We start from the raw sequence: 53,507 nt of genomic DNA on the forward strand, positions 1-53,507 counted from the left end.
TGCCCTCTGCCGCAGCCAATATTTCCTCCCAGGTTGCAGCCAGCGACTCACCATCCGATACGGATGGCAAGCGGACGCCTGCATCCTGGATTTGGAAGGGTGCGGTTACCCTCTCAAGTACCACCTGAATCGCCTGCTCCATCGTCAAATGCTCCTCACGCAGCGCCCCTCGCATCACCTTTAAGCACTCTACATCCTCTGGACTGAACATTCTCGATTGGTTGGCGGAACGCGGGAACACATAGCCCTGCTCCTCCAGCGCTGCTGCATATTTACGAAGGGTACTGGCCCCGATTCCCAACTGCTTTGCTGCTTCCGTCGTCGATCTGCTTTCTTCCATTGATCATTACCTCCCTGGATGGTATGGAAAGAAATAAGCTTGTATATGTACAATTCGCGGAATCAAATGGAAACCCTTTGGCAAAAATGTTCTAATATTGCGGACTGCTAGGAACCTTTGTCATACCATCACCACCGCCCACTGATTTCTGGAATTAAGCCTATGATCAAGCAGCATTTAAAATCTGACAAAGTATGTGTTACCTCGCCTATTTCCCATTCAATAGGGTGTCCTTTTTAGAAATGTCACATAAATGTCACACTCCCCATAATCCTATGGCATTATTTCTACCATAAGCGCGGCGCAAAGCACAATCAATGCGAATACCACCTCAAAAAGAAGCTACTCACTCCCTGCAATACATACCTGCAAAAATACTGCGTATTCCACGTATCTTCTATATTACAGCCTATACATGTGCTTCTGGTGATCGTTATTTTTATAATTTTCGGAATGAAGGCAAAACGATGGATATTTCCAAAAGATCAGCAATATGTTATGTTATGTAACGTAAAATGGGTTTCAGACATAATTTGTAGCATATTAACGTTCGCTGGAACGAGGAGGAAACATAAATGAAGGGGAAGGCAAGGAAAGTAGCTATTGTCGGCGCAGGGATGGTCGGTTCGAGCTGTGCCTACTCAATGGTCAATCAGTCCATTTGTGACGAAATTATGATGATTGACCGCACATATGATCGAGCTTTGGCCCATGCGCTGGACCTGTCCCATTGTATGGATTTTACGTCTACACGTACCAAGGTACACGCAGGAACGTATGCAGATTGCACGGATATGGATGTTGTCATTATCACGGCCGGGGCTAACCCCAAACCAGGTCAAGATCGTCTGTCTGTACTGGATGATGCGGTGATCATTACGCGCGAAATTGTAACGGCGATTATGGAGAGCGGCTTCGACGGCATTTTCATCATTGCGGCTAATCCTGTCGACATTGTGACCTATCTCGTACAAAGCATATCCGGTCTACCACGCAACAAGGTAATCGGCACAGGCACCTCCATTGACTCGTCCAGGCTTAAGACGCTGCTTTCCGAGGTATTTTCCGTAGATCCACGTAGCGTACAGGGGTATGCTCTTGGCGAGCACGGCGATTCGCAATTCATCGCATGGTCACACGTGACCATTGGCGGCAAGCCGATCCTGCATATTCTACGTCAGCATAAGGAGCGTTTCAGCCACGTCGATCTGGACGAAGTTGCCCGCAAAACGAAGGATGCAGGCTGGGAGATTTTCGCCCGCAAAGGCGCTACTTATTTCGGCATTGCCAATGCGCTGGCATACATTACCCGTTCCATTTTAAATGATGATGGTAAAATTATAGCGGTTTCCGCCGTATTGGACGGCGAGTACGGGCACACGAATGTCTGCACGGGCGTTCCGGCGATCATCGGCAGCAAAGGAATTCAGGAGGTCATCGAGCTGGAGCTAAGCCCGGAAGAACAAGCCAAGTTCGACGCCTCCTGCCGCTTCATCAGCGATAATATCCGTGCCATGTCGGGCTTAGTTTAAATTGTGTCATACGCCGGATTGAAATGTGACCCGGAAGAATGATAACTTTAAAACAAATGACCCATAAGAGGGTCATTTGTTTTAATAGAGTCCTTGAAAAAACAGATAGAGCTGAATCCTCATATTCCGTCCTATATTTCCTTACGACGGAATACCGTCAGGCCCGCAATCCCAAACACAACAAAGCTACCCAGGACAACCGTAATCAGCGTATCCGCTGGTACGATGAAAGCCCCGAAGCTGTCTCTTCCGGTAGGCATCATCGCCAGCACAGGCTGTACCCACGGATAGTACGGGCCGTAGGTCTGTGAGTTGGCGACCAGAATATTGGGCACTGTGAAAACAAAGTTCAAGGCGAGCGGCGCGGCAAAGCTGGACCACAGGAAAGACACCATTAGCTGTAACGCAGCCAGCGGCAGACAGGCTACCCAGCCTGCGAGCAGACTTTGGGCGATGACTGACCAAGGGATCGGCCCATTCATGTCCCGCACAGCTCCAACACCCAGCAGCGCTCCCCCGAACAATAGTTGAGTCAGCCCCACCAAAGCCATAATCATCGTCAGCTTGGCCGCGTAGAGACTGGTGCGGGATAATGGCAACGACAGCAGTTGCTTCCAGCCGCCGCCCCCATGCTCGAATCGGCAGACCATGGATGCAAATACGGCGGTCAGCATCGGCATGAACAGCAGCGCATGCACTGTGAGCATGCTAGAGAGTAGTACCAGCCAATTTCCTCCGGGGTTCGACAGCAGTCCGATCAGGACGGCAATCGCCGGGCTGACGAGCGCGAGCAACCAGACGGGCGACTTGGCTATTTTCAAACGTTCGACAGATAGCAGTCGTACATATCCTCCGAGCATTACGCCACATCCTTTCTGCTAAAATGAGCCGCCGTCAGCAGACTGAGAAGCGCACCCGTTCCGCAGCCGATGGACGCAAACATCCACGCTTGAGGCGCAACCCATGCGAATTGCGGCCAAGCCAGCGGAAACCATTCGGACAGCTGTGAAGCAAACAAGCTGCCGATGCCTAGCGTAATGCCCAGTGTTACAGGCAGCGCCTGATTATGAAACGTGACCGTTAGCCACAATAGCAGTACGAGCATGGGCAGTGTTCCTCCCAAGGGCCAAAACCCAATCCGCAGCAATTCTCCTATTGGAGCAGGCTCTCCCCCGAAGCCAAGTATCATGCCCAGTCCCCACGTTCCAACGGTAAGGAGCAGGCAGGATACACACAGCATCCCGATAGCCAGCGCCAGCTTGGCCATATAGACACTGAATCTGGGGATAGGCAAGGCCAATAGCTGCTTCCAGGAGTTGGACGAATGCTCCACATTCGCCAGCATGGAAGCGACCATCGTGGCCCCTAACACCAGCGCAAGGGGAACAAACATAGCGATGTTATCCATCAAGGCTTCCCATAGATGACCCTTGCTGCGCGGAATCAGATAATCATAACGAAGCCCGAAATTCAGCGCCTGCATCGCCACCAGTCCTAGTGGTCCAAGGAACACCAGAAACCAGATACCCTTTCTGCGCGCTTTGAGCAGATCCGCAGTCAGCGCCCGCAGCATCATAGGGAAGTCCCCCCTTTGCCGACGACCTGCATGAACATATCCTCCAGGGATTTGCGGCGTTCCTCTACACGGTATATAGCATGCGTATTTTCGACCAGCCTTCTGACCAGCAGCGCCACAGCCGCATCATTCATGTTTTCAAAATCCAGAGCAGCCCCGTCTCTCACCGAATGATAACCCTGCTCACGTGCAATGAGCTGGGCTGTTTGCGGGTCGGACGTGACAATGCGAATACCCCCTGCGGATTCCTGCCGGAGATTGTGAATCGTATTCTGGAAAACCAGCTCTCCTTCGCGGATAATTCCCACAGTATTTGCCATATGCTCCACTTCGCTCAGCAGATGGCTGGATACCAGTACAGTGATTCCTCGTTCCTTGGGCATCGCCTGAATCAATGCGCGCATTTCCTGAATGCCCTCCGGGTCCAAACCATTTGTAGGCTCGTCCAAAATAAGCAATTCCGGATTGCCCAGCAGCGCGGCGGCGATACCAAGCCGTTGCTTCATCCCCAGCGAGTAGCCCTTGACCGGGCGTTTGGCATGCTTGGTCAGTCGAACAACTTCCAGCACTTCCGCAATGTTCTCTTTGGGCACATTTAAAATGCGACGAATGGCCTCCAGATTTTCCACTGCGTTCAAATGACCGTAATACGAAGGGTATTCCACCAGTGAACCGACTTTACGCAAAATATCCAGCTTATGTCTGCGGATATCCTTACCGAATATGCGGATCGTTCCTCTTGTCGGGCGAATGAGTCCGAGCAGCATGCGGATGGTTGTCGTTTTCCCCGCTCCATTCGGGCCGAGAAAGCCGTAAATATCTTCCCGCCCTATTTTCAGATCCAGCTGGTTGACCGCAGGGCGGCCTTTGTATATTTTGCTGAGACTGCTCGTTTCAATAATGTATTCGTTCAAGTTCCTCACCTCGACACCTATCGTAACGTGCCAAGTTTAAAGCCAAGGGAACTCTTAGTTTAAGTTTTGTTTAAAAAACGGATTTGTATCCCGGCGGATGAACTGACAATATCCCTCTCCAGATTCATTTCACGGGCCAGCAATTCTGTAATCGCCAAGCCAATCCCGGCTCCTTTTTCACTGGATTGCTGCTCCATTCCCGGTCCTTTATCCGCAATGACTAATGCCTCTTTCCCGTTATGTTCCTCTACATGGATACCAATATATCGGCCTGAGGCAGCATGGCGAACTACATTTTGAAAGAGATTGTCCAGCAAACGGCGGAAGCCCTGCTCATCGACCTTCCACACGATACTATGCTCAGGCAAGTCGATATCCACCTCCAAACCTTCCTTCTCCCAAACCGGATACCAACTGGCCGCACATTCCCGCACCAGCCGCAGAATATCACGCGGTTCGTTATTCAATGTATATTTGCCGCTGGAAAGAAGATTATAGGCGAGCAGGTTGTCGATCAGACTTCCAAGGTCTTTTAACTTGTTTTCCATCAGTGTAATAGACTGCCTTCCCCTGTTACTCAGGTTTTCCTCGTCCAGTGTGTACAGATGGCTGCGCACGACCGTAAGCGGCGTCCGAATATCGTGTGACAGATCGGCGACCAACCTTTTCCGCAAATCTTCCTCCTGACGCTCACGTCCCCGACTCTCCGCCAGCTGCTCAACCATCTGGTTGAACGCTTCCTCCAGCTTGCCGATTTCATCCGGTCGTCCGGTGCTGACGAGAATGGGCAATCCATCCTCTCCTCTCTGCGACATGGCTGCCTGAAGCTGCACCAGTCTGCGCCGAATGCCTCCAAAAAACAGGAGAGATACGAATATAAATGCTGCGAGTATTAGTAAAATAAAAAAGAGATAGTACAGTGTCATGCTATTGCCCGTACGCGACTGATCAAAAAACGAACGAGGAACTTTCAATACCATATAGCCCTGATCGGCGTTCTTCTGGCCACCACCAATAAATGCGACTACAGTAAATAAGTCTGAATTCATGGCTTGTTTCATGAATGTAATAGCTTGCATCGCGTCCCAATGCTCTGGAAGGTCTGGTTGTATCGGCAACTCGAGTCTTGTTTTCCCCGCTGCATCCACCCAAAATATCTGTGAATCGGGAAACGTATCTCCCTGTATTTTTTTTAAATGGGTTGATATTTGCTCCGGGGTGGCTCCTTTTAAGGCTACAGCTTCACGATGCCAGCTATCTTTGGTCCGTGAACCGGAGAGATAATGTGAATTTGCAGGCTTCATATCCGTAACCCAATCAGACAAGACACTACTTACAATTAACGTAGCAGGTAACATAATCGGCAATAGCATCATAGCAACCACAATAATGACCAGATAGCGGAACAACAGTGAACTACGAAAACGACCTCCCTGACATGGCCTGGAACTGCGATGCAACCCCGCCCAACCCTTGCGCGTCCTGCTCATTACGCTTTCACCCGGTAGCCTACACCACGGATCGTCTCAATGATGCGGGGAGTGGCAGGATCTACCTCCAGCTTTTCGCGCAAATGTCGAATGTGGACCATTAAGGTTTTGTCCCCGTCGATATACGGATCGCCCCACACGGCTTCATACATTTGCTCCTTCGTCATAATCTGGCCCAAATGCCGAAGCAAATAAGTAAAAATATGATATTGCTTGCCTGTCAGCGCAATTTCTTCCCCGGTATCACGGTTCACAATACGGTTATCGGGAGGGTACACCGCCAGATGTCCCAACTGTAAGGATTCCTCGGGCACCGCGCCTGATCGACGCAGCAAAACCTCCATACGTGCAATCAGCTCGTCCGGGTGAAAGGGCTTCGTCACATAATCGTCGGCAAAATCCAGCCCTTGCAGCTTATCGTCAATGGAGGTTCGGGCGGACAGCATAAGAATCGGAAGTTCCGGGCGTTCCTTCTTGAGCCTTTTTCCAATCGTAAATCCATCCAGACCGGGCAGCATCACATCCAGAATCACAAGCTGGCATGTACGGGCTGCTTCCACAGCCCCATCCCCGCTGCGCAGCCACACCACAGCGTAATTCCGCTCTTCCAAATACCGATGCATCCAAGCGCCGATATCCTGATCATCCTCGATGTATAACACATTTGTTTTCATTCACGCACACCTACTTATCGTTTTTCTTTTATGTAATGGGCATTATAGCATTTATGGTACATAACCCGCGTAAAAAGGTTAATAACTACCTTATACGACATACGCTTCACAATTTCAAATTCTAATGCTCGTGAAAAAGGAGGCCTAGCCGATGCTGCTGGAAGCGATATACCATCATCCGAAGCGTAATTGGGCTTTTGGTTATGATGATGCAACTATATTTTTACGGCTTCGTGTGAAGAAAAATGACCTGACCGCTGTACACGCTCTAACCGGAGACAAATACGACTGGGATCGCACCCGACAGCTCATTCCAATGTCCAAATTCGCCACCGACGGCAGATTTGATTACTACGAGTGTACCGTAAAGCCCACTCACCGTCGGCTGAAATATGGATTTTTGCTGGAAGACGGCGAGGGACGCATTTGGATGAATGAGGATGACTTTACCACCAAGGAACCTCAAAGCCCAGACAGCCTGTTCCAATATCCGTTTTTGAATCCGATTGATATTCTCAAACCACCTGCATGGGTGAAGGATGCAGTTTTTTATCAGATTTTCCCGGAACGCTTTGCGAACGGTGACCCCTCAATTAGCCCGGAAGGTGCCGAGGCCTGGGGTGGCACACCGCGAAGAGACAATTTTTTCGGTGGCGATCTACAGGGGATCATAGATCATCTGGACCACCTGAACGAGTTGGGGATTAACGCCCTGTATATGACTCCTGTGTTCAAGGCGACGACCAATCATAAATACGATACCGAGGATTATATGGAGGTGGACCCGCATTTTGGGGACAAGGAGACGTTAAAAAAACTGGTGGATGCCTGCCACGACCGGGGAATCCGGGTACTGTTCGATGCAGTGTTCAACCATTCGGGACGTACCTTTAAGCCGTTCGTGGACGTGCTGGAAAAAGGCGAAGCCTCCCTTTATAAGGACTGGTTCCACGTACATAGCTTTCCGCTGGAAGTAGTCGATGATATACCGACCTACGATACCTTCGGGCTGGAGCCGATGATGCCCAAGCTGAACACCGAGCATCCCGAGGTGAAAAAGTACCTGCTGGATGTGGCAAAGCATTGGATCGAAGAGATCGGCATCGACGGGTGGCGGCTGGATGTGGCAGATGAGGTGGATCACGCCTTTTGGCGGGAGTTCCGCACCACGGTCAAACAGGCTAACCTGGATGCGTACATTCTGGGTGAAATGTGGAATGAATCGTCTGAATGGCTACAGGGCGACCAGTTCGATGCGACGATGAATTATCCGTTTACTTACGCGGTGAATGATTTTTTCGTCAAAAAAGAAACCGATGCCCAAAGCTTCGCCTTTGCCATCGGACGGCAGTTGGCCCGCTATCCGCAGCAGGCCTCTGAAGTGGCCTTCAATCTGCTGGATAGCCATGACACGCCGCGCCTCCTGACGCTGTGCGGCGATGACAAGCGGCTGATGCGGCTGGCCGCTCTGTTCCAGTTCACGTACATGGGCGCGCCCTGCATCTATTATGGTGATGAAATCGGTCTGGATGGAGATGCCGATCCAGGCTGTCGCAAGTGCATGGAGTGGGACCCTGACAAGCAGGACCGCGAGCTGTTCGACTTTTACCGCGAGCTGATTGCGCTGCGTAAGGAGCACCCGGCGCTGCGTGCCGCGGGAAGCCTCACTTTTCTGGAGGCAGAGCCGGAGGGCACATCCCTCGCCTACGAACGCCGCAGCGAGGAAGAGGTGCTGCTTGTGCTGCTTAACCGTTCCGGTAAGAGCCACATGTTTGAACTGAACATTCCCGAGCAGGAATGGGAATTGGCTTTTGGCGAAAGCCAGTGGTCCGCAGGAGCGAAGGGCTTACGCGCTGAGCTTCCAGCCTATGGCTACGCCGTGCTGAAGACAGCGCCTGCGAAGCGGGTGGAATAGACGCTCTCCTTTTAATAAACGGAGTAGTCTCATCCCTTGAGGCTACTCCTATCTACATACAAACATTCCCAAAACGGTGGTATAATATGTTCAGATAAACGCTGATTTAGCATCCGGATTGTGAAAGGGGTGGTTCATTTGGAACATACAACCACGATACGCACAGAGCTGGAGCAATTCATGGCACGAGAAGACCTAAGCATTATCCAATTTTGCGAAATGGCGGATGTAGAAATGGAGGCAGTCCATGCTATTTGGGGCAAAAAAATGCCATTCTCGGTAGAGCAATTGGATCGGGTTACATGTGGTATGCGACTGAATCCAGGCTATTTTTATGAGCATTACATCGAGGAATATCTGGTCGAGGCTGTGCCCGATTGGAGTAACATTAAACCTTTTTTATACCGATGTGAAGAACTCGGCAGACTGGATTGCATTCGGCAAACCATCTATTTATGGTTGGATAACACGACTTACGCTCCTCTGTTGTTCGAAGTAGCTGAGGATTTTTTCATACATGACAAACATGCCGCCGCAGCCCTTCTCTACAAAAATATCGTTAAAAGGGAGGGCGGCCGACGTTCAGAACGCTTGGCCTTGTGTCAGTATCGCTTGTTTATTCTTGGGCTGGGACCCGATAAAGAGCAAAACGTAGATGCTGCTAACCGGGTTTTTCCCCTTTTGGATCAGCTTGACGACATAGACCGACTCGACGCATTAAGAGAACTGGCGAACGCCTATATGCAATGGAAATGGTGGGATTTGGCCAAGGACCTGGCTCAGGATATGGACGATGAGGCTAATATTCAATACCTTCTCATGCACCAGCCCAATAAAGTTAATCAGGAACCACTCAAAAAGCCACAAAGACCAATGTTCTTTTATATGGCCTATTCTAACTATCTTCGTGCGAACATTTGTGAGGGCCAGGGAAACTACAAGCAAGCGCTACAATATACTTACGCGTATGCTGATCTAAGCTGGGTGAAGGAAACGGATGAGGAAACCCAATACTGGCTAAACAAATGTAAAGAATGGGCACGCTCTAGTATATTTTTATATAAAATGCTAACCGGAGATGTAAGTGCTATTTTGGATTATGTTACATGCATTGAGGCTTCACAAACGGAGCTGATACCGGGTTTATTAAAAATCATCAGAGCCGCCAATCAGCAGGATATCAAGGTAGATTATTTTCTTAAAAAGTTCGAAACAGACATTACAGCCTTTATAGCGCGGGAAAAAGCTATTGTTACGTATACGCACAAGATCACGCCAGATTTATATATTCTTTTTCTGTATGAGCTGGCTCACTATTATCTCAGCAGAGGGGCCTTTGACCTTGGTTTTAGCTTTTTAATCGACAGCTTGGACAAATCTCTGGAAGTCGACGATAAATCGAATACGATCAAATGTATAGGGATGTATGAGCATTTTCGCTTATTTGCTTCCCGTGAGACGGATGCAGAGTATACGAGATTAATGACCGGAATGTACTTGAAAGATGATGACTAACATGACCTCATTAAAATTTGCGATTATATAAGTGGACTAAAAGTTACCTATAGTGCCATTCCGCCTACTCCGTTTTCCATGTATATTTTTAATTCAACTTGCCTAAGCTCAAACAACGCGTGCCGATTGGGTATCAGCACGCGTTGTTTGCATAGCTTTTTTATCTGATTACTTATTTTGAACATCTGTTCTTACGACCCCGACATCAGAAGCATTGATAGAAATGGGGTTGCCACCTTGTCCTGTCTGAGCTGAAGAAGATTGTCTGACGTCTACCGAAATTCTTTTATTTTTAAAACCGCTCCGTCTCTTTCTTCCCAAAGCAATTACCTCCTTTAAATCTCTCATTTGCGAGTCCCCTGTTCAGACGGATATAAACCATCCTTGAGTTGATCTCAACTGAGAAGAGATATGTTATATGAATATGCTAGAGTAGGAGAAGTTGTATCGGCGAATAGCAGATCATACAAAAAAGAGATTAACGTAGGCTTTTTTTGCAGGGCCGTATGAAGATCAGTTCCGTCAATGCATTCTGCCTGTATTGGAGAAAAAGGGATACAATAAGGAAAATAACACAAACATTTACCCTCTCACCTTCGTACTGTCGGAGGACAAGAACTTGTACCGTTAAAAGACAAGAACTTGTACCTATTACCGTAATTTAATCCCCCCTGTGCTGGCTTATTAAGTCTTAAAAGGCAGTACAACGATCATTTCAAATTGTCTGCTTCTCCTTCAATTTTCAGATGATCAACATATTTTCAGCTACACCAACATCACCGGTCCAGTGGTAACATTAACATTTAAACCTTAACTTTTTTTAAATCAAAGAGCTTGATTTTTACTCCAATGCAGATGAGTGCAAGCATCAGAAACAATACACCGCTCCATACAATCTGGTGTGTTCCCATTTGGGATAAGAACCAGCCACCTGAGGCGGTGCCTATTGTTACACCCAAATTTGCAAAGGATACAAACAAGCTATTGCCAAACTCAGTTGCTTCTGAGGTCTCAGAGGTTAGCCAGGTTTGGCTTATAATGAGGCCGCTTGTAAAAACAGCTCCCCACGCAATGATAATAAGGATCATCGGAATCGTGTAATTTCCCGCAAAAAATACCAGCAAATAAATGATTCCGAGCAGCAGAGGATAAAAAATGGTTGTTTTAACTATACTCTTGCTTAATAGCTTAGCTGCCTGTAGATTACCGAAAACACCGCTCGCTCCGAAAAGAATTAACATGATACTTATCGTTTTACCATTCATGTTTGTCACTATTCTAAGGTATTCAGCAAAATAAGAATATACGGAGTACAATGCTGCAAGAATGAAACAAGTGGCCGCAATGTTAAGCCACAATTGTGGCTTAACCAAAATTTTCAACTGTTTCCCATAAGATAACTTTTCTTTTACTGACATGGATGGAATCCAAGTTAGTATACCGATTAATGTGCAAGCATTAATAACAGCAGAAAAGAGAAAAGCAGCTTCGAGTGAAAACTGATCCCCAATAAATGATGTGATTGGAATGCCTAAAACCATCCCCACAGTTAATCCTGTAAAAACTCTGGAAACTGCTTTAGCACTTTGTTCTTTGGGAACAGAGCTTGCAGCTGCTGAAAATGCTACTGAGAAATAAACAGGATGGAGAAAAGCAGGTAAAATACGACAAAACAATAGGACAGAATAGTTGGGGGCAAATGCTGAAACAAGATTGGCAATTGTAAAAATAGCAAGCACTCCTGCTAAGATTTTTTTTCGGTTTATTCCGGAAAATAATAAAATCATGAACGGACCAGAGATGGCAATGATAAGCGCAAACATGCTTACAAGCATACCAGCTTGAGAAATGCTGACTTGGAATTGATTTGAAATCTGCGGTAAAATACCTATAACTCCAAGTTCGGTATTAACTATTCCAAATACGCCGAGGGCAATGATAAAGGTTACAAATGACGTTTTCATATGGATGTGAAATTCTCCTTATATTTTAAAGTAATATATAAACATATAAAACAGTATTAAGATCATGCATTCCCAATACATCAATGGTGATGTTTGTTTTAGACCAATGTATACCGTTTAATATTTGCTTCTGTCAGTGTTTGAACTAGTTTTTGGAATTTAAGGATTATATTTGTCCATCTTATGTTCTAATTCATAATTCTTCTCCATCTCCTTGTAGATAACGATTTTATCTGCAAGCAAATTTAGATTTTTCTGAAGCTCAATCATATGCTCTTGAACTTCTTTATAGTGCTCTTCGAGAAGCACCCTCCTTGTAGTTATAGTTGAATCGCCCTGCCTCCTTAACTCAGCGATTTCGATCATTTTGTTGATTGACATTCCTGTAGCTTTCAGTCGAGTCAAAAACTTAATCCAAGTGATATCTTCAGGTGAATAATAACGGTAACCATTTTTATTTCGGTGGATTGAGTTAAGAAGACCAATATTCTCGTAATAGCGAAGCGTGTGAACACTAAGATTCGTAACATCAGCAACCTGTCGAATAGTTAGTAATTTTTCCATGAACACAGTATATACTTTCGAGTTAACTCGAAAGCAACACTTAATTGTTCTGTAGATGTCTCTATGAAATTTTCGGACTAAAGTATCTACCTTTTCACATAAATTAAGTTACTGAATGTCATCGGGATTTTAGACGCCTTCATCCCTTGGGAGATTCCCGAGGAGTGGGTTTAATAGTCATCATTCTGTGGTAATAAGACCATGTTCTTGCCCTCCTACACGTACCGAGCGCTCCTCAAGGATTGTACTCGGTCAACCACAAATCGCTAGATAAAGTCAAAGATGGCGTAACCATAGGAGTACCACAGGACGCAGTCAATCAGGAACGGGCTGTACGGCTCATTGAAGAGCTGGTGAATTTCAAGGTGCTGGATTCGGCACAAATTCTCGTTTCTCTGAAAGACCTTGGTTTCGGAATTGTGAATGGTAACTTTATTACCGATGCAGGCAAGATTACGCTGGAAGCAGCGGAATTTCATGTGGAGCATCCTGAGGAAACGGCTGCCCCTTGGCAAGAACTATTCTCGTTAATTCATATTGTATAAAAAAGCGCCGTTTTGCAGAATCTATGGAATATGCCGAAGCATACACACCTTACCCGAACGGGACGGAGAAGCGGAGGAACATAGATGAAGCGAATGTTTGCCTTATGGTTATGCACTGCGGTTGTTGGCATGTTAGTAGTTACGGGTCAACCCGCACTAGCTACGCAGGCTGTTGACGGACAGCCTTATCATTTTGGATTTAAAAAAAGCAAGGGAGGCGAGCTGCCTTCCATCGCGCAAGAGGGCTTTATGCACTTGATCGAAAGACAGGGAGGCATCTTTTTGGGGGATACAACCAAAAAAGAACTGTATCTCACCTTTGACAACGGCTATGAGAATGGATTTACCCCCAGAGTGCTGGATGTATTGAAGGCTAAAAAAGTCCCGGCTGCCTTCTTTGTGACCGGGCATTTTGTAAAAGACCAGCCTGCTTTGATGCGCCGTATGGCAAGTGAAGGCCACATCATCGGGAACCATTCATGGAGCCATCCTGATATGAGTACAATTTCTTCGGCACAGATCCGGTCCGAGCTGGATAAGGTACGAAGCGCATCGGCCGAACTGACCGGACAAAAAGAAATGAAATACGTCCGACCGCCACGCGGCATTTTTAGCGAAAAAGCCTTGGCTTCCTGCCGGGAAGCCGGATATACAAGCGTATTCTGGTCTGTGGCTTACAAGGACTGGGATACGAATATCCAGCAAGGAGCAGACTATGCCTATCGTCAGGTCATAAAGCAGCTCCACCCCGGAGCGGTCATTCTGCTCCATTCCGTGTCCAAGGACAATGCCGAAGCGCTCGGTTCTATCATTGACGAAGCTCGCAAGCAAGGGTATGAATTCAAAAGTCTGGACGACCTTAAGGTCAAGCATTACCACTAGAGAAGCATCTTAATCCGGCAAGTCTTGTATGTATTAGCCCGATCCTACTGCCTGGTATAGACAGTGGGATCGGGCTTTTTACTTTACGCTCAAAGAAGGGTTTGGATATAATAGATCGGATTATCGCCAAGATCCGTGAGCTGGCTGGAATGAAGCCAGAACGATTATTCCAAGTTTAACTTATACACTCTGGCTTCATAAGGACGCAGCTTTAGGACGTTCAGATTCTCACCTTTTACCGACTCGTAATTGGACAGAAGCAGCTCTGCTTTGGCGGCAGGATAGCCCTCCTCAGGCCAGTGGAATACCGGGTTACGGTCAAAAAAGTTCAAAATAACTAGCAGCTGCTCCTTCTCCAACGTGCGAGTAAACACATACAGCTCGGTATCCAGCGGCAGCAGCAGCTTATATTCACCATAAACGATTACCTCAAGCTGTTTACGCAGGGCAATCAGCTTACGATAATAGTGAAAAATCGAATCCGGGTTATGTCTTTCCGCTTCAACGTGGATATGCGTGTAGTTGTCGTTGATTTTCATCCACGGCTCTCCATCGGTAAACCCGGCCGCACTCCCTCCATTCCACTGCATGGGTGTCCGCGCATTATCCCGGCTTTTTCTCCAAATCGCCGCCATAATCTGCTCTTCCGGTTCGCCAAGCTTCCGCTGCTGCTCATAATAATTCAATGTCTCCACGTCCCGGTAATCATCAATCGACGAGTACACGATATTCGTCATGCCGATTTCCTCACCCTGATAAATGTACGGCGTACCTTCAAGCATATGTATGAAGGTTGCCAGCATTTTGGCCGACTCCACTCGGTATTGTCCATCATTCCCGAATCGCGAGAGGGCGCGCGGCTGATCATGGTTGTTCAGATAATTCGCATTCCATCCCTCCTGGTGAAGCACCGTCTGCCATCGACTCATAATTTTTTTTAACTCTACCAGTGTCCACGACTTGGATTTCCATTTTTCTGTCCCCTGTCCCTGGGCATCTATAAACATGTGTTCAAACTGGAAAACCATATTCAGCTCATGCCGCTGATCTCCCACATAATCGAGTGCCTGTTCAGGACCCAAACCCGATGTTTCACCGACGGTCATTAAGGGGTACCGCTCCAGCACTCTTTCATTCAGCATGCGAAGAAGCACATGCACTTGTTCCAAATTGGAAAAGAGCTGATAGGCCCGTACCAATGTCCGTTTCTCGGGATTATCGGCATCCGGCAGCCCTTCGGCTTTGACAATATGGGCAATGGCGTCAAACCGGAAGCCATCGACTCCCTTTTTCAGCCACCATTCCACCATACGGTACAGTTCAGCGACCATTTCTTTATTGTTCCAGTTGAGGTCCGGCTGATGCTCGGAATACAGATGCATGTAATATTCGTCTGTAAGCTTGTCATATTTCCACACAGAACCGGAAAAATACGATTCCCAATTGTTCGGATATCCGCCATTTTTGCCTGTTCGCCATATGTAGTAGTCCCGTTTCGGATTATCCTTGGACGAGCGTGATTCCGTAAACCACGGATGCTCATCCGATGTATGGTTTAAAACCATATCCATCATAATTTTGATGCCTCGTTCATGCGCCCTGTGAAGGAGTTTATCAAAGTCCTCCATCGTTCCGAATTCATCCATAATGGCATAATAATCGCTAATATCGTAGCCGTTATCATGATTGGGTGATTTGTACACCGGACAAATCCAGATGACATCAATGCCCAGCTCACTCAGATAGTCCAGCCTGGACAGAATGCCTCGCAAATCTCCTTTTCCGTCTCCGTCCGAATCCTGAAAGCTGATCGGATAAATCTGATACACAACGGCTTCCTTCCACCATATCTTTTTGGGCATGTTTCCCTCCTGTAGCTTCTCTGTACATCCAATAGCATATGCTCTTAACATACACGCAATACCTGCTGGCGAATCGTTTGTATGCTGGGGAGAAGGGAGATTGAAAAAATATTTTTAAAAACAGGTTGTAAAAGTTACTCCGGCGTTACCTATATATATGAACCGTCCTATCTATGAACCGACAGAAGCGGTCCCATTCTCTAAATCAAAGGAGGAAGTCACATGAACTATCGGCCCAAAGAACCAAAGGATCTGATTGTGGAGTCGGCTGTGATCCCGCCGAATATCAATGTGGATGTGGAATCAGCCACCGAAGGAGGGAAGCGCCGCCTGATGCTTAGCGATAATCCGGAGACGCTCACCCCCGTGACTGTACCTGCCCGGCAAGCTACCCTGTGGCATGATGTGGTGCGCACGACAAGCCGGACGGTCAAGCATCGCATTTTCGGCTGGCATTACAACAAAATCGGCGGACCCGTCAAACTGGGCATCACCATAGAGAACAAAAGCGATGCTACGCTGGAAGTACGTCATATCGAGCGGGCTCTTGAGATTGCGCCTGAGGATGGGAACTGGATTATGGATGTCGGGCAGTCGATTGCCAAAAGCTGTCTGGCAGGTACGATGAAGCGCTTGAAGCCAGTAGACCGTCATAAATTTGGCAAAGGCACAGCGCTGCTGGAAGAATTCGAACTTCCCGAGGGGTCCCTTGCCGGATTCACCTATGACTTCACCGTAGAATATGCCGAAGGCCACGGTACGCTGGACTATGTAATCCGCACCGTGCTCAGCAAGGATACACAGACCGACCTGCGCGGGATTCATGCGGAGCCGCTACCACCCGTACCGCCGCCGCAGGCGCATCCGCGCGGTGCATGGTCCTTTTCCGAAACGAACGCGCGGATGCCGGAATACGTGGTCGGGCAAAGTGCCAACTACCGGACATGTGCCACCAAAAAACTGGACGGCGAGACTCCCGCCGATCTGCTGTTTACCGGGGCCCGCAGCGAGCTGGGCCCTGCACTTGATAACCGTGGACAATTCGGTGTTATCTATAACGCGACGATTCCCATCGTTAACGACGGTGACGAGGAACGTACGGTCCGCATCTACGCCAATCCGCGTGGCGGAGCGTTCGCCGGGTCTGTGCGTGTGGATGATCGTGTATATGGTATCCCTCTGCTACGAGATAATACCAAGGTATGCCGATTGGCTGATATCAGCGTCCCTCCCGGCAGATCCAGCTATGATCTCAGCTTCATGGTCGCCGGCAGTGCAACTACGCCGCTAGGTCTGTACGTTATTACACTATAGCTGTGCTCACGATGACTGGATGAGCGAACGTGGGGCCAAAATTTTCACAGGATATGGTCTGCTCTATAGTAAATGGAGCTGTCCTAAAATGCTGGTTTTAAACTTTATTGGACAGTCACGCTTCGTCATTAATATAAAAAAGCGCGAGTGCAAGGGTTATTCCCCCCTGTAGCTCGCGCTTTTTGGTTCATGCTCACCCAATTGAGCAGGTTATGGTCAAGCGAAGGCACGTAGTCCTCTTCGCCGCCATACCGGCATCGGCGATGACCATACTCGGTTTGTGTCAGAATAAATATCGCTCTATTTGAACCGCTGGACCTGCCTCGAAGGCATAATGGTCAACTCTGGAATATTGACATGCTCCGGCTGCTCTAGTGCATAAAGGGCAGCTTCTGCAACATCATCGGGATGCAGCGGCAAAACGCTCGAAGTAAACGCCCGAATTTCCTGCTCGGGATATCCGGCCACCTGCGAAAATTCCGTCGCCACCGCCCCGGGGTGAATCGCAGTTACACGAATTCCTTGCGTACTGGTCTCCAAACGCAATGCGGAGGCTATGGCGCTAGCGCCGTACTTGGTAGCGCTGTATAGTCCTCCTCCGGCAACCACTTCCTTCGCTGCAATAGAGGAAACAATGACAACATCCCCCTTGGCCTGTTCCTTCATTGGCTGAAGTCCGTACTTCAATGTCAGGACAAGACCGTGCACATTCGTCTTGTAAAGCTCCTCCCATCTTTCCAGTTCCACTTCTGCCAGTGGGCTTCGATACCCGAAGCCGGCATTGGCGACGATAATGTCAAGCCGCCCCCAGCGTTCAAGAATGGCTTGAACCGCCTGCTGTACGTCTTCCTCTTTTTGGATATCGGCAGGTATTGCCATGACCTCGTACAATTCCTCTTGGTGCAAGTCGCGAACCAATTCGTCCAATCGCTCCTGACGGCGTGCCAATACAGCTACATACGCGCCTCGCTCTGCCAGTTTTTTTGCAATCGATGCCCCAATGCCGCTACTTGCGCCTGTTACCAAAGCTACTTTCCCGGCCAGGCTTTCCTTCGCTTTCCAAGATAATTTCAACTCATCCAATATCATGTTAAACCCTCCCAAGCTTATTTGGTTAAAAGCACGCGATGAACACCCTGGCTGCCTCCAGGAGCTGTACCTATATATAAATATCCGTCATGGTTTACAACCGTGGTTACCCCATAAACCGAGCCTTCAGGATCATGCCAGCTTCCGATGAGTTTACCCTGCGGATTAAGCTCCACAGCAAGCCCATGCTTCACAGGTGCGCTTGCACCGCTGAGCAGCGATTGAGGCAATTTGGCCATCATTCCAGCCAGCCACGGGCTTCCATGCATCTGATCTACAAAGGGAATACGTGTCGTGAAGAGACCGACCCAGAAATGGCCTTGATCATCACGCGTAATGTTATCCGGAAAACCGGCGAGATTATCCGCAAAAATATCCGAAGTCCCCTTCTTCGGCCCTTTGAGCCAGTATCGGGTCAATTGGTAGTGATACGACTCTGCCACAAGCACAAAATCTTCGTCCGCAGACAAGGCAACCCCGTTCGCAAAATAAAGGCCTTCCAACAGAACTGTCGTCTGCTTGGTCGCCGGATCATATTTCAGCAAACGTCCATGCGGCTTGTTCTCGGCGATTTCTTTGAAGACTACACTGCCATAATTGGAGGTGTCAGAAAAATAAATGGTACCATCTTTGGCAATATCCAGCTCGTTGGCCAAATAGATCGGTGTGCCGTCGACTTGATCGGCCAACACCGTCACGTTTCCGGAAGGATCTACCGATAGCAGCCCCTTCTTAACATCCGTAACGATCAGATTTCCAGTTGCGTCAAACATAAGTCCATTGGGCGTTCCTTTGGTATCTGCATATAGCTGGGCCTTTTGCGGATTGCCCTTTGTATCAAAGGCAGCCTTATAAATTTTCCCGTCGGAGTCTCCCGTATATAAATTTCCTTTCTTGTCAAAGGTGATAAATTCCGGAAACTTAGGGGCATCTGTTACAAGCTCTGCGGAGCTGAGTTTATTATTTTGTTGCCATGGACCCGCTTGTTCAAAAGAGGGGGGCGAAGGTGCAAGCCATTTTGCAGGCTGGACAGGGGAAGGGATAAGCATAAAAATAACCACTCCCAGAAGGATTACCGCCAGGAGCGATAATCCGGTTCTGCGTACCCATTTACGCGGTTTCTTATTCTTTTTTCCTTGAGAATCTTTGACAGACAAATCAGGTTTACTGGGCATTAGAGTGCCTCCTATGTGATGTGAATAATATTTATATTTGAACGACGATTTTACCGAAATACTGTTTTCCTTCAGCCAAAAGTGCGAAGGCTTCGCCGATTTGGCTGAGCGGGAATACCCGGTCGATGACAGGATGTAAACGATGGCGGGAAATGGCACGATTCATGTTTTCGAAATGTTCCCGGTTACCGACTTGGCTGCCGCGAATCGTCGCAGCCTTCTGCAAAATGCTGGTGACATCGAACTCAGGAATGGTCAAGCCCGATAAGAATCCGACCATGCTCACAGTCCCTCCGGTACGAAGTGCATTGATGGATTGCACCATTGTTGCCGCTCCCCCTACATCCAGGACATGGTCGACTCCGCCTGTCAGCTCCAGAGCCACCTTACCCCACTCGGGAACTTCCGAATAGTTGATTGTCTGCCATGCGCCGAGAGCCTTTGCCCGTTCCAGCTTGTCATTGCTGCTCGATGTGATAATTACCCGTGCTCCCGCCATCAGAGAGAATTGAAGCCCAAAGATGGAAACACCGCCTGTTCCTTGCAAGAGCACCGTATCCCCCGCTCGCAGCCCGCCGGATTCCATCAGCATGCTCCATGCGGTTAATGCCGCAATCGGCAAGGTGGAAGCCTCCTCCCAAGAAAGGTGATCCGGAATGGCGACGACCCCTTCTTCATGCAGAACGATATATTCAGCCGCCACTCCACTGAGCGGGCCTCCCAGACTGTCCTTTAAGACCTCCGCTCTCGTGCTCCCGCCAATGAATTTCTGTTGTAAATTTGCCGCTACCCTTTGTCCAACCTGAAATTTTGTCACCCCTTCGCCCACAGCTACAATTTCACCTGCTCCATCGGATAACGGAATGAAGGGAAATTGAAGGCCGATCGGCATTACTCCGTTGATAACTACCAAATCCCGGTAATTTAGGGACGCTGCCCTTATGCGGATCAGAACTTCCAGCCGTCCCGGCACCGGTATGTCAAGTTCCGTCAAGGTTAACTCTTCAAAGCCAAAACCGTTTTTCAGTTGCACTGCTTTCATTTTGGTTGTCCTCCCTGTAATGTTAAACTTTTTACCTAGTATGGATACAGTGTATCACTCAAGAAACGATGTTTCCCATGTAATACACTGTATCCAATTGTCTTCAAAACGTCAATCTTTACTTTAAAAATAAAAACGGTCGTAGACTGCTTCCGGGCTTTTATCGTTCCTTACCAAGTAAAATTGGAGACTGGGTGGCTTCGCTTGTCCAGAACTTGCTCAGGTGGGCAAGCATGACCAAAAAACGCGAGTTGCAGGGGTGAAATAACCCCTGCACTCGCGTTTTTTTTACATCAATGGTGATATAAGCGCTGTCCAATAGAATTGGAATTTGCTTATGCGACAGCCTTATTTAAGCTCCAATTTTATAAACTATGTCGATTTAAACGTGCTCATGACTACACTACGCTACTAAGCATAAAATTGGGGGGCGGACTCGGCTCCGGCTTGCCAAACAAATAACCCTGCGCCAGGGACACACCTGCTTCACGACAAAATTCAAAATCCTCCATCTGCTCAACGCCTTCAGCCAGTACCTGGCCGCCAAAACGAGAAGCCGATTCCACGATCCCTGTAATTTGTCGCTTCTGATCACTGTTGAGATAACAGCCATCAATTAAACTGCGATCAATTTTGACATAATCCGGCTGGAGACAGTTCATCAGCTCTGTCGTAGAATAACCTGCCCCCACATCGTCCAGTGCCACTGAAACTCCACGTTTGCGATATAGTTCAAAAATATGATGCAAAACATTCAGGTCATCAATTTCTTCCGTCTCTACGACCTCAAACACAAAATCCTCCGTATTCATGGACAACCGATCAATCGTCTCAAAGGTATGATTCAAGCAATAGGCCGGTTTATAAATAGTGGAAGGAAGAAAATTAATAAAACGTTTGATTCCCGCAGGAAGGCATGTTGCACTTTTTTCAATCGCAGAAATACGGGCTGACCGATCCAGATGAGCATGCAAGCCAGCTTCACGGGCAATTTCAAACAGCCGAAAAGGCTGAAAAGGCCGCTCCGAATGTGACGGACGCAACAAAAATTCAAACCCGATAACATTCAGCTTGTGGTCGACAATAGGCTGCATATGGCTGGAAAAGCTTTGATCCGTAATAATGTCCATGACATTCGGATGCTTGATTCGGGCTTGCAGTTGGCTGAATGGAAGCCAATCCTCATACCCTTCGATATGAAACGTTCCGGTCACCACAACCTCCATATGTAACAACCATTCCTTCGGCAGAAGAGCCAGTCTGTCCATCAATTGCTCCAGCTCCGAAGGACTGTGATAGCGAAACGCAGCGCCGTCCTCGCGCCCTTGTTCCTGCTTTATTTGTTCCGACAGCATACCCAAATTGTCCACCGCTTGAGTAAGCGACACCCTGGAATGCCTGATTTTCAGCAATCCCTGGTCCTTAATAGGTAATATGATGCTGCAATTGCTGCAAGTCATAATGGTCCTCCTCGGAACAATTTTCCGGTTTTTTCACCATTATATCACAAATAACTAGAACAAAAGTACTATAAAATTATGAAAAACAAGCTTGTTTCCATTTTAAACTTAGGACTTAAGTGTATATTAGACAAGAGATAAAGCCCTTTGAACCATTTTCCAATTAAATTACTGTTATTCTAGAAAATCAAAAAAGCAGCAAGTCTCTGGGTACAGAGACTTACTGCCTTTTTAATTTCAAATGAAAGCCAGAAACACAGACTTATTTGGAAGCCTTTGGCTTGGTTGTTTTAGCTGGTTTAACCACCGCAGGTTTGGTTGCTTTTACGGCAGGCTTCGCTGTTGCTTTCGCTGGAGTCACGGTTTCCTTTACAGGTGTCGTTGCTGCATTGGGCTTCGCGCCAGCTTTAAGACTATATTTCGCGAAGCCGTCAGCCGCGCTGCCGAGGAATGAAATCTGCTGGTTTCCGGCAAGCACGTCTTTGGCATCAGGCGAGGATTCGAAGGTAATCTTAGCCTCACCGAAAGGAGCAATAGACCAGTTGCCATCCGCAGCCGGATTAATCGTTCCGTTCGTACGGATGTAATCAATAACGACCTGGCGGCTTTCGTCCGGTGCTGCCATCACAATGCGTTTGCCATCCGGATTTGCCAGTTTGGATGAGGAAGCACGATAGTTGTTGGTCGCTACGATAAATTTCTGTGCAGGATCAATTGCTTTCCCGTTGTATTGTAAATCCTTGATACGATGAGCAGAAGGATCAATAACGATTCCCTTGGCATCATATCGTGCAGGCTGAGTCACATCAATCTGGTAATTCACACCGTCAATGACATCAAAATTGTAGGTAGGGAAATCTTTGTTAATCAGCGATTGTTCCTCGGTTTTCTTTGGATCGATACGGTTAAACTGGCCCGCAGACCATTCCAGCCATTCCTGAATTTCAGCACCGGTAACTTCTACGGCCTGAACCGTGTTCGGATACACGTACAGATCGGACACGTTTTTAATGGCTATCGTGCCTTCAGGAATGCTGGTATAATACTCGGCACCGTTTCGACCACCAGCCTTGAATGGGGCGCCAGCCGACAATACGGGAAGATTTTCGTATTCGGTTCCTTTAAGATGGTTCTGTACGTACCATTTTTGTGCATTCGTCACAATCTGAATGGATGGGTCATCCTGCACTAATGCAAAATAACTGTTGATCGGTGCAGTCGTTGTTCCCACCGGTTGACGAACATAATCCAATGTTCCTTTATGTTCGTCCTGGACCGCCTCTGTCAGTTTGAATTCGGGTTTGATCTGTTGCACCGCTGCATTGGTAGTATTCACAACCGGGCGCACTTCCGACTGAGAGTTGGTTACATTCCACACGCGGTTTTTCTTTTCAAGGCTCAGGTCAATAATGCCTAGCTCCTTGCCCCATGAGGAAGCTTCTACAGCCGGTACGCCATTAATGGTTCCTTTATCCAGGTCTACACCGCTCATTCCTTTAAAATCAGGGCCGGGGAAAGATTTATGCGCGTGTCCAAATAAAATAGCGTTAATTCCGTCCACCTTGCTCAAATATTTAACGGCATTCTCCATCAATGGAGTTTGCGGTACATCCTCATAACCTGTGTGTGCCAGCACAATAATAATGTCAGCACCCTCGGTTTTCATTTGTGGAATAAACTTTTTCGCCGTTTCCACAATATCCTTGGTAACGACTTTGCCCTTCAAATTACTTTCATCCCACTGCGTAATTTGTGGTGTTACCAAGCCAATCACGCCCACTCTGAGTGGATGAACTTCACCCTTTTCATCCGTCACTTCTTTATCCAGAATGCGATAAGGGGTAAAATAATTTTTAGTGCCTTGGCCCCCATCATCGTAATATACGTTCGCATTTACGTAAGGGAAATCAGCTCCCTTGAGCGATCTTTCCAAAAAGTCGAGACCATAGTTAAATTCATGGTTCCCCACCGTAGCCGCATCATAGTCCATCAAGTTCATCATCTTGTAGACCGGATGGACACCGCCTTCTTTCTCGAAGGTTTTGCTTCTGGCCATATAATCACCCAGTGGATTGCCCTGCAACAAATCGCCGTTATCGAACAACAGGCTATTTCTTGTTTCGCTGCGCGCCTGCTGGATCAGTCCGGCTGTGCTAACCAAGCCGTATTCGTTCGTTTCCTTGTCTGCATAGTAATCGTAATTCATCAAGGCCGCATGAATATCCGTTGTTTCCATGATCCGCAAATTCACTGTAGCGCTATCCTTGGATTCGCTGGCAGCCCAAGACGGAGCGGCTGAAAACACCAGCATACTACAGGCAACGACTGCTGCTGTAAGCCCTCTAAACCATTTTTTATGAAATATCAAAATATATCCCTCCTCATTAAGATGTAGGCCTCATACACATACTTTTGCACATATATGTAAGCTTTGAACCCACCATTCCTATTTTAATCCAACGCGGGACAAAAGAGTAGTCATTTACCCTATTTATTTATGAAAAAATAATTAATTTTCCGAGAACATAAAAACCAGCAAACCTCCCAAATAACTCGGAGAATTGCTGGTTCCTCATATTCTATCCGATTCTATTTTTCCCACACCTGACGTCCAGTTTGCTTACCCACATACTCAATACGATTCGGGTTTACATCCAGAATGACATAATCGGGGTCATCCGGGCCGGAAAACCATTCCTTCAACGAATCATTCCACACTTGCTTGCGCAGTCCCTCATCCGCTGTGACCTGGACGGTAGCCTCAACTTCTACGACTTCCTTCGTACCGCCCACTTCATAACCCAACAGCAAATAAGCGTTCGGATTGTCCTTTAGCTCATCCACCTTATGCGTTTTACGATCCGTTGCCAGATGGATGTTCAACCCTTCGTTAAAAAGAGCCATATAGCGCACCTTCGGCTTGCCGCCCTCCACCGTACCCAACGAGCAAAATTTGTTGTTATCCAAAGCCTTTACAATGGCTTGTTCCAGTTGGCTGCGATCCAATGTTTCCGTTTTACCCACGGTACAACAACTCCTTTTCGTAAATTAGAATTCCTGTGAATTGGTTTCCGACAAGATCATGGTCATTTTCAGAACAAAACTCACAGTAAAAGTGTACCCTAGCGTACGGCAAATGAACCGTCACTTCTTCCCCAATGCTGGACAGACCCGCCTTCTAGGCATATAATCGTCGTAGTAAACCCGAATTGAATAACCCATTCGACTATACAATGCCAGGGGTGCTGGAATCGGCCGGCTGAGAGTGTGTCCCAAGACACTGACCCTTACAACCTGATCTGGGTAATGCCAGCGTAGGAATGCTTAAGCAAGATACGCCCTTTCTTTTCTTATTACGGCGGGCCATCCCTTACTTTGGTATATACAAGCGCAAGCGTCCCGGAACATCGGGGCGCTTTTTTGTTGAAGATGATGTTGTTGGAACAGATAGCGTATGGCAGAGGTTATTTTTGTGAAATGGGAAACATAAGCTGTCTGATCCGACGGATTACGGGTAATAAAAGGAGAGAACACAACGATGAAGCGCATGAAAATATTAAGCCTGGGGCTGATCAGTCTGTGGCTCATGGCCCTGACTCTGACCGCATGCGGCGGAAGCTCCCCCTCTGCACCACAAGGCGCGGCTCCTGCCGCCGACACCCAAGCGACCTCCCCGACCAAGGGACTCCAGGACGTTAAAGTCGTGCTCGACTGGACGCCAAATACGAATCATACGGGCCTCTATGTCGCCAAGGACAAAGGATTTTACGAAAAAGCAGGCTTGAATGTCCAGATCGTTCAGCCCGGTTCGGGCGGAGCCGATCAAATGGTTGCTTCCAATGCTGTACCTTTTGGTATCAGCTATCAGGAGGGCGTCACACAGGCTCGTACGCAAGGGGTACCGCTCGTATCCATCGCTGCGGTCATTCAGCATAATACATCAGGCTTCGCAGCCCCGGTTGACCGCGGGATTAAGAGCCCGAAGGATTTTGAAGGTAAAACCTATGGCGGCTGGGGTTCGCCCGTAGAAGAAGCGGTCATGAAATCCATCATGGACGCAGACAAAGGTGATGTAAGCAAGGTGAAGATCATCAACATGGGCAATGCCGATTATTTTACAGCCGTGAAGCGGGATATCGACTTTGCCTGGATTTTCTACGCATGGACCGGGATTGAAGCCCAACTACGGGGTGAGCCACTGGATATGCTGTATGTAAAAGATTATTCCGAAAGCCTGGATTACTATACACCTGTCATCGTGAGCAACGAACAGACCATTAAAAATGATCCCAAGCTGGTCAAGGCCTTTATGGACGCGACCGCCCAAGGCTATGAATATACCATCGCTCACCCGGAAGAAGCCGCAGATATCTTGATCAAAGCGGTTCCGGAGCTGGATAAAAAGCTGGTACTCGCCAGCCAAAAATGGCTAAGCCCGCGTTATCAGGACGATGCCACCCAATGGGGCGTACAAAAAGCGGAGGTATGGAAAAACTACTCCGACTGGATGTACGAGCGCAAGCTGCTCAGCAAACCCTTGGAAGTCGATAAAGCCTTCACCAACGACTTCCTGCCCAAGCGTTGATCTTGGAAAAATGCCACACCAATAAAACCCAAAAATATGTTGCTTTTAACGCGGTTGGCAGCGTAGCGGTTCATTTGAATCTGGAGAAGCGAAGCGCTCGCCTTTGCCGTGGGATTCTTACCTTTTAAATTTATTCAAAGAATCCCGCGGCAACAGCGATCGTAAGATCAAATGAAACGCGGAGCGGTCTCACCCGCCTTAAACCACCATATTTCCCTAAAAACACTCCAAATAAAGGACAGGTGAATTCACATGGCTAACACACTGCTCAGTATTCAAGTGATTCCTAAAACCCCAAATAACGAGGACTCTTATGCATATGTAGATAAGGCGATTGAAGTTATTCAGCGCTCTGGTGTCAAACATCAGGTGAACCCATTGGACACGACCATGGAAGGTGAGCTGGATGAGCTGCTGAAAGTGGTTAAGGACATGCACGAGGCACTGACAAAAGCGGGCAGTCCAAGTGTCATTTCACAGATCAAAATCGCACATAACCCGCAGGGTATCAGCATGGATAAGCTGACCGAGAAATATCGCCCATGAACCCGAAAGGCAAAAACGCATCCTGGTGGAAAAGCGTATGGCCGCCCCTTGTGGCGGTCCTATTCTTTTTAGCGGCCTGGCAGGGAGCGGTTTCCTATTGGCATGTGGAATCATGGATACTGCCTGCTCCGTCCCTGATCGTGCAGGAAGGAATGGCCCAGTCGGCGCTGCTTGGTGCCCATACCTGGGCTACCGTTCGCTTAACGCTGGCAGGATTTGCTATCGGTACAGCGACAGGGCTATTGATCGCTATCGTTCTTCATACCATCCCTTTTCTCAAATCGGCTCTGTACCCGCTGCTCATTCTTAGTCAAAACATTCCGACCATCGCTCTCGGCCCGTTGCTGATGGTGTGGTTTGGTTTTGGCGTGTTGCCCAAGCTGATGGTGATTACACTGGTCTGCTTTTTCCCCGTGGCTGTAGCGGCCATGGACGGGCTGACACGGACGGACCGCACGATGATGAGCTATATGCGCATGTCGGGCGCAGGCCGCATGGCTATTTTTATGAAGCTGGAGTTACCACATTCCCTGCCACAAGTGTTTTCGGGCATCAAGATTGCTGCCACCTACAGCGTGATGGGCGCAATCATTGCGGAATGGATCGGAGCCAGTGAAGGAATTGGATATTATATGAATCTGCAAAAATCGGCCTACCGCACGGATCTGATTTTTGCCGCCATTGGCATCATTGTTACACTCAGTTTGCTAATGTTCGTAGCTATTCTATTGCTGGAAAAATGGCTGGTACGCTGGAAACCCGATCAGGAATAGCTTCCAAATGATATGACCAGAATACGCTGGAACCGCAGGATACCAAAGAAAGGACGTGGTGCGTATGAGTCTGCATCCGGCTGACTTATCACCGCAAAATATGGCTGATGAACAACAAGTCCAAGGGATCGGGGAGCCGCAGGAGCGTTCCTCCACTCCTCCAGCTCTGGAACTGGACGGCATCAGCCTGGCCTTCCGTGAAAAGCGAAGCTTGCTCCCCGTATTGCAGGATGTATCCCTGACCGTCAAACCCGGGGAATTCGTCTCCCTGATCGGTCCGTCGGGCAGCGGCAAAAGTACGCTGTTTCACATCATCGGCGGGCTGCTTAAGCCCCAGCAAGGACACATCCGTATGCACGGACAGGACGTGACCGGTGAGCGTGGGCATATCAGCTATATGCCACAGCAGCCCGCGCTTTTTCCGTGGCGTACCACGCTGGACAATGTGCTGCTCGGGCAGCAAAACGCGCCGCGTAAAGATACAGCGGCGCAGCCCCGCCACGCCAGCGAACGCGAACGCCGTGAGGATGCCCTGCAATGGCTGGAGCAGGTCGGGCTTGGCCCATTCGCAAAGGCGTATCCGCATACGCTCTCTGGCGGCATGCAGCAGCGGGCGGCTTTCCTGCGCGCGCTACTCAGTCCGCAAGAGCTGATGCTGCTGGATGAGCCGTTCAGCGCACTGGATGCGCTGACGCGTGGAGACATGCAGCAATGGCTCCTGCGGATGTGGGAAAAGAACCGCCGCTCCGTGCTGTTCATTACCCACAGCATTGAGGAAGCGTTGCTGCTCTCCGACCGCATCTACGTACTGTCGGCACGACCTGCTTCGGTGATACATGTCGTAGACGTTCCCTTCCCCCGTCCTCGCAGGGAAGAAATCACCCTCGACCCGCGCTTTATCGAATGGAAGCGAAAAATGACAGGCTGGATGCGCGAGGAAAAGCACAGACTGGAAGGCGACACGGGCAACCCTGAAGGCGTCCGTGAGGATGCTTCAGGTGACGAGGTAAAGCCGTTATGAATGACTTGAAGAACATGAAACTGGACGTGAGAACACCATCGGCAGCACCCGCGCCGCTCATCGACGCGCATATTCATGTGGATAGCTATCCGCCTGAGCAGCAGGAGCTATTGCTCGCTTCGCTTGCTGATAGCAGCGTCGAAGCCGTCATAGCCGTGTCCATGCATCTTGCCTCCAGCCGGGCCAATTTGCGCTTGTCTGAGCGTTTTCCCGGGCTGGTACGACCCGCCTTCGGCTTTCATCCCGAACAGCCTCTTCCATCGCAAGCTGAGCTTGATCTGTTGTTCGACTGGATGGACAAGCATGTAGAGCATATGGTTGCCGTAGGCGAAGTTGGCTTGCCCTACTATAATCGGCTGGAAGCCTTGGAGAGAGGCGTTTCCTTTGACCTTGCTCCTTACATAGAACTGCTGGAACGTTTTGTCCGATTTGCGGGAAAGCATAACAAGCCGATTGTGCTGCATGCTGTTTACGAGGACGCGGACATTGCCTGCGACTTACTGGAACGCCACGGCGTCACGCAGGCGCATTTCCATTGGTTTAAAGGCTCTGCCGCCACGACTGAACGCATGGCCCGTAACGACTATTATGTCTCCTTTACACCGGATCTCTTGTATGAGGACGAAATCCGAAGTTTGGCAACACGGTATCCATCCGGTCAGGTGATGGCAGAAACGGACGGCCCTTGGCCCTTTGAAGGGCCTTTTGCCGAACAACAGACCCATCCACGCATGACCGCCGAAGTCATTCGCGCGTATAGCAGGCTGACAGGTCAAGATGAAACTGCCGTTCGGCAATTATTTTATGACAATACGAAACGCTTTTACGCACTGTCTGCTTTCTAAAGCCATATCAGCTATTCCCTGAAAAGATATACAAGCCAGCTTACAACAAAAGCAAAGAACCTCCTATTACGCGGACTTCATCATGCGCAAAAAGGAGGTTCTTTGTATTTTTCAAACATACCTACGGCTTCATGCCATTTATATGTTGCTGCGTTATTTTTATCGCCTACCCGACCTTTATTGCTTTAAAAATCCCTTTTGCTCCAAAAAAGACTTCATCTGCAAACGTGCGGGCTCGGTCAGTCTTGCTGCCATTTGCTCTGACCAAGGGGTAGACCGCTGACCACCTGTGCGTTCCTTCAAATATTCAGCCGATGTGTGATCATACAGATCCACAGCTTTCATCGTCTGATTTTTGTCGTAGCCGTTCATATGCAAAACACCGGACAGTGGAAGACGTGGACGTAAGCTCCCTTCCTGATCCGGTACACCAATACACATACCGAACACCGGATATACCAGCTCAGGCAATCCCAACAGCTCCGATACCTCGGCTATTTTCGTACGGATGCCCCCGATGTAGACAATGCCCAAACCGAGTGATTCGGCAGCCACCGCTGCATTCTGCGCAGCTAACGCGGCATCAATGGTCGCAACCGTATAATTTTCGACGGAACCTTCATAGGAAGGCTGACCCGGCTGATGGTGAACCGTGACCTGCTTCAAGCGGTACAAATCTGCACACCATACCAGAAACACCGGGCATTGCTCTACGTAAGCCTGACCGCCCGCCAGTTCAGCCAGCTTTGTTTTCAAAGAAGGCTCTGTAACGGCAATGACGGTATAAGCCTGTACATTGCTGGACGAGGAAGCCATCTGGCCTGCTGCCACAATAGCTGCGAGCTGCTCGTCAGTAATAGCGTCTGACTTGAATTTTCGTACAGACCGGTGATTCATCAACAAGGAAATTGTATCATTCATGACTGCTTCACTCCTAATCCATAATATAAGCTCTTTATCTGCGTCAAGCTGTAGGCATACGAAGAAATTCTTGCATGCTTGCATGGCACTCCTACAAATATTATGAAACCTTAGCGTATGATAAGCAACTATAAGCCATTTAGCAAGGAAGGATTCTATGAAAAAGGGCTGAACATAACAAAAAAGCAAGCACGCAGAAGGTTAATCCTTGCGTACTTGCTAAGAAACAGTATGTTCGTTCTAATAATATCGTTGCCCAATTCTTATAAATATCTACATGAGTCAAAGTTCTTTCTACATTCACTCAGTACCTTAGTAAGTTTTTCAAAAAGTCAGTAATTTCTTTGACTGGTCTCAGGTCCAATGTGCTTGAGGAAATCCAATCATTGTCTTGTATAGAGACTTGATTTGCTTTTCCTGGCTTTAAAATATTAGCTATGCAACCAACTATAACTTTTGCCTCGTCTGTTACTCCCCAATTATGTCTATACTGATCATCGATATTATTCACATAGTTTAAGGCACCTTTTAAAATCTCTGGATACACAACTTCAGCACACTGAATCAATGCATCTTCCAATGTGCCTTTATCTCTATTATTAGGGAAAACATGTATTCCTATACGAGGGATATTTTCTATAATCTCACCTGGAGATCCTATATTCGAAAACGCTAAGTCGTCATCTCCTAAAGTCTGAATTATATTTTGACAACTTATCTTGGCTTCTTCATCATCCGCGTCAATCAGAACGCCAACTGCACTTAAAAAACCATTTTCCTTCTTCAAAATATTTAACAAAGTTAACCTCAACACTTTTGCTATTTTGGTTATTCCTCCGGCAGAGTGTACAGCGACTGAGAAGTTGTTGCTCTGAAAGAAAACTGGAATAGAAACTCTTTTTAGTAAATCGCCTTCAGGAGGAAAGTTCTTTGGTATTATATCTAGCCAGTAATCATCTAATTTAGAAAGCTGTTGAACTCTTTTAAAACCATTCGACTTCAAGACTTTCCCCACTACTTCAACATCGTGAGGACCTTCGACAACCAAATATGCATATTCCATTTGCCTACCTCACATCCTGACCCAGCTCATATCTCAATGAGTACATATCCTCACCTATAAACCTTTTTGAATATGTTTTACTATCCGACGAAGGTTTCTCTAATCTATAGGTAGTAAGCTCGTTTAAATTTTCTGTATCTGCTGATAATATCGCATCAATGGCTTCTAAACTATGAGTTGTTACAAACAGCTGTACATTAAAATCTTTACAATTGCTGACAAGCCAATCAAAGAACTTTCTAAATAGTTTGGAATGTATAGCAGTTTCAACTTCATCTATTAACAACACACCGTTTTTAGACTGTAAAATAGCGGTCGCAATAGTTAAAATTCTCCGCACACCATCACCATAAACCGTAATCGGAACATACCCCATCGTCCTATGCTTAAAATAAGGAGTAGATCTGTTGCCATTAGGATCTAATATCTCTATTCCCTCAATATTCTCATCAAAATCTTGAAGTAAGTTGATGATACTATTTTTATTCCCCGACATAATAGTTGCTGAAATCGCTTTTGCTGAGATAGGCATTACACGATGATCCACGGGAGATACTAGATTTGTCTTGAAAATAACATTTTTCCGATCTCTTCGCATAACTCTTTGTGAATCGGTAATCAAATACTTTTGCTCTACTTCATCATTGAGTATTTTAGTTCTAAACATGATTTCAACTGCTCGTTCTTCTTCTACTTCTCCAATTTTCTCCTGTTGTTTCACACTATTCGTTAAATCCATAACAGATGTTTCATGACATTCAATATTACATTCTATAAATCCCGATTCTAATTTTGCTCCTAAATTAATACGTTCTCTGACTAACTCATTAACAGTCCCGTAAAATGCAACTGGAAAAGTCCATAGAACAGAGTCTACTGTCGATAGTTTCCGAGATAATATTGAAAATGTTCTATCTCTCCCTTTAGAAGTAGCAATAAGCTGAAATATATCCCCTGGACTTGTTATTAATTCAATACTTTCTAAAATGGAAGTCTTACCTACATTATTTTTCCCCACTAAAAGATTGAACTGACTTAAATTTTTCAGCTCCAAGCCTTTAATCCCACGAAAATTTCCAATATATAAATCATTTATATGATTCAAAAATTATCGCTCCTCCCTAACGTGCTCATACTTCATTATATTCCTCATTATTGACTGAATACTTTTACAATATAAAAAACCTTTAGAAGAATTGTGTATCCTCCTCTGTGAATCGTGTAATTCCATTCTATCAAAGAACCGTTACTTAGGGTTTGAATTTTAAAAAGGGTTGCCCTAAGGACAACCCTTGATTTTATCTACAGTTTCACCCGTTGGAGACGCAGGGCATTCAGCACCACCGAAACAGAACTAAATGCCATGGCTGCTCCCGCCAGCCACGGGGCAAGGAAGCCCAATGCTGCAATCGGGATGCCAATCACGTTATAACCTAACGCCCAAAACAGATTTTGCCGTATATTCGTCATCGTGCGGCGGCTCATTTCGATCGCATCGGGAATGCTGTTCAGATTACCGCGCATGAGTGTGATATCCGCAGCCTCCATCGCCACATCCGTACCTGTGCCCATGGCCATCCCGATATTAGCGGTAGCCAGCGCGGGTGCATCATTAATGCCATCCCCAACCATAGCTACGATCAGACCCTGCTCCTGAAGCCGTTTTACTTCTTCCGCCTTACCCTCTGGCAGCACCTCAGCCAGCACCCGATCAATTCCAGCCTCGGCAGCAACAGCCCGCGCGGTCCGTTCATTGTCACCCGTAATCATGATGACCTCAATGTTCATTGCACGCAGACGGGCAACCGCCTCCCGTGACGTTTCCTTAATCGTATCCGCCACGGCTACCAGTCCAGCATAGGAACCGTCCACCGCAATCAGCATTGCTGTTTTGCCCGCGTTCTCCAGCTCATGCATATGCTGCTCGGCCGATTCGCCAACCGTGATGCCCTCACGACTCATCAGCCGACGTGTACCTGCCAGCACTTGCTTGCCTTCCACATGAGCCTTCACGCCATAGCCTGGAATATTTTCAAAATCCGTCGGCTCCACTAGCTCAATGCCGCGATCCGCAATGCCCCTTACAATAGCTTCCGCCAGTGGATGCTCCGAGCTTTTTTCCGCCGCAGCCAACAACCGCAGCAAATCCGTTTCGCCCAAGCTCCCTTCTCCGACCACAACATCCGTCAGCTCAGGCTTGCCGTTCGTGACCGTGCCCGTTTTGTCCAGTACCACGGCATTGACCGAACGAGTCATCTCCAGATGCTCGCCGCCCTTGAACAGAATGCCGTATTCAGCGGCGCGTCCCGATCCCGCCATGATAGACGTTGGCGTAGCCAATCCGAGCGCACAAGGGCAAGCAATGACAAGCACCGCAATCATTTTCTCCAGGGAGCCTGCAAAATCAGCCGGAGTCACAAGGAAAAACCAGACGATAAAGGCCAATGCAGCTATAGCTACAACGATTGGAACAAAAATTCCTGATATTTGGTCAGCAATCCGCTGAATCGGTGCCTTGGAATTTTGCGCATCTTCCACGACCTTAATAATACGTGCTAACGCCGTATCTCCACCGACACGCTCAGCCTGAATACGAAGCACACCGTTTTTATTGAGTGTGGCTCCTGTGACCGCAGAACCTGCCTCTTTTTCCACCGGAAGGCTTTCGCCACTCAGCATGGATTCATCCACCGCCGAGCGTCCGTCCACTACCACACCGTCTACAGGGATTTTCTCGCCGGGACGTACAATAAAAATGTCCTTCACGCGAACCTGCTCAATCGGTATATCAAGCTCTTGCCCATCACGTACTACACGCGCTGTCGTCGCCTGAAGACTCATGAGACTCTTGATCGCCTCGGACGAACGGCCCTTGGCTACTGCCTCGAACCATTTGCCGACGAGAATAAGCGTAATCAGAACCGCGCTTGTCTCATAGTACAGTTCAGGCATTTTCATAACAGCCATACCGCCCATGCCATCCATCACGGTCGACGGGCGCAAGGTGAGATACAAGCTGTAAAAATAAGCCGAAGACGTGCCCAGAGCAACCAGTACATCCATATTGGAGCCGCCGTTGCGCAACGCCTTGTATGCTCCTACGTAAAACTGCCAACCAATCACAAACTGTATCGGCGTAGCCAGTGCGAACTGGAACCAAGGGTTCAAAAACAAGCTCGGTATATACATCCATGAGGTAAATGAAAAATGAGTGACCATCGCCCATAACAGCGGAAGTGACAGTACCGCAGATACGATCCACTTCCATTTTTTACGACTCAAATCCTTGCTGCGCACGTCTGCGATGTTATCCTCGGCACTCTGCGGGATGGCTCCATAGCCAAGCTGCTCAATCTTGCTCACCAGATCACCGACCGCAATACTTCCCGCCGCATATTCCACATGCGCTGTTTCCATCGCCAAATTCACCGTAGCGCCCGTCACACCCGGCATCCGGTTCAGACCCTTTTCAATCCGGGTCGCGCAGGCTGCGCATGTCATGCCCGTCACATTCAGATTGGCTTCCTCACTCACGGTTCCAAAACCAAGCGAAGCAATTTTATCGCGAAAATCCGGAGTGTCGGTCTGCTTCGGATCATACGATATCGACGCCTGCTCCAGAGCCAGATTCACATTAGCCTGCGCCACGCCGTCTATTCGATTCAATCCCTTTTCAATACGGCTGGCACAGGCAGCACAGGACATCCCCGTAATATGAAGCGTTATCTGCTTGTCACCGTCGGTCACACGGTTTTCCATGGTTACTCTCCTCCTAGATACCCCCATGGGGTATATTCATGTTCAAAAGAAAAAGCCTCTTCATGGAAGCTTTTCCTTTAAAACAAATTTTTTACGCGTTACATATCCTTAACTTAAACGACGTCGTAGCCTTGGTCCTCGATTGCAGTTTTCAGAGCTTCCACGTTCAGCTTGGACTCATCGTATTCTACAGCCACTTGTTTCGCTTCAAGACTGACCTTACCGGAAGCGCCGACTTTCTCCAAAGCTCCTTCTACTGCTTTCACGCAATGATTGCAGCTCATGCCCTCTACGTTCAACGTTACTTGTGCCATTTGTATTTCCTCCTCTGGGGTACTTTATGTACCCGATTTATGTGTATGGGTATTGCTCTTAACGGATCAGCTTCTTGACCGTAACCAGCAGCTCGTCGATCACTTCTGGCTCTCCGGCCTGCATGCGCTCAATAACACAGCTTTTCATATGCCCTTCCAGCAGCAGCTTGCCGACACCATTCAGGGCGGACTGGACAGCCGCAATCTGGTTCAGCACATCGTCACAGTAGGTATCCTTCTCGATCAAGCCCTTGATTCCTCGAACCTGACCTTCAATACGGTTCAATCGGGATGTAAGACTGTTCTTGAATTCTGCCGAGTGATGACTTTTTCTAACGGTCTTTTCCCCTTCTGCTCCGCAATGAGCCTCATGGACTTCAGCGTTGGAAACAGGTTGCTCTTCAGCCATACATCAGCCTCCTGTGTTGTGTATATGCATTCATGCATTTGTTATATCCCTATCATAATATACCCCCATGGGGTATGTCAACATTCCATGAAAATGTCACTTTTTCGCCTTTAAATCGATGCCTGCGTGGGCTTTTGAATCTGATGTGCTTGTAATGGCAGAATCACCGCCATCTTTTTTACCATCATCCGTTTGGGTTAGCACTTTACCCTGATTCAACTTGTCAAAATACGGTTCCAGTATGGCAGATATTTGATCGTATTCACGTTGTTCCTCTGCGCTTAAGCGCTCCTTGTGGAGTGCGCCGTTTTCATCCGTCATTTTCAGATTATAGACCCCGAGTTCTCTCAATAACCCCATAAAAACAGTGAACTCCTCTTTCGTTAAATGTCCCTGCGCCTGTTGCAACTTGGATTCTAATCTATTATATTCCTCTGGCGATCCTCCCTTTTCAATTAGCTTTTCCTGTGAACCATACATTGTATCCGCCAAGTAAGTGTAAGCAGCAAAGGCACCTGTCGGAATCAGTAATACCGCTGCGAGAAGAGTTATCACAATATACTTTTTCATCGGTTTAGATCCTCCCTTTTCAATCCGTTCAATTTGACTCATAATGTTTTCTTTTAATTCAGCCGGAGCCAATACGTGGTCATCATCCTGCTGCATCACCCTACGTAGTTCTTGCTCAAGCTTCATGTATCTTCTCCACCTTTCCGATTAGAAAATGTTCCTGCTGCTCTTTCGAACGAAGCTTTTGCAAAGCCGCGTGAATTCGTGATTTCACCGTGCCTAATGGTATCTCTAAAATGTTGGAGATTTCCTCTTGGGAATATTCCTGCAAATAGTGCAACACAATGACCTGTTTAAGCTTGAATGAAAGCTGCTGAACAGCATATAACAACGCATGATTTGATACCTTGCTCACAATTTCTTCAGAAAAATCATGAGATGTATGAAGTTCGAGCCTTTTTGCTCTGCTTGTGATTCGTAGCCTCATCCATTGTTTTCTCCGGTAAGCCCGGATCTGACGCATAACGACTCCCATTAGCCAAGGCTGAAAAGGACGTCTTTCGTCAAATTGCTCAAGTGATTTATATACATGAATATAAATTTCCTGCACCACATCATCAGCATCCACTTTCTCTTCCAACAGAAAATACACCGTTCTATAGACTGTATGGATTGTTTGATCATACAGTTCCCTGTAAGCTTCACGACTGCCAGCCAGCGTCTCCGCAACAAGAGCAATCATCAAATCATCTTTTGTCAAATTTACCCACCTCCTTGCGTTGTCCAATCCTGATCTCCCCCTTTCTTTCATCTCACACTATATATTGGCAGGAAACCGAAATATCGTTCGATTCTGTCTCAACAACAGGAAAATAGTCTCCGCATAATCATTCTTTAGAAGGACTACTCTTTTGGTAATATATTGATATAATATTAAAGTACAATTCCCACTTGGCTTGTATATCTATCCAAACGAGCAATAATAACAAATCATACATCGAAGGAGCTTATTAGAAGTCAATGAAAATAAAGATTACACCCTTGTTACGGCTTATCCAAGGCCTGTTGTGGTTTAAAATCCTTGTAATCATTATCGCTGGATGTATATTTATTTCAGCCCAACCGACAGGTGGAGAGTCGCGGTTAATCCATATGGCCTCCCGCACACTATCCATCACACATCCACTTGAAGGTTCTACCGCTCATATGGTCGGATTTGTATTCGGAAAATTGTTCTTTCGATTACTTCCTACAATACTGATCCTGCTGTTTATTGCGACAAAACGGTATAAACTCACCCTTACTTCACTGCTTTTCGTATCCATTTTTGGTTTAAACATAAACGGAATAGACCCTTTCTTTCCCGTTCATATCTGCATGCTTATTTCAATTCTGGTTCACAAACCATCTCGTATGTATTTAAAACAGACACCTTTCCCCGTAAAGGAAGCCGCAGATATATCGAATGCAGAACGGTAGAAAAAACTCCCATGGACTGAAATGGTTCATGTATCAGTCCATGGGAGTTTTTCAGTTCAAATTCGCCTTATTTCAAGCTTTCGCGCGCGTTTCATTGGCAAGTAGCATAAAGCTTAATAACGCACCAACCTCCGCTATAGCGATGACGATAGCCATTGGTATAGGCGTTGTTCCACTGCCCAGACCCACCAGCGGTGAAGCGATAGAGCCCAGCAACAGAGGCAGCAAGCCGAGCATGGCGGACGCACTGCCTGCGGAGCGCTGCTGGCTTTGCATCGCGAGTGAGGTGGTGGTTGTACTCACGATCCCGACACAGGATACAATAAAGAACAGCGGAACTAGAACAGCAAATAGTTGACCCCCGGTAAAGGCCACCGTAAGTAGGCTAATTCCCGCTACAGCCGCAATCAACAACCCCGACAAGAGCAACTGCCGTTCGCTGAAACGGCCGGCAAGCCTCCCGGTCAATTGGGAAAACAGTACAATCCCCAAACCATTCACCGCGAAAATAATACTGTATGTCTGAGGTGAAACCCCGAAAATATCCTGAAGCACGAACGGCGAGCCAGCGATGTACGCAAACATGGCTCCTGTAATGAGCGCCTGCGAGAAGGCGTACCCCATAAAGCGCCGATCCGTAAATAAATGACCGAGTGTACGAAGCGTCTGCTTCAAACCACCCGACGAACGGCGGCTGACAGGCAGTGTTTCCGGTAGCCCCAACACAACGGCAATTAACATAGCCACCCCGACTACGCAAAGCACCATGAACACACCGCGCCAGGATACAAAATTCAAAAGCACACCGCCCAGCACAGGAGCAGCAATCGGAGCCACACCGTTCACCAGCATGAGCAGTGAAAAGAAGCGCGTCAGCTCTTTGCCCGAATATAGATCACGCGCAACGGCTCTGGAGATAACGATCCCCGCAGACCCGGTAAGACCCTGAATAAAGCGCAGCCCGATAAGCACGCCGATATTCGGCGCAAATACGCATAACAGCGAAGCAGCGGCGTACAGGACAAGCGATACGACCAGCGGCCCTCTGCGTCCTCTTATATCACTCAGCGGCCCCGCAACGATCTGCCCGACTGCCAGCCCCAACAGACAGGCGGTCAGACTGAGCTGCGCCAGCGAAGTCGTCGTATGCAAATTGTCGGCTAATGTAGGCAATGACGGCAAATACATATCTATGGACAAGGGTCCGAAAGCGCTCAACGCTCCCAGAACAAAGGCAATCCATAAAATCCGGGATTTGGTCATATCTGCGGCAACCATTACCGTATTGGAAAACCGATTCATAATAACAATCATCCTTTTCTGAAAATATGAAATATCACTTCAACATATTATGATAACATTCATTTTAACTTGCTTCGATCATTTACACGCTAATCCGCAATTTTTTTTCGAAATCGCTACATATCAGGCAGGAATTTACCAATTTAAGGTCGAATCATACCTTAACCAAAACAAAAAAATTTGCGAAAGCTGGAGAATAACTATGGTCTATGATGGAGTGCTGCTTGGTCTCATTGTAGGTCTGTTCAGAGGGGGCTGGCGACAGGGTTTAATCCGTTTCAGCCAAATACATCTCATAGCTGGCTGGATGTTCCCTGTGCTGCTGCTGGTGCAGTTCATTATTTTTTATGCTCAGGAAAAATGGGCTTGGCTCGCGTCCATCAACGGGTATCTGTTTATGGGCATCTATGCGGTTGGATTGATTTTTCTCTGGTTGAACAGGCACCACAAGGGATTCAAGCTTATTTTAATCGGAGTCCTGTTGAATTTTGTCGTCATGGCGGTAAATGGCGGCAGGATGCCGGTCTCGTTGAGCGCTTCTGAGGTACTAGGCCCCTATTATACAGATATGCTTAAATCTGGAAGCGTTATTTCGAAGCATTACATGATGGATGCGACTACGCGTTTATCATTTTTGGGTGATATTATTCCACTCTCCAAGCCCTATCCCCGTACGCAGGTGATCAGTATTGGAGATGTCGTCATGAACTTTGGGATGTTTCTGTTTATTCAAAGTGTCATGGTCGTGAACAAGAAGAAGACCACCCAGCAAGAAACCCATCCCCGCCACGCCTAGTGTGCACCTTATTCCAAGGAAGGGAGTGAACCCTATGAAAAATTTGAAATATTCCCGTGTGATTATCAACGCTATTATCGTCGCTTCTGTCGTAATCGCTTTGACTTCCGGTTACAAAATCGGAGGCTAATACCGATAAGGAAAAGGGAAGCACAGGCTCAACAAAACAGGCTGGATTCCGGCCTGTTTTTTCATGTGAAATTTTCGATTACAAAATTGTAAATTATCCCATTTACCCCCTGGTAGCTTTGACATCAAGATACGACAAGGCAGGAGAATGAAATGATGAGTATAATAAAAAAGCTGCAAGAACGGGTTAGCGCGACGGGATTATACGTTTTTCTCATATGTATGGCAGGCTTGGCCGTCCTCTTGTATACGAACCATTGGTCCTTTATGCATTATTCGCCTACAGAGTGGGTCACGATCTACTCCCTGCTGGGAGCAGTGCTGATTTTGGAGCATTTTACCTTCCAGCTGCCGCCAGCCAGTAACAAGCAATCGATGGATTCCTCCGTGTATCTCGCTTGTATTTTTGTGCATAGTGCTGAAATCGCTATGCTCATTTTATTGTTCAATGTACTCATTGCCGCAATCCGGTATAGAGAACTGTCCTGGTGGAAGCATGCCGCCAATTTTTCCATCTATGCGCTTTCCATTTTCCTGTCTTCTACCGTCTTTGAGCTTAGCGGCGGAACGCAGGGAGGCTTGAACGAAGAGCATTTTACTGCCTACCTACTGGCGCTGTTCTGCTACTTTGCGGTCAATACCGTTACACTGGGTCTCTACTTTTATATTGCTTACAAAGGCTCTCTTCATGAGCTAAAAAGGGCTTTTCTCGCTGAATCCCTGCTTGTTTACTTATGCACACTTATCCTGTCTCTCGTACTGACCACACTGATTTATCATAACGGTATTTTGGGGCTTCTGTTGTTCCTTGCGCTAAGTATGCTTCTATCCCACGCGTTCAAGCAGTTGTTTGCGATGTATCGGGAAATTGAAGAAAAGGCCAACATGGACCGCAGAACAGGGCTGTACAATCACAGTTATTTTGAAAATGCACTCGAAACCGAGCTGAATATAGCCAGAACTCATAATACTCCCCTCAGCCTTGCCCTAATTGATATTGATGATTTCAAAAAATACAACGATCACTTCGGTCACCTGAAGGGCGATCAACTGTTGGGATTCCTCGGAGAGATTCTCAAAAAGGAAACTTCCGACTCCAATATTATCGTATCCCGCTATGGCGGAGAGGAGTTCACTCTGCTTATGCCCGACTATACCGCGGAGCAAGCTTACGAAATAGTCAATGCCATCCGGAAAAGGCTGAATGATTCCCGATACGAGGGCGTCGAAATCTTTCCGCATGGCTGCTTGTCCTTCTCCGCAGGTATTGTGCAGAGCCGCGTCGACATCTATGACAGATCACAATTGGTCGATCTGGCGGATAAAGCCCTATACTACGCCAAGAAGCAGGGGAAAAATATCGTTCATACACATGGCAGCCTGAATGAAGTGGAACGTGAAGTCGATCTCGGACAGGATATTCGTGATATTGAGCAGCAACTTAATTTGTTTTTATACAAGGATATTAATACCTTCAAGCATTCCAAGCGAGTGTTCAAGTACGCAGTAGACATGAGCGAAGTGCTTCAGCTCAGCCAGGAAGACAAGCGTCGTTTTGTACTGGGCTCGCTCATTCATGACATCGGAAAGCTGGAGATCCCCTGGAATATTCTGAATAAAAAAGGGAAGCTGACCGACGAGGAATGGTTTATGGTGAAAGCGCATGTCACTTGGGGCAGAAGAATTGTAGAGGCCAACGAGCGGTTCATGGATCTGGTTCCTTTTGTGGAGCTTCATCATGAACGCTATGACGGAGGCGGCTATCCCTTCAGCTTCAAGGGCGAGCAAATTCCCCGGCTGTGCCGGATGCTGACGATTATTGACTCCTTCGATGCCATGACCACCGAACGTCCCTACCAGCGCACCAAAACGTTAGATGAGGCCATTAAGGAACTGCGTGACTGCTCTGGTAGCCAATTCGATCCGGAGCTAACGGCTATTTTTATCCACTATGTCCAGCATAAGCAGCCCGCTTTCCTGGATTCCATAGAAGCAAACCACTAATTCCATATGCTTGTCCCTTAAGCCCTGCCGTTGTTAAAATCGTCCAGATTTCAACAACGGCAGGGGTTTTCATATTATTTCAAATTTCATATAAGTGTCATAATTCGCTTCATCTATTCCTGCCAAATGCACTATGATTAAAGGTATGAATGTAGGTTTGACCGTATGAGATGTCACACTTCGGGACATCCTCGCTTCAAGTAATCGAGAGAAGGTGAATTCACGGGCATGTTGCACCTGTTAAGACCAGCCCGCACGGCTTGTCTTCTGCTGCTGTGTCTACCGTTACTTTTACTGTTTCCTCACTTATCATGGGCTCATGCATTTATCGTTGAATCCAGTCCGACTGAAAATCAGGTTTTGGACAAGCCGCCTTCCCAGGTAAAAATCACCTTCAATGAGAATTTGCAGTCTGCTTTTATGTCGATGAAAGTGACCGATGAAACAGGAAAACGGGTCGATACAGGTAAAGCGCGGCTTAATCCTGAACATGAAGGCACGATGGAAATCAAGCTGATTCCGGGGATGAAAAGCGGAGTTTACACTGTCAATTGGAGAGCCTTATCGGCGGACGGACATCCGGTCAATGGAGTGATTCCATTTCAAGTCGGCAATGGTTCCAGTGCGCATAAGGACCCCGTTGCCGCCTCCGAAAGCTCGGGAGCATCGCGACCTGACTTAATCGCTACCCGCTGGTTGCTGTATATAGGACTGTCGCTGCTTTTGGGAGCGCTCTGTTTCCGGCTGTTTATCCTGCCAAGCGTGAATCGAAGGAAGGACGTAAGTGAGCAGCAGTATGATCACAAATGGTCAAACACTCCGTTCCCTCGCTGGAGGACGCTGCTATGGAGCGGCTACGGCATAACGTCTGTCGCCATCCTGATTAGCCTGCCGCTTCAGGCATCCTGGGATGCCGGAGTTTCCATCGGGGAGGGCTTTTCGCTTCCGATCCTTGGAGAAGCCCTACAGTTTACGGGTGCAGGGCAAATCTGGTTTATCCAGATGATTCTCGTGCTGCTATTGAGCGTAGCGCTAATTTACGCGCTGGATCACAGCATCTCCGACCGCCAGCGCCGTCTCTGGGGCTATGGCTCCGTCGTCATGACGTTGGGCCTTATGCTGTCCAAGGCCTTCACGGGCCATCCGGCGGCGGCTACCCATCCGGCTCCAGCCATCGCGGCGGACTTCGTCCATCTGACGGCGGCAGCCTTTTGGGTTGGCACACTTGCCGTCATGGCAGTGTGCCTGCCTGTTGCCGGGCCAGAGCTGCCCGAGTCTGAGCGGGCAGCTCTGCGGCAAGCGGCCCTGCGCCGCTTTGCCGGCTGGGGTATCGCCATGGTGGCGGCGCTGCTCGCCACTGGCATTTATGGAGCCGTGCTGTACGTCCCGGCTCCCTCCATGCTGCTGAACACGTCCTACGGACTCGTTCTGCTCGGAAAAGCAGCGCTGCTGCTGGTTATGCTGGCCTTCGCGGCCAGCCAATTCCGCAGCGCCCGGCAAGCGGCGGCAGCCAAGCGTGCCACCGGGGGCTTGCGCATCGAGCTGTCCGTCGGCCTGCTCGTGATGCTGTTGGCGGCGGTGCTTACCCACCTTTCGCCGGGTCAGGCACCTGCGATGCCGTTTGAGGAAACCCGCACCGCAGGCCAATACAGCATCTCGCTGGCGGTTAGCCCGAATGCTGTGGGCAGCAATGAATTCAAGGTAACCGTGCGGGATGCCAAAGGAGCTACCGTTCAGGGCATCCAACAGGTCACACTGACACTCGTCCCGGCCGACCCTGACAAAGCCCGGCAGGAATTTGTTCTCCCTGCACAACAACAGCAGCCATTCCTAACTCAAGAGCTCCTGACCGCCGAAGGAACATGGACTGTACAGGTACATGCTCTGACCGCATCATTGGATGCAGTTGACGCTGAATTTACTCTGCACGTAGGTGGAAAAAGATAATCATTATATTGTTTAAAGGAGCAAATGATATGAATACAACGATTCAAACGGTAAAATCCAGATTTTCCAGACTTGCGACCTCTATGGGTCTGATTGCAGCAGGTGCTTTACTTTTTGCAGGTATGGCCAGTGCCCACGTGACGGTCAAGCCCTCCGTTTCACAGCCTAACGCTTGGGAAACGTACACGCTGAAAGTACCTGTCGAAAAAAACATTCCAACCACCAAAGTAGCTTTGAAAATCCCGAAAGAAGTCGTTTTCAAGCAGTATGAGCCTGTACCGGATTGGAAAGTAGCAACCGAAAAAGACAGCTCCGGCAAAGTAACCACCGTTACCTGGACGACCGACGAAGATGGCATCCAGGCGGGGCAATACCAGCGTTTCAGCTTCGTGGCACAAAATGCAGACCAGAATACTGAAGCCGCATGGAACGCTTTCCAATATTACAGCGACGGAAGTATCGTGGAATGGACAGGCGATGAAGGAAGTAACAATCCGCATTCCATTACAAAAATCACGGCTGATGCCACATCCGAGGCTCCTGCGCCTGCCGCAGACAGCGGACACGATTCAGCAGGCACCGCAGCAGGCCATGCGAGCACAGACACGGCCAAGGATAGCAGCAGCCCTGCACCCGCTTCGAACAATGCTACCGAAGCTGCGCCTGCCGCCGCTGCTCCCGCCAGCTCTGCCGCACAAACGACAGCACTCGTTCTCTCGATCATCGCAGTCGTGCTTGGTGCAGTAGCCATCGGCATTGCGCTTAAGCGCCGCAAGTAATCTTTGTTTGCAAAAGCTGGCACCTATATAGACGGTGTCAGCTTTTTGTTCTATTGCTTATTAAACTTGCAATATGTATACAGCAATTACCCATCGGCTGGAAAATTGAAATTTATTCTATTTTTTATTTTTCATCTTGTATTATTCTCATAAAAAATTTTAATTCAAAGTCGGTTACTCCTAAGTAATTGACTTTTTTTGTATTCTACATAGAATTCGAAGCAGTGTATATCATTTTAACATTCACCTATCTATCATTTTTTTGGTAAAATAGTAGAAACCTCACGATTCTAACATGATAGCTTTGCAATCTATGATGCATAGGAGAGTATAAGATGAAAATCGTAAATAAGGCCCTCTTATCCAGTGCCATCTTTCTGAGTGCCGCGGCAGGCATCTATAGCCCGTCTGCGCAGGCAGATGCGGGGCAGGTCAGCATTGTGCTGGACGGATATCCGCTGCCTTTCCCGGTACAGCCCGCAGTGATGAGTGGCACGACGATGGTTCCCTTCCGTGCCATTTCCGAAGCTCTCGGCATTACTGTGAAATGGGATCAGGCCAGCCAAAGCATTACCGCCACCAAGTCTCAAGGCTCTGCGACCAAGCAGGTGGTTCTGAAAATGGGCAGCCGCAATGCTACGGTAGACGGACAGACAGTGCAACTAACAGCCGCGCCACAAACGGTGCGCGGCAGTACAATGATTCCGTTAGGCTTCTTCGGACAGCAGTTTGGAGCCACGGTCAACTGGAATCAGGGAACGCGGACGGTATCCATTACATCGCCGCGTGAGTCTATGTATACAGTCGGATTTTACGCGCTATCTTCCTTCGACCAAAAATCCAAAATACCGGATTTTAACGCGGTAGCCTTCGGCTGGAGCCGAATTGATGCGAACGGACAATTTACGACCAGCGGCAAGGAATACAAATGGCCTCAAGCCGCCGACAATGTAACACCAGAGTCCATTGTGCGGGAGGCAGACAGTCAGGGAACTTCCCCTTACCTGATGGTCTATTCTGGAGATGGCAATCACGAGCTGACCAAAGTTTTGGAAAATGCACAGCTTCAGGAGCAAACTATTTCCCAGATCGTTAGCACCGCCACTGACAAGCAGTTCAAGGGCATTACGCTGGATCTGGAGGGACTGGGCTGGAGCGGAGATAAAGCCAAAGCGCGTTCAGACTACAATGCCTTCATTCAAAAGCTGTCGGCCAAAGCGCATCAGGCCGGACTCAAGCTCACCGTCGTCCTGCATCCGCTGAACAGCTCTTACTCAGGCTACGACTATAAGACGCTGGGCAATCTGGCGGACGATTTGATCATCATGGCCTATGATTACGGACAAAAAGCAACGCCTGAGCCACTCGATAAAGTGGACGAAGCCATAAAACTGGCCTTGAAGGAAACCTCGCGAGACAAGCTGATTCTAGGCATCTCTATGGGTAGCGAAAAAGACAGCACCGTCAACGCCAAGATCGGTCTGGCCAAACGTTATGATCTGAAAGGCATCGCCATCTGGCGACTGGGCATCATTGGAGAAACCGCCTGGACGCAGATGAACGAATCCATCGAGTTCAAATAAATAAATCTCACAAAAGCGTCTCGCCCTTATTCCGCCCGCTGATGAATTTCATGCATCTTCCACGCGAAGCTCTATGAGATCATCAGCGGGCTTTCCTCATTTCCCACTCCAACAAGAAGACTCCCCGCACTTGGAATTGGCCGCCACAGGCCCGCAGATCTGTTCCACATAAAAGACACCCCAGTCTCTCATAAAATCCAGCAACGGCCTCAACGTATCCCCCAACGGGGTAAGCGAGTATTCCACACGCGGCGGATTCTCGTTATAGATTTCACGGTGTACGATACCATCACGTTCCAGCTCACGCAGCTGCAAGGTCAGCATACGCTGCGTAATATTGGGCAAGGTCCGTCGAATTTCGTTATACCGGCGCGGTCCCGTGGTCAAATGATATAAAATGACCCCTTTCCATTTGCCGCCGATAACCCCTACGGTTTTCGCTACCGGACATCCAAAGTTCACGTTAACTGTATTTTCCATCTCTTGCGTCACGGTTTTCCCTTCTTTCTGCCGATTGTAGACCCAAAATTTTCAGACTTATAACAAGGAACAAATATGTGCGTACTTGTTCCTGCGAAAAACTTTTTATATGATGACTATACATTCGATATCAGCTCTCATTATAGTAGCAGAAAATAAATGGAGCACCAACTCAACCCAAACCGGAAGGAGTACACTTCATGTCTAATACATCAGCTAAAAAACAGGAAATTCTGGATGCCTTTCTGTTCAGACATGCTACCAAGGAATTCGATCCTGATCGCATCATACCGGAGGAAGATTTTCAATTTATTCTTGAAACTGGGCGACTTTCCCCAAGCTCCGTCGGCTTTGAGCCGTGGCGATTTGTGATTGTACAAAATCAGGCATTGAGAGAAAAGCTGGCTGCGGTTTCAAGCGGCGGGCAAAAACAGATTCCTGCGGCCAGCCATGTCGTCTTGATTTTAGCACGCAAGGATGTCCGTTATGACTCTCCTTATGTGGAGTATATGTATAAAGAGGTTAAAGGGATGTCTGAGGAAGACTTTGCCTCACTGCCGGACCGATACAAAATTTTTCAGAGTGAAAATCAGCGCCTGCTGGAAAACGAACGTACGTTATTCGACTGGGCATCCAAGCAGACTTATATCGCCTTGGGCAATATGATGACAGCGGCGGCTCAGATCGGCATTGATTCCTGCCCGATTGAGGGATTTAACTACGAACAGGTGCATGCCATTTTGGAGGAAGAAGGACTGTTGGAGAACGGACTGCTGGATATCTCGGTCATCGCTGCCTTTGGCTATCGGGCCCATGAACCCAAGCGGGAAAAATCCAGACTGCCGCTGGAACAGATCACACGCTGGATTCTGTAACTAATTATCCCCTTATTAGACAATGACACTGGAACATAAAAAATAACAAACAGGCGGGCTTGCGGCATTTCATCTTAATCATGAATATGCCACAGCCCGCCTGTTTCATGTGATCCTAATGATTGGTTAAAATTTTTTCTATTTCGATACTTTTGTTTATATCTGGAGCTAAGTTATCATATATAATGGTATGTATCCGCTTAAAAAGGAGTAGACTATTTGTGGGGAGATCAGATAAATTCACAAGAATTATTCTTCTGGATGATGAAGAGCCGGCTTTAGATTATATGAAGCGTCTATTTAGTAAAATTGAAAACATACATATAGTAGGTTCATTTATGAATCCACTGGAAGCAAAAGAGCAAATTCTTCTCGAAAATATAGATGTAGCTTTTCTGGATGTAAGCCTGCCTGAAATGAACGGCATTGAGCTAGCAAAGCAAATTCAGGTTGAAAAGCCTCGTCTCCATATTGTATTCGTAACGGCCTACGATGAATATGCCATTCAGGCCTTCGAAATTAATGCACTGGATTATTTGATCAAACCAGTCACCACAGATCGCCTCATTAAGACCCTAAACCGTATTCCGGAACGCGATGGTCATCCTGCGCTCCAGCCTTCCAGTGACCCTCCTCTCCGGTTACAAGTCTTCAGAGAAGTCGCGGTTGGATTAACAAATCAGCAGTCAACGGCTATACAGTGGCGAACGAAAAAATCACAGGAGTTGTTTCTATACCTACTTCAGCATCATGACCAGTTTGTTCGAAAATCAGCACTGATTGAATTGCTCTGGTCGGAACATGATGAGGAGAAGGCTTACTCTCTTCTATATACTGCTACTTATTACCTCAGAAAAGCTATGGGCCCATATAAAGACTATTTAAAAATTGATAATACCAGTGGCGGATATATTCTAAATACGAAAAATATACTACTGGATAAAGAGGAATGGGAGTACAGCCTGACGTCTGCTCCACCGATTAGCCAGGAAACAATTGATGACTATATCAAAATAATGAAGTTATACAGAGGCGATTATTTACAAGAATACGATTTTTGGTGGGCTGAAAGCGAACGTCAAAGACTTCAAAAAATGTGGATAGCTACCTCATTAAAAATGGGAGAATGGTATAACAAAAACGCTCAGCCTGACAAGGCTATCTCTCTTTATGAGGATATCTGCAACCGACACCCTCAAGCAGAGGATGCGTATTGGGATTTGATGAAAATATATGCGGATATGAAAAAGGATACCTTGGTTAGCCGGTGGTATGATTTATTATTATCCGTTCTATGGGAAGAACTTCATGTGAAGCCAAATGAACAGATCACCGATTGGTATAATCGATGGAAAATGACGCATGTCTAGTTCCGTGCGTCAACTAACAATCTGCAACCTATATATGATACGGATATCATGCAGAAGCGTGCTTTTTCCAGCCATCCTGCATGATATCCGTACTTGACAAAAGTCGTCAGTCTTCCTTTTTCTTCTCGCGGGGAATATGAAAGCTGACGGTTGTTCCTTGATCGGGATGGCTGCTGATATGCAGCCCGTCACCGTACATTTGCTTTAGGCGCCGATCTGTATTTAGCAAACCGACTCCTCTTTCTTTATTCTGATGGGTCAGTATATTGTCCAGCTTCTCCTGATCCATACCTACTCCATCATCTATGATTGCTATTTCTGTACCCTTCGCATGGTCCGTGATACGAATATGCAATGTCCCTCCACGGACACGCTTCAGAATGCCGTGTCTAACGGCATTTTCCGCAAGTGGCTGGATCGAAAGGGGCGGGAGATGCAGGCTCAACTCTTCATCCACTTCCCAGACGATATTCAATCGGTTTCCAAAGCGCTCCTTCTCGATATACAGATAGGACCGAAGGAGTGCCAGCTCATATTCCAGTGAAACGACACGATCCAGGTTTCGGGAATTGAAGCTCCCTCTTAGGTATTTTCCAAATTCCTCGATCAGAACGATCATTCTTTCTCCATCCGTCTCACTCAACGAAACGATCGTGTTCAAGGTATTAAACAAAAAGTGTGGCCTGATTTGTGCCTGTAGCCATGCGGCCTCCATACGAAGTCGTTCACTTGCGGATCTCTTCACTTCCGTCAAGGCATGAACCCTTGACTTTAATTCCAATGAATCCACGGGCTTCGTAATATAATCGTTAGCCCCTGCTAAAAAACCCGTATACAGGTCCTCCCGCTGGCTACGTGTAGTCAATAAAAGAACAGGAAGCTCGGAAATTGCGAAGTACTCCCTCACACGACGAGTTAATTCATAACCAGACATTTTCGGCATCATCACGTCAGCTATAACCAGATCCCATTCTTGATGATCCAGTATCCGCAATGCCTCCTCACCACTGGTAACGGTGACTATATCATAGGCGTCCGTAGCGAGAATTCCCTCCAGAATTTTCAGGTTTACAGGATCATCGTCGACGGCTAATATTCTGGATCTTGGGGTACCCGTTGCGACTGGCATAACAGCCTTTTTAGAGGGCAGTATAGGAGCTGCGCTCGCTGCATACTCCATATAAGCCCCCTCATCCCCTGGTATCTCACCGACTATAGGCGAATGATCCAGAGGAAGAGTGAAGGTAAAGACCGAACCTTTTCCCACTTCAGAGTGAACCCCCAAGGTTCCCCCGTGCAGCTCAATGAGCTGCTTGCTGATGCTCAGCCCCAGTCCCAGCCCGTCTCCAATCACCGTCAAGTGTGACGTTCCTTGTTCATAGGGCTGGAATATTCTCTGCTGCGTCTCCTCATCCATGCCAACTCCCGTGTCCCGAACGTGGATATGGGCCATCCCGTCCCGAATATCTGCTTGAATCGAGATCGTTCCTGCATTCGTATACTTGACCGCATTATGGAGAAGGTTGAAGAAGATTTGCACCAGCCGATTCTCATCCGCCAACACATTGGGGAAATGATCTGGAATCGAGATAACCATTTCCAATGATTTACCATCTGTCATGAACCGGAGCATGTCCAGTACACCGGAAGCTACCCCTTGGGGCTTCAAACTGCGTTTTTCCAGGCGAATATCCCGTTCTCGCAGGCGCGTTACGTCAAGCAAATCATTAAGCAGCAGAGACATCCGCCGACCCACGGTGATGAGCAGCTGCATGTTGCTCCTGTTCCGTTCATCCAAGGTATGGGTCTGACTATCCAGCACAGACTGCGCTATATTGATCATTCCGTGCAGAGGATTTCGCAATTCATGTGAGGTGTTCGCCAGAAAATCATTCTTAACCTGATCCGCTCGCTGCAATCTATCCGACAAACTTCTCAGTTCGGTGTTCGTTTGGAAGAAGTGCTTGAACCAGTATGAGGCGAAGCCTAGAAATGCCAGCACGATATCCCAAGGGTAGTATGGAAGGTCATTCCACAATACTGTTTTGAGAACTCCCCATAATATGCTGGACCCGATGCTTATGGAGGCAAGCAATAGAAAAATAGCGCCTTTTTGACCTCTGAATGTCTTGAAGAAAGCAAACAAGGGAATCGTGACACAAAACGTAATAATTCCCAGCAGCAGCATAATCATTAGAAAAGAACCGATCTCCTGTGGAGGCATAAATAAAATCAAGATTGCAAAAATACACTGTCCCGCAAAAACAGTCTGAATAATTCTGGACCTCACCAACAGGAGCTGTGCAAACTTGAGTATGCACAAAGCGATCCCTGTATAAGAGAGCAACAACATCTTAAGTGTAAGCTCCAGGCTGACTGGAAGCCAGCTCAGCAGCAACCTATCATCGTCCATCAGAATGGATAAAACGGTAAACACCACAATACCTGAAAAATAGAGCAGTGACTTTTTATGAGGTCCCATAAAAAAGATGATGCCCGCATACAACCCATGCAGCAACAAAATAATACATACGATCAACTGCATAGTAATTGAAAAGTTAGTCCGGCTGCTGACCGCCTCTGCGCTTCCGAACATAATCGATTTTGCAATTCCCCCATTCGCAGGGAAATCAAAATTGGATGCCTGTATGACAATTTCAATGGCATTCCCATCCGCTTCAAAGATAGCAGAATAGGGAACAATACTACCTATATGGTGTTCAGGTTTATCAGCCACCTGACCCTCTTTACTGATTAACTGCCCATTCACAAACAGATTGGATGCGGTATTAATCCTCGGGATGCGAAGCCCGTACAACGGTGCTTTTGGGGAGTCAGTCAAAATTAACAGCCGGTAGCTCCCGAAGCCATATGCAGTATGATCAGGTGAATGCAAAGCAGCATTCCATTTTCCCGGAACACGAATCCACTCCCGCTGCTCTTTCGCTGGTAAGGATTTTAAAAGATCCGGTTTTGATAGATTCCCTGCATAAAATTCCCATTCTCCCTTTAACGGAATAGTCTCACGGCCTTGCAAATCCCAGCCCCGCAAGTCCAATACTCCTTTTTTGGCCTCGGGATACTCCTGTCCTTGATAATAATGAAACCACAGCATACGGAAACCAGTGATCATAAGCACAAATAACACCGTAATCAGGAATATTTTTCGTTTAGTCATCATGTATTTATACATTCGATCCATTTCTTAAATTTCCTGTACCGTGCTCCACGATCAGGATACCCTTGGAGGCCAGATTATCCAGGCATTCCTGCATATAAGCATCGTCATGCTCCGCATACGCGCCGACAGCCTCCAGTTCCTCGCCATGTAGCATTTTCTTCTCTAATGAATCAGCCGATCAGCATACGGATACCTGTCAGGACAATACCGATCAGGAAGCCTGTAACCGCGCCGTTAATACGTATCCACTGCAAGTCCTGCCCCAGCTTGTCCTCCATCAGAGCAATCAGGGAATCGTTATCCATTTTATCTACATTTTCGCGTACCAGATTACCAATCCGACTGTGGTTGGCTTCCACCAGCTCGGTAATGCCTGCCACAATTCTAGAATTGATCTTGTCCAGCAGCTCGGTATTCCCTCTCAAATCAGCCAGCATCCGATCCAGTAGCGGCAAAATATAGGTCGTCACATAGCTGCCGTCTTCCATATAGTCCAATAAACGTACGCGCAGCTCTTCTATCTTACTGAGCACCGACGCATCGCCTTCCCAGGTACCCACGAGTTTGTTCTTCCAGCTGTTCAATCCTTCCTGAACCGTATCTTTCGCCGCCAGACGGGTCAGCTGTGTTTTCAGACCGTCCAGCACGGCCTGACGGCGCGGATGTTCTTCCCTTTGCAGCTCTGCAACCTGATCCAGCAGGAAATGGCGAATCATTTCACCCATGCGCTCTTCATTCAGATAGCCAAGGAACGCGTTCAGGGCAAATTGCATCAGCCCGCTCACCTGCAAACCGCTCACAGCCTGCATTCCCAAGGTACCCAGCGTGTAGCCCGTTTCCGGCTTCAAAAGCCAGGATTCGGCCTGCTCCAGCGTGTAATCCAGCGCGCGCCGGTCATAGCCCTTCTCACTGGTTTGACGAGCAAGCGCCTCCAGCAGCGGTCCGGCGTCAAAGTCTGTCACCTGCCGCTTGATCTCGGCCGC

Annotated in this window: 47 protein-coding genes, 1 pseudogene and 1 riboswitch; of the genes and pseudogenes, 19 read left to right on the forward strand and 29 right to left on the reverse strand. The window is 47.7% G+C overall.

The window, feature by feature from the left end; all coding sequences use genetic code 11:
* A partial coding sequence (locus L696_RS0108125) for a MerR family transcriptional regulator (protein WP_025683204.1) occupies nt 1–340 on the reverse strand: 340 nt, incomplete at its 3' end.
* Nucleotides 341–915: 575 nt separating this feature from the next.
* Between L696_RS0108125 and L696_RS0108130 the strand changes: the two genes are divergently transcribed.
* A complete protein-coding gene (locus tag L696_RS0108130; RefSeq protein WP_025683205.1) occupies nt 916–1,872 on the forward strand; it encodes an L-lactate dehydrogenase in 957 nt (318 codons plus the stop codon).
* 131 nt (nt 1,873–2,003) lie between these two features.
* Here the strand turns inward: L696_RS0108130 and L696_RS0108135 are convergent, their stop codons facing one another.
* Genes L696_RS0108135 through L696_RS0108155 form a run of 5 tightly spaced genes read right to left on the reverse strand, consistent with a single transcriptional unit; the run spans nt 2,004 to nt 6,526 of the window.
* The gene (locus tag L696_RS0108135; protein WP_025683206.1) at nt 2,004–2,732 is read right to left on the reverse strand and encodes an ABC transporter permease; all 729 of its coding nucleotides are present in this window, start codon (nt 2,730–2,732) and stop codon (nt 2,004–2,006) included.
* Entirely contained in the window at nt 2,732–3,448 is a 717-nt protein-coding gene (locus L696_RS0108140; RefSeq protein ID WP_025683207.1) for an ABC transporter permease, read from the reverse strand. The genes L696_RS0108135 and L696_RS0108140 overlap by 1 nt, the downstream gene beginning before the upstream one ends.
* A complete protein-coding gene (locus tag L696_RS0108145) occupies nt 3,445–4,362 on the reverse strand; it encodes an ABC transporter ATP-binding protein (protein WP_025683208.1) in 918 nt (305 codons plus the stop codon). The genes L696_RS0108140 and L696_RS0108145 overlap by 4 nt, the downstream gene beginning before the upstream one ends.
* Nucleotides 4,363–4,421: 59 nt before the next feature.
* Nucleotides 4,422–5,852, reverse strand: coding sequence for a HAMP domain-containing sensor histidine kinase (locus L696_RS0108150; protein WP_025683209.1), 1,431 nt, complete (start codon nt 5,850–5,852; stop codon nt 4,422–4,424).
* Nucleotides 5,852–6,526, reverse strand: coding sequence for a response regulator transcription factor (locus tag L696_RS0108155; RefSeq protein WP_025683210.1), 675 nt, complete (start codon nt 6,524–6,526; stop codon nt 5,852–5,854). Before L696_RS0108155 ends, L696_RS0108150 begins: the two co-directional genes overlap by 1 nt.
* A 151-nt stretch (nt 6,527–6,677) precedes the next feature.
* Here L696_RS0108155 and L696_RS0108160 point away from each other — a divergent pair, with 151 nt between their 5' ends.
* Both L696_RS0108160 and L696_RS0108165 read left to right on the forward strand, forming a co-directional pair.
* Nucleotides 6,678–8,441 (forward strand): alpha-glycosidase, encoded by a 1,764-nt coding sequence (locus L696_RS0108160; protein WP_025683211.1) that lies wholly within the window; start codon nt 6,678–6,680, stop codon nt 8,439–8,441.
* 138 nt (nt 8,442–8,579) lie between these two features.
* Nucleotides 8,580–9,956, forward strand: a complete 1,377-nt coding sequence (locus L696_RS0108165; protein ID WP_025683212.1) for a hypothetical protein — start codon at nt 8,580–8,582, stop codon at nt 9,954–9,956.
* Between the two features lie 168 nt (nt 9,957–10,124).
* Here the strand turns inward: L696_RS0108165 and L696_RS28380 are convergent, their stop codons facing one another.
* From L696_RS28380 to L696_RS0108180, 3 genes are all read right to left on the reverse strand, one after another.
* A complete protein-coding gene (locus tag L696_RS28380) occupies nt 10,125–10,304 on the reverse strand; it encodes a hypothetical protein (RefSeq protein WP_049827310.1) in 180 nt (59 codons plus the stop codon).
* Nucleotides 10,305–10,759: 455 nt separating this feature from the next.
* On the reverse strand, nt 10,760–11,920 hold the full coding sequence (locus tag L696_RS0108175; protein ID WP_025683213.1) for an MFS transporter: 1,161 nt from the start codon (nt 11,918–11,920) through the stop codon (nt 10,760–10,762).
* 159 nt (nt 11,921–12,079) lie between these two features.
* The gene (locus tag L696_RS0108180; protein ID WP_025683214.1) at nt 12,080–12,484 is read right to left on the reverse strand and encodes a MerR family transcriptional regulator; all 405 of its coding nucleotides are present in this window, start codon (nt 12,482–12,484) and stop codon (nt 12,080–12,082) included.
* A gap of 221 nt (nt 12,485–12,705) precedes the next feature.
* On the opposite strand from L696_RS0108180, the pseudogene L696_RS0108185 reads away from it, so the two are divergent.
* Nucleotides 12,706–13,029 (forward strand): annotated as a pseudogene (locus L696_RS0108185) (MetQ/NlpA family ABC transporter substrate-binding protein); the annotation flags it as partial.
* 84 nt (nt 13,030–13,113) lie between these two features.
* Nucleotides 13,114–13,911 carry a delta-lactam-biosynthetic de-N-acetylase gene (pdaA, locus tag L696_RS0108190; protein WP_025683216.1) on the forward strand — a complete coding sequence of 266 codons (798 nt, stop codon included), beginning with the start codon at nt 13,114–13,116 and terminating at the stop codon, nt 13,909–13,911.
* Nucleotides 13,912–14,075: 164 nt separating this feature from the next.
* Here the strand turns inward: pdaA and L696_RS0108195 are convergent, their stop codons facing one another.
* Complete coding sequence (locus tag L696_RS0108195; RefSeq protein WP_025683217.1) at nt 14,076–15,773, reverse strand: glycoside hydrolase family 13 protein; 1,698 nt, start codon at nt 15,771–15,773, stop codon at nt 14,076–14,078.
* Nucleotides 15,774–15,995: 222 nt separating this feature from the next.
* On the opposite strand from L696_RS0108195, the gene L696_RS0108200 reads away from it, so the two are divergent.
* Complete coding sequence (locus L696_RS0108200; protein WP_025683218.1) at nt 15,996–17,087, forward strand: hypothetical protein; 1,092 nt, start codon at nt 15,996–15,998, stop codon at nt 17,085–17,087.
* Between the two features lie 300 nt (nt 17,088–17,387).
* Here L696_RS0108200 and L696_RS0108205 read toward each other — a convergent pair whose 3' ends face one another.
* The 6 genes from L696_RS0108205 to L696_RS0108230 all read right to left on the reverse strand — a co-directional run bounded on the left by L696_RS0108205 (nt 17,388) and on the right by L696_RS0108230 (nt 24,877).
* Nucleotides 17,388–18,176: an SDR family oxidoreductase gene (locus tag L696_RS0108205; RefSeq protein WP_025683219.1), complete on the reverse strand. Its 789-nt coding sequence runs from the start codon at nt 18,174–18,176 to the stop codon at nt 17,388–17,390.
* Between the two features lie 17 nt (nt 18,177–18,193).
* Nucleotides 18,194–19,351: an SMP-30/gluconolactonase/LRE family protein gene (locus L696_RS0108210; protein ID WP_025683220.1), complete on the reverse strand. Its 1,158-nt coding sequence runs from the start codon at nt 19,349–19,351 to the stop codon at nt 18,194–18,196.
* Between the two features lie 31 nt (nt 19,352–19,382).
* Nucleotides 19,383–20,393, reverse strand: a complete 1,011-nt coding sequence (locus tag L696_RS0108215; protein ID WP_025683221.1) for a zinc-dependent alcohol dehydrogenase family protein — start codon at nt 20,391–20,393, stop codon at nt 19,383–19,385.
* Nucleotides 20,394–20,791: 398 nt separating this feature from the next.
* Nucleotides 20,792–21,853, reverse strand: a complete 1,062-nt coding sequence (locus tag L696_RS0108220; protein WP_025683222.1) for an EAL domain-containing protein — start codon at nt 21,851–21,853, stop codon at nt 20,792–20,794.
* Nucleotides 21,854–22,115: 262 nt separating this feature from the next.
* Nucleotides 22,116–24,221, reverse strand: a complete 2,106-nt coding sequence (locus L696_RS0108225) for a bifunctional 2',3'-cyclic-nucleotide 2'-phosphodiesterase/3'-nucleotidase (protein ID WP_025683223.1) — start codon at nt 24,219–24,221, stop codon at nt 22,116–22,118.
* A 221-nt stretch (nt 24,222–24,442) separates the two neighbouring features.
* Nucleotides 24,443–24,877, reverse strand: a complete 435-nt coding sequence (locus tag L696_RS0108230) for a pyridoxamine 5'-phosphate oxidase family protein (protein WP_025683224.1) — start codon at nt 24,875–24,877, stop codon at nt 24,443–24,445.
* A gap of 204 nt (nt 24,878–25,081) precedes the next feature.
* A riboswitch (TPP riboswitch) is annotated at nt 25,082–25,191 on the forward strand.
* A gap of 200 nt (nt 25,192–25,391) precedes the next feature.
* On the opposite strand from L696_RS0108230, the gene L696_RS0108235 reads away from it, so the two are divergent.
* The 5 genes from L696_RS0108235 (at nt 25,392) to L696_RS0108255 (ending at nt 29,623) form a co-directional block, all read left to right on the forward strand.
* Nucleotides 25,392–26,438 (forward strand): ABC transporter substrate-binding protein, encoded by a 1,047-nt coding sequence (locus L696_RS0108235; protein ID WP_025683225.1) that lies wholly within the window; start codon nt 25,392–25,394, stop codon nt 26,436–26,438.
* 252 nt (nt 26,439–26,690) lie between these two features.
* Nucleotides 26,691–26,984 (forward strand): MTH1187 family thiamine-binding protein, encoded by a 294-nt coding sequence (locus tag L696_RS0108240; RefSeq protein WP_025683226.1) that lies wholly within the window; start codon nt 26,691–26,693, stop codon nt 26,982–26,984.
* Entirely contained in the window at nt 26,981–27,757 is a 777-nt protein-coding gene (locus tag L696_RS0108245) for an ABC transporter permease (RefSeq protein ID WP_025683227.1), read from the forward strand. Before L696_RS0108240 ends, L696_RS0108245 begins: the two co-directional genes overlap by 4 nt.
* A gap of 64 nt (nt 27,758–27,821) precedes the next feature.
* The gene (locus tag L696_RS0108250; protein WP_025683228.1) at nt 27,822–28,778 is read left to right on the forward strand and encodes an ABC transporter ATP-binding protein; all 957 of its coding nucleotides are present in this window, start codon (nt 27,822–27,824) and stop codon (nt 28,776–28,778) included.
* Entirely contained in the window at nt 28,775–29,623 is an 849-nt protein-coding gene (locus L696_RS0108255; RefSeq protein ID WP_025683229.1) for a TatD family hydrolase, read from the forward strand. The genes L696_RS0108250 and L696_RS0108255 overlap by 4 nt, the downstream gene beginning before the upstream one ends.
* Before the next feature lie 177 nt (nt 29,624–29,800).
* On the opposite strand, the gene nfsA is transcribed toward L696_RS0108255, so the two are convergent.
* From nfsA to L696_RS0108295, 8 genes are all read right to left on the reverse strand, one after another.
* Complete coding sequence (gene nfsA / locus L696_RS0108260) at nt 29,801–30,544, reverse strand: oxygen-insensitive NADPH nitroreductase (RefSeq protein WP_025683230.1); 744 nt, start codon at nt 30,542–30,544, stop codon at nt 29,801–29,803.
* A gap of 304 nt (nt 30,545–30,848) precedes the next feature.
* Entirely contained in the window at nt 30,849–31,607 is a 759-nt protein-coding gene (locus L696_RS0108265; protein WP_025683231.1) for a DUF3226 domain-containing protein, read from the reverse strand.
* A gap of 4 nt (nt 31,608–31,611) precedes the next feature.
* A complete protein-coding gene (locus L696_RS0108270) occupies nt 31,612–32,712 on the reverse strand; it encodes an AAA family ATPase (protein ID WP_025683232.1) in 1,101 nt (366 codons plus the stop codon).
* Between the two features lie 197 nt (nt 32,713–32,909).
* Nucleotides 32,910–35,366, reverse strand: coding sequence for a heavy metal translocating P-type ATPase (locus tag L696_RS0108275; RefSeq protein ID WP_025683233.1), 2,457 nt, complete (start codon nt 35,364–35,366; stop codon nt 32,910–32,912).
* A 113-nt stretch (nt 35,367–35,479) separates the two neighbouring features.
* On the reverse strand, nt 35,480–35,680 hold the full coding sequence (locus L696_RS0108280) for a copper ion binding protein (protein ID WP_025683234.1): 201 nt from the start codon (nt 35,678–35,680) through the stop codon (nt 35,480–35,482).
* A 58-nt stretch (nt 35,681–35,738) separates the two neighbouring features.
* Complete coding sequence (locus L696_RS0108285; RefSeq protein ID WP_025683235.1) at nt 35,739–36,089, reverse strand: metal-sensitive transcriptional regulator; 351 nt, start codon at nt 36,087–36,089, stop codon at nt 35,739–35,741.
* Nucleotides 36,090–36,185: 96 nt separating this feature from the next.
* The gene (locus tag L696_RS0108290) at nt 36,186–36,785 is read right to left on the reverse strand and encodes a DUF3600 domain-containing protein (RefSeq protein ID WP_025683236.1); all 600 of its coding nucleotides are present in this window, start codon (nt 36,783–36,785) and stop codon (nt 36,186–36,188) included.
* A complete protein-coding gene (locus L696_RS0108295; RefSeq protein ID WP_245233317.1) occupies nt 36,775–37,341 on the reverse strand; it encodes a sigma-70 family RNA polymerase sigma factor in 567 nt (188 codons plus the stop codon). The genes L696_RS0108290 and L696_RS0108295 overlap by 11 nt, the downstream gene beginning before the upstream one ends.
* A 278-nt stretch (nt 37,342–37,619) precedes the next feature.
* Between L696_RS0108295 and L696_RS0108300 the strand changes: the two genes are divergently transcribed.
* Nucleotides 37,620–38,078: a hypothetical protein gene (locus tag L696_RS0108300; protein WP_025683238.1), complete on the forward strand. Its 459-nt coding sequence runs from the start codon at nt 37,620–37,622 to the stop codon at nt 38,076–38,078.
* Between the two features lie 72 nt (nt 38,079–38,150).
* On the opposite strand, the gene L696_RS0108305 is transcribed toward L696_RS0108300, so the two are convergent.
* Complete coding sequence (locus L696_RS0108305) at nt 38,151–39,380, reverse strand: multidrug effflux MFS transporter (protein WP_025683239.1); 1,230 nt, start codon at nt 39,378–39,380, stop codon at nt 38,151–38,153.
* 202 nt (nt 39,381–39,582) lie between these two features.
* Between L696_RS0108305 and L696_RS0108310 the strand changes: the two genes are divergently transcribed.
* From L696_RS0108310 to L696_RS0108335, 5 genes are all read left to right on the forward strand, one after another.
* Nucleotides 39,583–40,176: a DUF5317 domain-containing protein gene (locus L696_RS0108310; RefSeq protein ID WP_025683240.1), complete on the forward strand. Its 594-nt coding sequence runs from the start codon at nt 39,583–39,585 to the stop codon at nt 40,174–40,176.
* 282 nt (nt 40,177–40,458) lie between these two features.
* The gene (locus L696_RS0108320) at nt 40,459–42,309 is read left to right on the forward strand and encodes a bifunctional diguanylate cyclase/phosphohydrolase (RefSeq protein ID WP_081750701.1); all 1,851 of its coding nucleotides are present in this window, start codon (nt 40,459–40,461) and stop codon (nt 42,307–42,309) included.
* A 228-nt stretch (nt 42,310–42,537) separates the two neighbouring features.
* Nucleotides 42,538–44,256, forward strand: a complete 1,719-nt coding sequence (locus L696_RS0108325) for a copper resistance CopC/CopD family protein (protein WP_025683242.1) — start codon at nt 42,538–42,540, stop codon at nt 44,254–44,256.
* A 29-nt stretch (nt 44,257–44,285) separates the two neighbouring features.
* Nucleotides 44,286–45,035, forward strand: coding sequence for a YcnI family copper-binding membrane protein (locus L696_RS0108330; RefSeq protein WP_025683243.1), 750 nt, complete (start codon nt 44,286–44,288; stop codon nt 45,033–45,035).
* 335 nt (nt 45,036–45,370) lie between these two features.
* A complete protein-coding gene (locus L696_RS0108335) occupies nt 45,371–46,618 on the forward strand; it encodes a stalk domain-containing protein (RefSeq protein WP_025683244.1) in 1,248 nt (415 codons plus the stop codon).
* Nucleotides 46,619–46,714: 96 nt separating this feature from the next.
* On the opposite strand, the gene L696_RS0108340 is transcribed toward L696_RS0108335, so the two are convergent.
* Nucleotides 46,715–47,110, reverse strand: coding sequence for a winged helix-turn-helix transcriptional regulator (locus L696_RS0108340; RefSeq protein ID WP_025683245.1), 396 nt, complete (start codon nt 47,108–47,110; stop codon nt 46,715–46,717).
* Nucleotides 47,111–47,298: 188 nt separating this feature from the next.
* Here L696_RS0108340 and L696_RS0108345 point away from each other — a divergent pair, with 188 nt between their 5' ends.
* Nucleotides 47,299–47,973, forward strand: a complete 675-nt coding sequence (locus tag L696_RS0108345) for an NAD(P)H-dependent oxidoreductase (RefSeq protein ID WP_025683246.1) — start codon at nt 47,299–47,301, stop codon at nt 47,971–47,973.
* 221 nt (nt 47,974–48,194) lie between these two features.
* Complete coding sequence (locus L696_RS0108350) at nt 48,195–49,343, forward strand: response regulator (RefSeq protein WP_025683247.1); 1,149 nt, start codon at nt 48,195–48,197, stop codon at nt 49,341–49,343.
* 106 nt (nt 49,344–49,449) lie between these two features.
* Here the strand turns inward: L696_RS0108350 and L696_RS0108355 are convergent, their stop codons facing one another.
* From L696_RS0108355 to L696_RS0108365, 3 genes are all read right to left on the reverse strand, one after another.
* Nucleotides 49,450–52,545 carry a hybrid sensor histidine kinase/response regulator gene (locus L696_RS0108355; RefSeq protein ID WP_245233316.1) on the reverse strand — a complete coding sequence of 1,032 codons (3,096 nt, stop codon included), beginning with the start codon at nt 52,543–52,545 and terminating at the stop codon, nt 49,450–49,452.
* On the reverse strand, nt 52,529–52,678 hold the full coding sequence (locus tag L696_RS30315; protein WP_155985340.1) for a hypothetical protein: 150 nt from the start codon (nt 52,676–52,678) through the stop codon (nt 52,529–52,531). The genes L696_RS0108355 and L696_RS30315 overlap by 17 nt, the downstream gene beginning before the upstream one ends.
* Before the next feature lie 16 nt (nt 52,679–52,694).
* On the reverse strand, nt 52,695–53,507 hold an 813-nt coding region (locus tag L696_RS0108365; protein WP_025683249.1), incomplete at its 5' end, for a DUF445 family protein.

Origin of the sequence: Paenibacillus maysiensis, assembly GCF_000520815.1 — a bacterium.
Taxonomy (GTDB): Bacteria; Bacillota; Bacilli; order Paenibacillales; family Paenibacillaceae; genus Paenibacillus; species Paenibacillus maysiensis.

Coding starts and splice junctions, on each gene's coding strand:
- L696_RS0108220 (WP_025683222.1), bottom strand. CDS start 21,853: ATGACTTGCAGCAATTGCAGCATCATATTACCTATTAAGGACCAGGGA.
- L696_RS0108345 (WP_025683246.1), top strand. CDS start 47,299: ATGTCTAATACATCAGCTAAAAAACAGGAAATTCTGGATGCCTTTCTG.
- L696_RS0108175 (WP_025683213.1), bottom strand. CDS start 11,920: ATGAAAACGTCATTTGTAACCTTTATCATTGCCCTCGGCGTATTTGGA.
- L696_RS0108255 (WP_025683229.1), top strand. CDS start 28,775: ATGAATGACTTGAAGAACATGAAACTGGACGTGAGAACACCATCGGCA.
- L696_RS0108205 (WP_025683219.1), bottom strand. CDS start 18,176: ATGATATTGGATGAGTTGAAATTATCTTGGAAAGCGAAGGAAAGCCTG.
- L696_RS0108200 (WP_025683218.1), top strand. CDS start 15,996: ATGAACTATCGGCCCAAAGAACCAAAGGATCTGATTGTGGAGTCGGCT.
- L696_RS0108300 (WP_025683238.1), top strand. CDS start 37,620: ATGAAAATAAAGATTACACCCTTGTTACGGCTTATCCAAGGCCTGTTG.
- L696_RS0108265 (WP_025683231.1), bottom strand. CDS start 31,607: ATGGAATATGCATATTTGGTTGTCGAAGGTCCTCACGATGTTGAAGTA.
- L696_RS0108210 (WP_025683220.1), bottom strand. CDS start 19,351: ATGCCCAGTAAACCTGATTTGTCTGTCAAAGATTCTCAAGGAAAAAAG.
- L696_RS0108240 (WP_025683226.1), top strand. CDS start 26,691: ATGGCTAACACACTGCTCAGTATTCAAGTGATTCCTAAAACCCCAAAT.
- L696_RS0108195 (WP_025683217.1), bottom strand. CDS start 15,773: ATGCCCAAAAAGATATGGTGGAAGGAAGCCGTTGTGTATCAGATTTAT.
- L696_RS0108130 (WP_025683205.1), top strand. CDS start 916: ATGAAGGGGAAGGCAAGGAAAGTAGCTATTGTCGGCGCAGGGATGGTC.
- L696_RS0108180 (WP_025683214.1), bottom strand. CDS start 12,484: ATGGAAAAATTACTAACTATTCGACAGGTTGCTGATGTTACGAATCTT.
- pdaA (WP_025683216.1), top strand. CDS start 13,114: ATGAAGCGAATGTTTGCCTTATGGTTATGCACTGCGGTTGTTGGCATG.
- L696_RS0108140 (WP_025683207.1), bottom strand. CDS start 3,448: ATGATGCTGCGGGCGCTGACTGCGGATCTGCTCAAAGCGCGCAGAAAG.
- L696_RS28380 (WP_049827310.1), bottom strand. CDS start 10,304: ATGAGAGATTTAAAGGAGGTAATTGCTTTGGGAAGAAAGAGACGGAGC.
- L696_RS0108295 (WP_245233317.1), bottom strand. CDS start 37,341: ATGATTGCTCTTGTTGCGGAGACGCTGGCTGGCAGTCGTGAAGCTTAC.
- L696_RS0108330 (WP_025683243.1), top strand. CDS start 44,286: ATGAATACAACGATTCAAACGGTAAAATCCAGATTTTCCAGACTTGCG.
- L696_RS0108215 (WP_025683221.1), bottom strand. CDS start 20,393: ATGAAAGCAGTGCAACTGAAAAACGGTTTTGGCTTTGAAGAGTTAACC.
- nfsA (WP_025683230.1), bottom strand. CDS start 30,544: ATGAATGATACAATTTCCTTGTTGATGAATCACCGGTCTGTACGAAAA.
- L696_RS0108160 (WP_025683211.1), top strand. CDS start 6,678: ATGCTGCTGGAAGCGATATACCATCATCCGAAGCGTAATTGGGCTTTT.
- L696_RS30315 (WP_155985340.1), bottom strand. CDS start 52,678: ATGCTACATGGCGAGGAACTGGAGGCTGTCGGCGCGTATGCGGAGCAT.
- L696_RS0108285 (WP_025683235.1), bottom strand. CDS start 36,089: ATGGCTGAAGAGCAACCTGTTTCCAACGCTGAAGTCCATGAGGCTCAT.
- L696_RS0108305 (WP_025683239.1), bottom strand. CDS start 39,380: ATGAATCGGTTTTCCAATACGGTAATGGTTGCCGCAGATATGACCAAA.
- L696_RS0108150 (WP_025683209.1), bottom strand. CDS start 5,852: ATGAGCAGGACGCGCAAGGGTTGGGCGGGGTTGCATCGCAGTTCCAGG.
- L696_RS0108335 (WP_025683244.1), top strand. CDS start 45,371: ATGAAAATCGTAAATAAGGCCCTCTTATCCAGTGCCATCTTTCTGAGT.
- L696_RS0108290 (WP_025683236.1), bottom strand. CDS start 36,785: ATGAAGCTTGAGCAAGAACTACGTAGGGTGATGCAGCAGGATGATGAC.
- L696_RS0108280 (WP_025683234.1), bottom strand. CDS start 35,680: ATGGCACAAGTAACGTTGAACGTAGAGGGCATGAGCTGCAATCATTGC.
- L696_RS0108325 (WP_025683242.1), top strand. CDS start 42,538: ATGTTGCACCTGTTAAGACCAGCCCGCACGGCTTGTCTTCTGCTGCTG.
- L696_RS0108235 (WP_025683225.1), top strand. CDS start 25,392: ATGAAGCGCATGAAAATATTAAGCCTGGGGCTGATCAGTCTGTGGCTC.
- L696_RS0108275 (WP_025683233.1), bottom strand. CDS start 35,366: ATGGAAAACCGTGTGACCGACGGTGACAAGCAGATAACGCTTCATATT.
- L696_RS0108135 (WP_025683206.1), bottom strand. CDS start 2,732: ATGCTCGGAGGATATGTACGACTGCTATCTGTCGAACGTTTGAAAATA.
- L696_RS0108320 (WP_081750701.1), top strand. CDS start 40,459: ATGATGAGTATAATAAAAAAGCTGCAAGAACGGGTTAGCGCGACGGGA.
- L696_RS0108155 (WP_025683210.1), bottom strand. CDS start 6,526: ATGAAAACAAATGTGTTATACATCGAGGATGATCAGGATATCGGCGCT.
- L696_RS0108250 (WP_025683228.1), top strand. CDS start 27,822: ATGAGTCTGCATCCGGCTGACTTATCACCGCAAAATATGGCTGATGAA.
- L696_RS0108355 (WP_245233316.1), bottom strand. CDS start 52,545: ATGGATCGAATGTATAAATACATGATGACTAAACGAAAAATATTCCTG.
- L696_RS0108245 (WP_025683227.1), top strand. CDS start 26,981: ATGAACCCGAAAGGCAAAAACGCATCCTGGTGGAAAAGCGTATGGCCG.
- L696_RS0108310 (WP_025683240.1), top strand. CDS start 39,583: ATGGTCTATGATGGAGTGCTGCTTGGTCTCATTGTAGGTCTGTTCAGA.